The organism is Sphingomonas sp. OTU376 (assembly GCF_038440415.1).
Lineage (GTDB): Bacteria > Pseudomonadota > Alphaproteobacteria > Sphingomonadales > Sphingomonadaceae > Sphingomonas > Sphingomonas kyeonggiensis_A.
The window spans coordinates 1-57,671 of the sequence record NZ_JASATQ010000002.1; the positions used below are offsets into that span (position 1 = coordinate 1).

Annotated in this window: 44 protein-coding genes and 2 tRNA genes (1 of these 46 running past the window's edge); 21 read left to right on the forward strand and 25 right to left on the reverse strand. The window is 66.1% G+C overall.

The genetic code is table 11. The features are described 5' to 3' along the window. Positions 1-158 precede the first annotated feature (158 nt). Both AAHM44_RS01170 and AAHM44_RS01175 read right to left on the reverse strand, forming a co-directional pair. Positions 159-1,478 carry an Nramp family divalent metal transporter gene (locus tag AAHM44_RS01170; RefSeq protein ID WP_342248728.1) on the reverse strand — a complete coding sequence of 440 codons (1,320 nt, stop codon included), beginning with the start codon at positions 1,476-1,478 and terminating at the stop codon, positions 159-161. A gap of 223 nt (positions 1,479-1,701) precedes the next feature. Further along, on the reverse strand, positions 1,702-2,448 hold the full coding sequence (locus AAHM44_RS01175) for a siderophore-interacting protein (protein WP_342248729.1): 747 nt from the start codon (positions 2,446-2,448) through the stop codon (positions 1,702-1,704). A 320-nt stretch (positions 2,449-2,768) separates the two neighbouring features. Between AAHM44_RS01175 and AAHM44_RS01180 the strand changes: the two genes are divergently transcribed. From AAHM44_RS01180 to AAHM44_RS01235, 12 genes are all read left to right on the forward strand, one after another. Continuing rightward, complete coding sequence (locus AAHM44_RS01180) at positions 2,769-3,545, forward strand: AraC family transcriptional regulator (protein ID WP_342248730.1); 777 nt, start codon at positions 2,769-2,771, stop codon at positions 3,543-3,545. Positions 3,546-3,661: 116 nt separating this feature from the next. After that, positions 3,662-4,030: a YbaN family protein gene (locus AAHM44_RS01185; protein ID WP_342248731.1), complete on the forward strand. Its 369-nt coding sequence runs from the start codon at positions 3,662-3,664 to the stop codon at positions 4,028-4,030. A 46-nt stretch (positions 4,031-4,076) separates the two neighbouring features. After that, positions 4,077-4,152: transfer RNA gene (locus AAHM44_RS01190), tRNA-Thr, on the forward strand. Between the two features lie 260 nt (positions 4,153-4,412). Next, positions 4,413-5,333, forward strand: coding sequence for a hypothetical protein (locus AAHM44_RS01195; RefSeq protein WP_342248732.1), 921 nt, complete (start codon positions 4,413-4,415; stop codon positions 5,331-5,333). 2 nt (positions 5,334-5,335) lie between these two features. Continuing rightward, on the forward strand, positions 5,336-6,229 hold the full coding sequence (locus AAHM44_RS01200) for a hypothetical protein (protein WP_342248733.1): 894 nt from the start codon (positions 5,336-5,338) through the stop codon (positions 6,227-6,229). Positions 6,230-6,243: 14 nt separating this feature from the next. Beyond that, on the forward strand, positions 6,244-6,750 hold the full coding sequence (locus AAHM44_RS01205) for a hypothetical protein (protein ID WP_342248734.1): 507 nt from the start codon (positions 6,244-6,246) through the stop codon (positions 6,748-6,750). 293 nt (positions 6,751-7,043) lie between these two features. Then, positions 7,044-7,421, forward strand: a complete 378-nt coding sequence (locus AAHM44_RS01210; RefSeq protein WP_184168005.1) for a hypothetical protein — start codon at positions 7,044-7,046, stop codon at positions 7,419-7,421. Further along, complete coding sequence (locus AAHM44_RS01215) at positions 7,418-8,836, forward strand: hypothetical protein (protein WP_342248735.1); 1,419 nt, start codon at positions 7,418-7,420, stop codon at positions 8,834-8,836. Before AAHM44_RS01210 ends, AAHM44_RS01215 begins: the two co-directional genes overlap by 4 nt. 165 nt (positions 8,837-9,001) lie before the next feature. Further along, entirely contained in the window at positions 9,002-9,391 is a 390-nt protein-coding gene (locus AAHM44_RS01220; RefSeq protein ID WP_269574668.1) for a hypothetical protein, read from the forward strand. A 34-nt stretch (positions 9,392-9,425) separates the two neighbouring features. Continuing rightward, a complete protein-coding gene (locus AAHM44_RS01225; protein WP_342248736.1) occupies positions 9,426-10,898 on the forward strand; it encodes a hypothetical protein in 1,473 nt (490 codons plus the stop codon). Then, on the forward strand, positions 10,895-11,908 hold the full coding sequence (locus AAHM44_RS01230; RefSeq protein WP_342248737.1) for a hypothetical protein: 1,014 nt from the start codon (positions 10,895-10,897) through the stop codon (positions 11,906-11,908). Before AAHM44_RS01225 ends, AAHM44_RS01230 begins: the two co-directional genes overlap by 4 nt. A gap of 12 nt (positions 11,909-11,920) precedes the next feature. Then, positions 11,921-12,313, forward strand: coding sequence for a hypothetical protein (locus AAHM44_RS01235; RefSeq protein WP_342248738.1), 393 nt, complete (start codon positions 11,921-11,923; stop codon positions 12,311-12,313). Between the two features lie 50 nt (positions 12,314-12,363). Here the strand turns inward: AAHM44_RS01235 and AAHM44_RS01240 are convergent, their stop codons facing one another. The 7 genes from AAHM44_RS01240 to AAHM44_RS01270 all read right to left on the reverse strand — a co-directional run bounded on the left by AAHM44_RS01240 (position 12,364) and on the right by AAHM44_RS01270 (position 20,666). After that, entirely contained in the window at positions 12,364-13,047 is a 684-nt protein-coding gene (locus tag AAHM44_RS01240) for a response regulator (protein WP_269574664.1), read from the reverse strand. Beyond that, on the reverse strand, positions 13,044-15,698 hold the full coding sequence (locus tag AAHM44_RS01245) for a sensor histidine kinase KdpD (protein WP_342248739.1): 2,655 nt from the start codon (positions 15,696-15,698) through the stop codon (positions 13,044-13,046). The genes AAHM44_RS01240 and AAHM44_RS01245 overlap by 4 nt, the downstream gene beginning before the upstream one ends. Continuing rightward, a complete protein-coding gene (gene kdpC, locus AAHM44_RS01250) occupies positions 15,695-16,294 on the reverse strand; it encodes a potassium-transporting ATPase subunit KdpC (protein ID WP_342248740.1) in 600 nt (199 codons plus the stop codon). Before kdpC ends, AAHM44_RS01245 begins: the two co-directional genes overlap by 4 nt. A gap of 130 nt (positions 16,295-16,424) precedes the next feature. After that, a complete protein-coding gene (gene kdpB / locus AAHM44_RS01255) occupies positions 16,425-18,437 on the reverse strand; it encodes a potassium-transporting ATPase subunit KdpB (RefSeq protein ID WP_342248741.1) in 2,013 nt (670 codons plus the stop codon). Positions 18,438-18,448: 11 nt separating this feature from the next. Next, the gene (gene kdpA, locus AAHM44_RS01260) at positions 18,449-20,152 is read right to left on the reverse strand and encodes a potassium-transporting ATPase subunit KdpA (RefSeq protein ID WP_342248742.1); all 1,704 of its coding nucleotides are present in this window, start codon (positions 20,150-20,152) and stop codon (positions 18,449-18,451) included. A gap of 12 nt (positions 20,153-20,164) precedes the next feature. Next, positions 20,165-20,254 carry a potassium-transporting ATPase subunit F gene (locus AAHM44_RS01265; RefSeq protein WP_116840353.1) on the reverse strand — a complete coding sequence of 30 codons (90 nt, stop codon included), beginning with the start codon at positions 20,252-20,254 and terminating at the stop codon, positions 20,165-20,167. 106 nt (positions 20,255-20,360) lie between these two features. Next, positions 20,361-20,666 carry a hypothetical protein gene (locus AAHM44_RS01270; protein WP_184168019.1) on the reverse strand — a complete coding sequence of 102 codons (306 nt, stop codon included), beginning with the start codon at positions 20,664-20,666 and terminating at the stop codon, positions 20,361-20,363. Positions 20,667-20,842: 176 nt separating this feature from the next. On the opposite strand from AAHM44_RS01270, the gene AAHM44_RS01275 reads away from it, so the two are divergent. Next, positions 20,843-22,732, forward strand: coding sequence for a potassium transporter Kup (locus AAHM44_RS01275; RefSeq protein ID WP_342248743.1), 1,890 nt, complete (start codon positions 20,843-20,845; stop codon positions 22,730-22,732). 260 nt (positions 22,733-22,992) lie between these two features. Here AAHM44_RS01275 and AAHM44_RS01280 read toward each other — a convergent pair whose 3' ends face one another. From AAHM44_RS01280 to AAHM44_RS01330, 11 genes are all read right to left on the reverse strand, one after another. Next, entirely contained in the window at positions 22,993-26,319 is a 3,327-nt protein-coding gene (locus tag AAHM44_RS01280) for a TonB-dependent receptor domain-containing protein (RefSeq protein WP_342248744.1), read from the reverse strand. A 323-nt stretch (positions 26,320-26,642) separates the two neighbouring features. After that, positions 26,643-27,677, reverse strand: coding sequence for a LacI family DNA-binding transcriptional regulator (locus tag AAHM44_RS01285; RefSeq protein WP_184168023.1), 1,035 nt, complete (start codon positions 27,675-27,677; stop codon positions 26,643-26,645). A gap of 198 nt (positions 27,678-27,875) precedes the next feature. Next, positions 27,876-29,462 (reverse strand): carboxylesterase/lipase family protein, encoded by a 1,587-nt coding sequence (locus tag AAHM44_RS01290; protein ID WP_269574657.1) that lies wholly within the window; start codon positions 29,460-29,462, stop codon positions 27,876-27,878. Continuing rightward, positions 29,459-30,787 carry a methyl-accepting chemotaxis protein gene (locus AAHM44_RS01295; protein WP_342248745.1) on the reverse strand — a complete coding sequence of 443 codons (1,329 nt, stop codon included), beginning with the start codon at positions 30,785-30,787 and terminating at the stop codon, positions 29,459-29,461. Before AAHM44_RS01295 ends, AAHM44_RS01290 begins: the two co-directional genes overlap by 4 nt. A 45-nt stretch (positions 30,788-30,832) precedes the next feature. After that, entirely contained in the window at positions 30,833-31,840 is a 1,008-nt protein-coding gene (locus AAHM44_RS01300; protein WP_342248746.1) for a sugar kinase, read from the reverse strand. Continuing rightward, positions 31,837-32,592, reverse strand: coding sequence for a 2-dehydro-3-deoxy-D-gluconate 5-dehydrogenase KduD (gene kduD / locus AAHM44_RS01305; RefSeq protein ID WP_342248747.1), 756 nt, complete (start codon positions 32,590-32,592; stop codon positions 31,837-31,839). Before kduD ends, AAHM44_RS01300 begins: the two co-directional genes overlap by 4 nt. 95 nt (positions 32,593-32,687) lie before the next feature. Continuing rightward, entirely contained in the window at positions 32,688-33,521 is an 834-nt protein-coding gene (kduI, locus tag AAHM44_RS01310; RefSeq protein WP_269574653.1) for a 5-dehydro-4-deoxy-D-glucuronate isomerase, read from the reverse strand. 37 nt (positions 33,522-33,558) lie between these two features. Beyond that, a complete protein-coding gene (locus AAHM44_RS01315) occupies positions 33,559-34,215 on the reverse strand; it encodes an RpiB/LacA/LacB family sugar-phosphate isomerase (RefSeq protein WP_342248748.1) in 657 nt (218 codons plus the stop codon). A gap of 63 nt (positions 34,216-34,278) precedes the next feature. Beyond that, positions 34,279-35,721, reverse strand: coding sequence for a glucuronate isomerase (uxaC, locus tag AAHM44_RS01320; protein WP_342248749.1), 1,443 nt, complete (start codon positions 35,719-35,721; stop codon positions 34,279-34,281). 16 nt (positions 35,722-35,737) lie between these two features. Next, on the reverse strand, positions 35,738-37,048 hold the full coding sequence (locus AAHM44_RS01325; RefSeq protein ID WP_342248750.1) for an MFS transporter: 1,311 nt from the start codon (positions 37,046-37,048) through the stop codon (positions 35,738-35,740). A 39-nt stretch (positions 37,049-37,087) separates the two neighbouring features. Next, the gene (locus AAHM44_RS01330; RefSeq protein ID WP_342248751.1) at positions 37,088-37,891 is read right to left on the reverse strand and encodes a 2-keto-4-pentenoate hydratase; all 804 of its coding nucleotides are present in this window, start codon (positions 37,889-37,891) and stop codon (positions 37,088-37,090) included. Between the two features lie 407 nt (positions 37,892-38,298). Between AAHM44_RS01330 and AAHM44_RS01335 the strand changes: the two genes are divergently transcribed. From AAHM44_RS01335 to AAHM44_RS01345, 3 genes are all read left to right on the forward strand, one after another. After that, positions 38,299-42,066, forward strand: coding sequence for a LamG-like jellyroll fold domain-containing protein (locus AAHM44_RS01335; RefSeq protein WP_342248752.1), 3,768 nt, complete (start codon positions 38,299-38,301; stop codon positions 42,064-42,066). 14 nt (positions 42,067-42,080) lie between these two features. Further along, complete coding sequence (locus AAHM44_RS01340; RefSeq protein ID WP_342248753.1) at positions 42,081-43,565, forward strand: DUF885 family protein; 1,485 nt, start codon at positions 42,081-42,083, stop codon at positions 43,563-43,565. A gap of 107 nt (positions 43,566-43,672) precedes the next feature. Then, a complete protein-coding gene (locus AAHM44_RS01345; RefSeq protein WP_342248754.1) occupies positions 43,673-46,558 on the forward strand; it encodes a TonB-dependent receptor in 2,886 nt (961 codons plus the stop codon). Positions 46,559-46,677: 119 nt separating this feature from the next. On the opposite strand, the gene AAHM44_RS01350 is transcribed toward AAHM44_RS01345, so the two are convergent. The 5 genes from AAHM44_RS01350 to AAHM44_RS01370 form a co-directional block, all read right to left on the reverse strand. Continuing rightward, a tRNA-Leu gene (locus AAHM44_RS01350) sits at positions 46,678-46,762 on the reverse strand. A gap of 90 nt (positions 46,763-46,852) precedes the next feature. Continuing rightward, positions 46,853-48,166, reverse strand: coding sequence for a lipopolysaccharide biosynthesis protein RfbH (gene rfbH / locus AAHM44_RS01355; protein ID WP_184168049.1), 1,314 nt, complete (start codon positions 48,164-48,166; stop codon positions 46,853-46,855). Positions 48,167-48,174: 8 nt separating this feature from the next. After that, complete coding sequence (gene rfbG / locus AAHM44_RS01360) at positions 48,175-49,272, reverse strand: CDP-glucose 4,6-dehydratase (protein WP_269574645.1); 1,098 nt, start codon at positions 49,270-49,272, stop codon at positions 48,175-48,177. Beyond that, positions 49,260-50,030 (reverse strand): glucose-1-phosphate cytidylyltransferase, encoded by a 771-nt coding sequence (gene rfbF / locus AAHM44_RS01365; RefSeq protein ID WP_184168051.1) that lies wholly within the window; start codon positions 50,028-50,030, stop codon positions 49,260-49,262. The genes rfbG and rfbF overlap by 13 nt, the downstream gene beginning before the upstream one ends. A gap of 12 nt (positions 50,031-50,042) precedes the next feature. Further along, positions 50,043-51,032, reverse strand: a complete 990-nt coding sequence (locus AAHM44_RS01370; protein WP_342248755.1) for an FAD-binding oxidoreductase — start codon at positions 51,030-51,032, stop codon at positions 50,043-50,045. A gap of 412 nt (positions 51,033-51,444) precedes the next feature. Between AAHM44_RS01370 and AAHM44_RS01375 the strand changes: the two genes are divergently transcribed. From AAHM44_RS01375 to AAHM44_RS01395, 5 genes are all read left to right on the forward strand, one after another. Beyond that, positions 51,445-52,248 carry an aldolase/citrate lyase family protein gene (locus tag AAHM44_RS01375; protein ID WP_269574642.1) on the forward strand — a complete coding sequence of 268 codons (804 nt, stop codon included), beginning with the start codon at positions 51,445-51,447 and terminating at the stop codon, positions 52,246-52,248. 5 nt (positions 52,249-52,253) lie between these two features. Further along, the gene (locus AAHM44_RS01380; protein ID WP_342248756.1) at positions 52,254-54,110 is read left to right on the forward strand and encodes a thiamine pyrophosphate-binding protein; all 1,857 of its coding nucleotides are present in this window, start codon (positions 52,254-52,256) and stop codon (positions 54,108-54,110) included. Beyond that, positions 54,107-54,766 carry an HAD family hydrolase gene (locus AAHM44_RS01385; RefSeq protein ID WP_342248757.1) on the forward strand — a complete coding sequence of 220 codons (660 nt, stop codon included), beginning with the start codon at positions 54,107-54,109 and terminating at the stop codon, positions 54,764-54,766. Before AAHM44_RS01380 ends, AAHM44_RS01385 begins: the two co-directional genes overlap by 4 nt. Further along, entirely contained in the window at positions 54,759-55,715 is a 957-nt protein-coding gene (locus AAHM44_RS01390; RefSeq protein ID WP_342248758.1) for an NAD-dependent epimerase/dehydratase family protein, read from the forward strand. Before AAHM44_RS01385 ends, AAHM44_RS01390 begins: the two co-directional genes overlap by 8 nt. A 75-nt stretch (positions 55,716-55,790) precedes the next feature. Continuing rightward, on the forward strand, positions 55,791-57,671 hold the 5' portion of the coding sequence (locus tag AAHM44_RS01395; RefSeq protein ID WP_342248759.1) for an SLBB domain-containing protein. 99 nt of this gene lie beyond the right edge of the window; only the first 1,881 of its 1,980 coding nucleotides appear in the window; the start codon lies at positions 55,791-55,793; its stop codon lies off the right edge, out of view.

A 57,671-nucleotide genomic window follows, 5' to 3' on the forward strand; every position in this document is an offset into this window, starting at 1 on the left:
CCCCCCGCGGGGGGGGGGGGGGGGGGGGGGCCACCCCCCCGCCGGGGCGCGCGCCCCGCCCTTCTCTTTTCCTCGAGCCGGTGCGCAGCGCTCGCTACGCTCGCAACCCACCCCCTACCCCTCCCTTGCAGGAAGGGGAGCAAGAAGGGTTCCAGCCCTCACCCAAACCACCGCGAAACCAGCCACAGATTCGCCCCGGCGATCAGCCCGAACAGCCCCCAGGCAATCACTTTCACCACCACCCCGTTGGCGAACTCGCCCATCACGCCGCGATCGCTGGTGAAGCGGATCAGCGGCCAGATCGCGAAGGGCAGCTGGAGCGAGAGCACCACTTGGGTCAGCACCAGCAGCTTGCCCACGCCGCCCTCGCCCATCCACACCACGCCGATCAGTGCCGGGATCAGCGCCAGCCCGCGCGTGATGATCCGGCGCAGCCAGCACGGGATGCTCAGGTTCAGGAAGCCCTCCAGGATCACCTGCCCGGCGATCGTTCCGGTAAAGGTCGCGCTCTGCCCCGATGCGAATAGCGCGATGCCGAACAGCAGGGCGGCAGCCGCAGCACCCGTCAGCGGCTCGAGCAGCCGATAGGCATCGTCGATCTCCGCCACGCCGGTATAGCCATTGGCATGGAAGGTCGCGGCCGACAGCGCCAGGATCGCGCCGTTCACCAAGGTCGCCAGGAACAGCGCCACCACGATGTCGATCGTCGCGAAGCGGATCGCCTCGCGCGTCGCCGGCACGCTGGCCCCGGTCACCCGCGTCTGCACCACCGAGCTGTGCAGATAGAGGTTATGCGGCATCACCGTCGCGCCGAGGATGCCGACCGCGAGGTAGAGCACATGCGGATCGGCGAAGATCGCGGCCTTGGGCACGGCGCCGTGCAGCAGCCCCGCGAAGCTGGGCCCCACGATCGCGAGCTGCACCGCGAAGCAGATCGCGATCGTCGAGATCAGCCCCAGCACGATCGCCTCGAGCTGGCGGAAGCCCTGCCCCTTGAGGCCCAGCACGATCACCGTGTCGAGCCCGGTCAGCAGCACGCCCAGCCACAACGGCACGCCGAGCAGCAGGTTGAAGGCCAGCGCCGAACCCAGCACCTCGGCAACGTCGGTGGCGATGATCGCCAGCTCGGCGAGCAGCCACAGCGTCCGCGTCGTCGCCAGGCTGTAGCGTTCACGCGCCATCTGGGCGAGGTCGCGCCGGGCGACCAGCCCCAGCCGCATCGCCAGCCATTGCAGCAGCATCGCCGCGACACCGCACAGCAGCACGACGAACAGCAGATCATATCCGTAGCGCGAACCCGCCTCGATATCGGTCGCCCAGTTGCCCGGGTCCATATAGCCGACCGCGACGAGCAGCCCCGGCCCGGCCGAGCGCAACAGCTTGCGCCAGCCCGGCAGCCCGGCAGGCACCGCGACGCTCCCCTGCACTTCGGCGGGGCAGAAGGGTGCGGTGGCGACGCGGGGAAGCGAGATGCGCATCGCCGTTTCCTAGCGCGCAGGCATGGGCTCGCCCACCGCCAAAGCGCTGCCGCTACCCCCAACTAAGGTAGTATGGCGGCCACCCGTGCGGGGGTGCATATCGGCCAGGCAGGTCATCGCCGAAACGCCCCCCACCGGCGCTGGCCTACAACAAAGCTTCCGCCCCCTTTGGAAGCCGCGGGAGCGCCCACCCCCCTCCGGGCGCTCCCGCACTTTCCCAGCCTCAGTCGAGCCCGGTCTTGCCCGGCGCCCAATAGGCCTTGGTCGCGATCCGCGCCGCCGGCACGCCCAGTCGCTTGAGCGCCTGGCGCAGCCGCTGGATCGTCCCCGCCTTGCCGGTCAGCACGAAGCTGGCGCCGCTCGCCGCCAGCGCTTCCAGCCGCGCTTCCATCTCAGCGAGATGGGCGTCGTCCGCCGAGCGTTCGAACAGCGAGACGCGCTCCAGCCCCAGCTGCTCGGCCACCCGGCAGCTCGCCTCGACATCGCCGACCTCGAAATAGCTCGCCACCGTCCGCGCGCGATCCTGCCAGGCGAGCGCATAGCCCAGGCCGATCGACGTCTCGTCGCCGAACAGCGCCAGCGGACCCGTCAGCCGACCGGTATCCAGCGAGGCGCGCGGCCCGAAGATGTCGCAGTGGTCGCCCGGTGCGGCGTCGCGCACCCAGGCGCTGCCAGGTCCCTCGCCGTGCGCGTATCCCAGGATGCATACGCGTCCCGTTTCGGTGTTCCATTCGATGGGCGTATAGGTGCGCGCGGTGAAGGCCGATCCCATCGCGATCTGGATCTTCTGCCCCGCGGTCCAGGCCACGCCCTTGAGCGCCGGCCCCTCGAGGGTGATCAGCGCGAAGCCCTCGCCCAGACGCTCGCTGGCGGTGATGGTTGCACGCTTCATCAGCAGGCGGATCAGCGCCTGGCTGATCCGGCCGGGGGCCTTGGTGCCGGGGCGTTCGGGGGATTCCATCGGCAGCATCACGACGTCCTCATCTCTTGCGCGGAGCGTTCCGTCCCGCGTTGCTTGCGAAGGACGCGGGATCACGAATTTCATAGCCATGGCAGCGGGTTACAGCGCCGAACCGGGGTCACCGCCGGGCAGTTCCGGCGCCGCGTGCAAACATCGGCGTCCGGAGCGTCCAGTCCGTCAACTTTCCCGCCGCGACCGGCTGGTTCGCTTGGAATAATCGGTTGGACTTATGGCGTCACTGCGAAGTATGGACAGAATATTATCCGATTCAGCCAATCTGGCCGGAGCCCCGCATGCCCATATTGCGCAACCTTGGTGCTAAACAGGATATGGAGGATCCAGACGCGGTGCCGCGTCCGGTGGTCACCTATGGCTTCATCACCGACGACTTCGGCAGCTTCGAGCTGGACCTCCACCGGCACGAGAAGGGCCAGATCATCCTGGCCCAGCGCGGGGCTCTGAGCTGCGAGGTCGAGGGCGGGCTGTGGATCGTCCCGCCCCGCAGCGCCATCTGGATCCCGGGCGGCGCCCTCCATTCGATCAAGGCCTCGGGCGCGCTGGAGGGTTATAACGCCTTTGTCTCGCCGGAGGTCGATGCCGGCCTCCCCCAGGGCTGCTGCGCCCTCGCCGCCACGCCCCTGCTCCGCGAGCTGATGGCCCGCGCCGCCACCCTGCCCGAGCTCTATGAGGAGACCGGCGCCAATACCCGGCTGATCGCGGTGCTGGTCGACGAGATCGCCTCTGCCCGGGTCGAGGACCTGCACCTGCCGATGCCCGCCGATGCCCGCCTGCGCCGGGTCGCGGATCTGATGATCACGGCGCCGGCCGAGCGCGGCACCATCGATGCCTGGGCCCGCCGTGCCGGCCTGAGCGAGCGCACCCTCGCCCGGCTGATCCTGCGCGAGACGGGCATGAGCTTCAGCCGCTGGCGCCAGCAGCTGGGCGTCATGCTCGCGGTCAAGTGGCTCGCCGCCGGCGCCTCGATTCAACAGGTTGCGGGCGATCTTGGCTATGAGAGCGTGCCCAGCTTCGTCACCATGTTCCGCAAGGCGCTGGGCACTTCGCCCGGCCGCTACATGGCCGAGCGCCATGCCGCGCACCATTGATCCCCATCGGGCCCGCTGGCACAAACCCCGCCGGTACCAGGGAGAAATCATGACCGCCGCCGCGCCCGCCCGGGTCGTTCGCCATCCCGCCTGAGCCACGCCTCGCCAGCCGCGCGGTGCGCCTGTTCTGGGTCGCGCTGGGCTGTTTCTTCGTCGCGCTCGGGGTGATCGGCGCGCTGCTGCCGGTGATGCCGACCACGATCTTCCTGATCCTCGCCGCCGGCTGCTTCGCCCGCGGATCCGAGCGGCTGGAGGCCTGGCTGCTCGACCATCCCAGGGTCGGCCCGCCGATCCGCCAGTGGCGCGAACAGGGCGCGATCCCGCGCAAGGGCAAGATCGCCGCCTGCGCCGGCATCGCCTTCGGCTACGGCGTCTTCTGGCTCACTGCCCGCCCCCATTTGCCCCTCGCGCTGGGCGTGGCGCTGGGCATGGCGGCCTGCGCGCTGTGGATCGTCACCCGCCCGGCACCGGTCGGCCCGGCCTAGTTCGGCCTTGACCGGCCGCCCGAAGCCGATCAAGGGCAGGCCCGTCGCCGGGTTAGCTCAGCTGGTAGAGCAGCGGTTTTGTAAACCGAAGGTCACGGGTTCGATCCCTGTACTCGGCACCACCGCCCTTTGATCGCTCAGGGCAGTATTGTCTTCAATCGCGCTGCAGGTTGCCTTGCACCCGGCTGATGGCCGGCTCCCGCCATGGCGCGCCCATTGGAAACGACGCCCCCGATACAAACCGCAAATCATCCATTTTGGATTGATTGTAAAATCATAACCCACTGTGAATTCTACCCAATAAATACTCCCGCCACCCTTGACGAATCTGCACAACTTCGAAGACAATTAATGCAACAGCCAGTGCATTCGGGGGGATGCCGTGCGAGCAATAATTGCAGTTTCACTGATTTCTTGTGCGTTACCTATCGCAGCCGCGGCCCAGCAGAATGGAAATACCGAAGCGATTCAGAAAGTAGTCGAAGGTCACCCGACCTTTGCCCGCTATGTTAATCCACTTTGCAACAAGCGCGCGAAACCCGTGCTTACAACTGCCGCGGAGCAGAGCTTTGCGCGCCTCGGCGAACTGAATAGCGCAAGCACTTCGTTCATCGCCGAAATACGGCAATGCCTCAAAAAGGCGCCCATCCAGCTCCAGGCCGCGGGGATATTTGACAGAGTCGATGTCGAAGGCACCATTACGACTGCCGGCAGGATCGGCGGCGGCATATTCTATTATGCCAAGGCACCGGATGAGGACGCCACGTCCCGCGTATCCACATTTGGCATTCGCTTGTCCGGCTATGCCGGATGGGAAGATTTCGACATTCCGTCAGTGACTTCGGGCGGCCCCGTGCAACATCGTCGCGGCAAGCGCGCGGCCAAGATCGCGGAGACGAGCCTGATCTACACGATCCAGGATCTGACCGGCGACAGCAAGTTCCCGCTCTTTCCTCTCGGGGCAGCCACGATCCACGTGACCGGCAGCTACATCGACAAGCGCACACCGATGGCCAATGTGCCGGCCTATCTCAACGAAGGCTTTTTCGACCTGAATGCCGGCGTGTCGCTCGATCAGTTCCTCGACCACGATCCCTTTGGCAGCAAGCTGAATTACTTCGTCGGCTACGAGCATATCTTCAACCGCAACTATGCGGTGCGCGATATCGGCGCGGTCAGGGTGCAATGGCGGCCGCAGAAGAACCCCGCCTTCGACAATCCCGATGTGCTCGCGGTTCACGTACAATACCGCTTCGGAAAGGACTATCGCGGCATTAGCGCCGGCCTCTCCAAGAGCTTCTGAGGATGAGCGAGCTCTTCTCCGCCGAACAGGCCCGCAAATGTCCGGTAGCAGGGTTCGCATACGCCTCGATCGCGTTGCTCGCGGGCGCGGCTGGCATCTACATGAACAACCCGAAGGAGGAGCAACCGCTCCTGGGAGCAGCCATCGTGCTCTTCATCCTCTTCACGCTCTGGTTTCTTAGCTGGGACAGCCGCGCAAGGCGGGCAGCAGGCACACCTTCCATCGACGCGAGCGGGCATCTGGTGGCCCGCAATCCGGTTCAGATCTTCCTCATCTGCCTCCTCCTGTCGGGCTGCACGATCACGATCAATCTGTACGGCACCAAATATATGGGCTCCAAAACCGGAACCCCGCCGGGTCAGCCCCCCGCGCCCACCGAAACGCCGCCTCCCACGCCCATGCCAAGCGCATCGGGCATGGCGGTCGAAGACAAGGCGGAACCCCGCCCCGCCGGCCCGGCGCCAAAGATGAGCGCCCCCAGCATCGCGCGCGCTTCGCAACCGCCCGCCGGGGAGCTCAGCCTGACGCAGAAATTCTTCCCTGGTGTCGGCCGGATACTCGGCACCGACCAACCGGCGCCCGTGGAGCCAAAACCGACCCCGGAGCCGAGCCAACCGGCGGCAGCGGGCACGATCTGGGTTCTCGTCGGCGACAAGATGCGCGCGTCCCACTATGACAGCGACATGCGCGCCCTGGCCGCATTCGACAGCCTCGCCGAAGTCCAGCGCGCGAAAGAAGGGCGCCAGGCTTTCTCGACCACAGGCCTGTCCGCCCGCAGCTGCGCCCCACAGCAATCCATCGAGGCGTGCACGCCGCGATCGCCGCTCCCGGGGAGGCACCAGGCCAGCGATTTCAAGGTCGCCGCCAATGGCGGCGTATGGGTTCAGATCGACTAGCAGGAGACATTGTGATGAGGTTGGCCTTGGTCCCGTTTGCGCTCGCGCTCTGCGCTCCCGCCCCGGTGGCGGCGGAGCAGGATTACCCAAAGCATGTCTGCCTCTCGACCAGGGCCTATGGCCAGGTGCAGGGCTTCGGCAACTTCATCTTTTCCGGCCGCGTATCCGGCAGCGGCACGGCGGGAAGCTACGGCTATTGGGTTGTTGCGATCGACGCCGGGGAAGCTGCCTGGGCGCAGAGTGGCGGCGGCGTGCGCGGTCAGACGGGTGACGTTCGCTTCGGGGTCTATAATGGCTCGGCCTATCCGCTCAGCTTCGTCGTGATCGAGGTCCCGAACGAAGGCCAATATAGCGATCTGCGCCTGCGCGCGCGTACGGGTGATCCATTGACGGTAAGCGACGGAAAGGTCGGCCCGTACCGGATAATGTCCCGCCTCAACGACTGCACCTTCGATCTGTCGTCCTCGGACCTGGCCACGGCCGTGCCGACGGTGACGTCCAATCGGTGCACTTGTCCGTGACACCGGGATGACGGGTGCGCGGAATGCTCGAGCAATATCCGAACACCCACAACAGCTCCCTTAAAAATGAAGCAAACTAATAATATATTCTCAAATCCTCACATGACTAACACAACGATCCGAAAATAAATCATCCAGTGTAAATTTAATAACCACAGAATCGGATCAATTATTACACGCAGATCGACTCGACCGAAACTATACACTCGATTACCATGGCGGGAGGACGGGGATCGAGTGACGCCGGGGAGACGTCAGCCCATCGCCTCGTTCTCCGAAAGGGGGGGACCATCATGGCCGGGATCCACATATCGAACCGGCGTGCGCTGAAGAAGCTCGAGCGCGCGCATGGCGGCGAAACGCACAAGGCCAATATCATGCTGGCCAAGGTGGGCTTCGACTATTTCGAGAAGCTGGAAGCCGTGCGGAGAGCGACAAACCTGCCACTCGAAAATGGCTTTGGCCCTTCACCGCATAATCCTGCCGGCGTGCTCGGCACGACCTATCGCAAGGACGTGAACACGCTTCCACTCTATTTCGTGGAGGTGGCCCAGGCACTGAGCGCCACGAGCCAATACAGCTTCGATCCCAATGCCATTCCGGTCGCCGCGGCGATCAAGGAGACCTTGTCGGCCTTCCAGGTTCGCATCTTCAAGCTGGCCAAGCCGTGAGGCGCGCCCGGCTTTCGGCATCGGCCGCCGCTTCGCTCGCACTCGCAAGCCAGGCCTATGCGGCGAATCCGCTGCACAAGGATGTCTGCATCCTGGATCCGGTCACGCAGCGCCAGGTGCTGGACCGCGAGAAGCTCGCGCTCTTCGTCCTCAAGGAGAAGGGTATCGGCTGGCAATTCGGGCAATGGGCGCAGGCCCAGGCCACCGCGGAAGAAGCCGCCCTCGCGGCAGCTCTGCCGCCGGGAACCACGGCCCCGCCTTCGGCCCGCCCCTCGCTCGCCGTCCGCATACTCCTGTGCAACGCGATCACCGACTGCAACTTCGACGGCAGCGACAAGCTGATCGCGGCGCAGTTCCAGATTTCGGATATCCTGGGCGACAAGAGCGGCAGCTTCTCCAATCCGCGACATGCCAAGATCGGGGAATTCTACAGCGACCCTTCAATCGTCGTGGAATGCGTGGAGCGTTCGCCGGGAAGGCCGATCGAGATCGCCGGCAGCGCACCGCCGCCGCCGGAGTTCAATCTTCCGTTGAAGCTGCGCGGCAACACCGATTCCCTGATGTTCCTGCGCGGGCAGCCCGACTTTAAGGCTGCCGAGAAGGTGAATGTGAGTTTCACCGATGACGGGATCGCCAGCAAGAAATCCGTCAAGCTGGTCGGCGTGCTGGGGTGGGCCTTTCCCTTGATCGAAGGCGCGCCGGTGGCCCCCGCCGACGATCCGCGCCCCCATCCGCCTGCCTATGCCAATCTCGAGTTGATCCCCTATGCCGGGATCAACCACGACTTGTCGCGCGTGACTGGCCAGGCCCGGAAAGTCACCTCCAAGGACTGGCGCCTGGGAGCCGTCCTGATCGGACGCCAGAGTTCCAGTTTCGGCTCCGGCGACAAAGCCGGCTGGTCCCTGATGCACGTCATGGAGATGCGCCCGGAGCTGCTCTTCGACGACGTCAACCATGCCCAGATCGCCAGCGTCAGTCTTCGCTATATGCCGGTTGCGAGCGAGATCTTCGGACTCCCGGTCGGTCTCAATGCCTATCGGCGTATCGTCCCCAGCCGGGAATATTTCTTCTCCTATCGCCCGATCTTCGACATTCGCTTCAACAACGGCACCTTCACGAAGCAGGGGGATCGGCCCGATCTTCAGGCGCAGGATTTCAGCCGTATCGGCACCCAGTTCGGTTTCGCGATCAGCCACGACAATTTCCGCTTCCCGATCGATCTGACCGTCACCGAAACCTATATGCACGCATTGTCGGGCTATCCCCGGGACCTGTCGCAATTCCGGTCCGTGCTCTCCCTGAGCTTCGACACGAACAATTATTTCGGCCTCGACCTCAGCTATGTGAAAGGCAAGCGGGAAGACCTGCTTGCCCGCGAGGAGAAATGGAGCGTGGCCTTCACTGCCCGCTATTAGGACAGCTTTCGTCGCCAGCACGCCATAGTAACGCCTGCGCCGGGAATGCCCTGAGAACAGGACGCATGGAATTGGCCCCATTCCAGAACAACCTGCTGCACGGCTATTGCATGACATCCCGCGGGCGAACATCATGCACTTCAAGCTTGAACGAGCGGGGGCCACATGGATGTAGTTGTGCTGGCGGGAGCCGCGGTTGCGGTGATATTGCCCTTCCTTGGGCAGGTGACAGGCGGCGTCGCGGGAAAACTGGGCGAGAAGGCAGTGGAGACTGGCGGGCAATTGGTCGCCTGGATCCGCACGAAAGCCAGTGGCGATACCGTGGCAGCGCTCGAGCATCTGGAAGCAGCTCCCGACGATCCCGCCCTTCGCAAGAATCTGGAAACCGCCCTCACCCGCCAGCTTGAGGCCGCGCCTGTCGACGCCGCGGAGCTGGAGGCGCTTCTCAGAGTCTACCAGGTCACGATCGACAATCGCGGTGCGGTAAGCAATTCGGGCACCATGACCGGCGTGGTCACCAACTCCAGCAACGTATCCGTTCAGATCGGAAACTGAAGCCGCGACATCGGCTGCGTGCCGGGGGTGATCCATGAAGAATTCCGATGCCCCCGCCGGAATGTCGGCGAGTGCGGCGAAACATGGCGGCGGCGGCGAACCGGACAATGTCGCGCAGCTCATCGACGCCATCCAGCCCTTCCTGTCAGGTGCAGAGAGGCAGGGCGCGCTCCCGCAGGGCGCGTCGATCATCATCAATTTCCACAATCAGGGTGGCATCTACAATACGGGTACCGCGCAGGGGATCGTCCTGGGCTCATCGGACGTCAACCTGACCCTCGACCAGCGATCGGATCGAGAGGACGCCCCGGCCGCCGCGCAGGAAGCGGATCTCGACACCTGGTTCGACACCGATCTCGAGCCGCGGGAGCGCTGTCTCACCATTGCCGTCGCCTTCCTGCCGGGAGCGTCCTTTACGGCGATACTCGATGCCTGCGACCGGCTCGCGACGGCCCTTCTTCCCGATGCGCAACGCGCCGGCGCGGGAGGATTCGGCAAATCGCGCTCGGCCCAGCTGCGCCGGATCCAGGCCATCGTCGAGGACGGAGACGCCGGGGAACAGGTCCGTTTCGCCGAGGCCGAGCGCTACGATCTGATCCGGCGATATATCTGGGAGGAACGGACCGACATACGCGGCCGCCTGGTGCAATGGATGGCTGAACTGGCACGCGAGGGAGACACCCGAACCGCCCTGGCCTTGGGCGTGGGCGTGGGCGCCTGCGCAAGCTTCGCGTTCGCGAGCATGTTCGATTCGATCCTGATGCCCTGGGTTCGGAAGCCCATGGAGCAGTCGCTGCTCGCCACCGGCGAAGCGCTTGGCGTGGCCGTGCAGACCTCACCGCGATCGAAGGAGCAGATCGTTCGCCGGTTGCAGGAATGGGCAGGCGCCGGAGCGACGGACGAGGAACGGATCCGGGCAATCCGGCTTTGCGCTTCGTCATGGGGCGCGATCGAGCTCGACGAGGCGCTCGCCCTTCTGCACCGCGCGGAGAGCCTGGCCCCGCACCGTCTCTTCGAACCTGTCCAGCGCGCGATCGACTTCTACTGGGCATGGGCCTCGCTGGTCCCGGATACCGCCGCACGGATCGCCGAACAGTTGGCAAAGGGGCTGGAACGCTGGGATAACGGCGATCGCCAGTCGGTGGTCTGCATCCTTCCGATGGTCCACCTCGCCCACGCGATCCACGCGGAGACGGGCTATCTCAAGGACGAGCAGGCCAGCACGGCCCCGCTATTGCTGCGACGCCCCTTTCGGGATTCAGGTGGCCTGGAAGCGGTTGCCCCCTGGCTCGAGCGCGGCGTTCGGAACCGCCACACCAGAGGCTTTGTCCGGTCGGTTCTCGAAAGCCTGCTGGAGCGCGCGCGCGAACTCGGTCTGCGGGACGACTTCGCCATGGTCGCCACCGCGATGCTTAACGCCGCGACGGATGAGGATGGTCGCGCGCGCATCCGCTATTTTGCCGAAAGCTGGAAGATCACGCTTGGCCAACAGGATCGGGGGACATGAATATGAGTTCCGAAGACTCGCTGCTCGTCGATCGCGGCCAGAAGCTGCCGGAAGCCAGGGTGGGCTGGGCGCTGATCGCCATCGGCAAGGGAACGCCCAAACGGATCACGGACTATCGCCTCTCGATCAGCGAGAAGCTGCTAGCTCGATACAGCTTTGTCGAGGTCGACACTTCAGACAAGATCTTCGAAGAGAAAATGAAGCTGCCGACCTGGACGCCGGGGCTTCATTATATCGCTGAGCTGACGGTTGAGTATCGGGTCGAAGACCCCGTCGTCGCGGCACAACGGGGCACAAGGCTGATCTGGCCGAGAATCCGCTCGACCGTGCTGGCCAAGCTGTCCGAGGCGAGCCAGCTGGCACCCGAACGGCCGGCGGCCGCCCCGGACGCCAAGCCGCCGGCCCGCAGGAAAGGCCGGGCCGTGGCCGTGAACAACTCGGAAAAGGCAGCCCCCGCAAGCGAGAGCCATGCCACGCTTCAGCTCGGCGATCTGAGCAACGCGCAGCAAAAGGTCAACGCGGCGTGCGCGCACCTGCTGTCCACCGATCCCCTGCTGGACCGCGGGATCACGTTGCTCGCCCTGAGCGCGACGCTGAGCCTGGAAGGCGAGGCGGCAAAGCACGCCGGTACGATTGGCATGACCGGATTGCGGATCGCAGCGCAGGATGCCGAGCATGCGGTGGAGGAGGAACTCCGGAAGAAGAAGGAAGTCCTGCTGTCCAAGGGCGTTCGCGGGATCTTCGCCGAAGCGTTGCGCACCACACCGAACATGCTCAGCAACCTGCTGGAGCAGCTGTCGAGCCTGGAGCGCGAACGGTATGGAAACGAGCTCTCGATCATGCGCGAGCTATTTGCCCAAGGGCATCTGGAGGGCCACCACCTCCCACCGGACGTCCGCGACGAATTCCTGAAGAGCGTGCTCAACAAGGCATCCCTGGGCGAAATTCTCATGCTCGGCGAGGCGGCGAAAGGCACCGTCGCCTCGATCGAAGACAAATCCGCAAGCTGATCGGTAGGCCCGTTGTTCAACTGGATCGCAGACCTTGCGCTGGCCCTGGACTTCCCCTTGGGGTTCCTCCTTCTGTGCGCGGCCTTGGGCGGTGCGCTATGGCTGGGCATTGGGCTGGCCAGGCGAGGCTATCTCCACGCCAGCTATTATGTGATCACCTGGCAGCGTGAGCGCGGCATGGCGCCTGTCCAGCTCCAATATGATCTCGAACAATTGGTGGATGGCGCGCCCAGGGTCGTCAGAGCGGTTCTGCGCATCGTCGCGATCCTGCTCGTCTTCGGGCTGATACTCCATCTGCTGCGCGAATATCTGCCATTCGCGTTCCTGCAACGCCTGGAACTCGTGCTGTCAGGCAGCGCAGAAACCGTCTTCCGTCAACTGACCGGAACGCCGACCACCGGCTGACGGCGGGTGCCGATGTGCCTCGCCGATCTGGTCCTCGCACGCAGCACCGCTCACGCCATCAGGCGATAGCCCACCCCAGGCTCGTTGCGGATCGCCGAAGGCACCGCCGGATCCTCCTCCAGCTTGCGGCGCACGCCCCGCGCGGCAACCCGCAGATACTCCACGTCATTCTCGTGCCCCGGCCCCCAGACGGTGCGGAGAAGCTGGCTGTGCGTCACCACCCGGCCGGGATGCTTGGCCAGTTCGGCGAGGAAGCCGAATTCCTTCGGCGTAAGGTGCACCTCCTCCCCGGCCTTGCGGACCAGCCGGGCGCCGAGATCGACCTCGACCGTGCCGAAGCGGACCACCGGCATCTCGGCCTCGGCGGAGAGGCGGTGGCGCAGCGCGGTGCGGATGCGGGCCAGCACTTCCTCGGTATCGAAGGGCTTGGTGACATAGTCATCCGCGCCGAGATCGAGCGCGGTGACCTTCTGCTCGGTCGCATCGCGCGCCGAGACGACCAGTACCGACGCGCCCGCCGCCTTGAGCAACGGCACCAGCTCCAGCCCGTCGCGATCGGGCAAGCCGAGGTCGAGCAGCACCGCCTCGGGCTTGTCGATCTGCACCGCGGTCAGCGCATCGCGCGCGCTGCCGGCCTCGACCACGCGGTAACCGACGCGGGTGAGCCCGGCGCTCAGCAGGCGGCGGATGGCGGGCTCGTCGTCCACCACGAGGATCTTGGGCTGCTGGCTCATTCGCCGGCGCTTCCTTTGCGCAACAGGGTTTCGGGAAAGCGGATCGTGAACACCGCGCCGTCGCGATCGGTGCGGTTGGCCGCATAGACGGACAGGCCCATCGCCTCGGCAAAGCCCTTGACGATGGCAAGGCCCAGGCCCGTGCCACCCTTGCGGTCCGAGCCCTCGATCCGGGTGAAGGTCTCGAAGATCCGCGCCTCGTCGCCCGGCGGCAGGCCGGGACCTTCATCGGTGACGCTCAGGGTCATGCTGCCCGGCTGGCGGCGCGCGGCGATCAGGATCGGCGAGCCGGGGTCGCCATATTTGCCGGCATTCTCGATCAGGTTGATCAGACAGTGGTGGAACAGCTGCGGATCGACCGAGACGAACGGCAGCTCTGGGGGCACGTCGAGCCGGATCGGATGATCCTCCAGCACGCGGCGCAGGTCATGCACCGCCGCCGCCGCCGCCTCGGCGAGGTCGACCGGCTCGATCGACTGGTGGAGCGCACCCGCCTCGATCCGGACCATGTCGAGCAGATTGGCGACGAAGCGGTTGAGCCGCTCCGCCTCGGACCGGGCAGCGGAGAGCTGCTCGCCCTGCAGGTCGCTCGCCGGCTGCATCTCGCCGAGCATGCCGAGGATCGTGGTGAGCGGGGTGCGCAGGTCGTGGCTTACCGAGGAGAGCAAGGCGGCGCGCAGCCGGTCGCGTTCCTTGAGCTGGGTGATCGTCGCCATCTCGGTCTCCAGCGAGACGCGCTCCAGCGCCAGCGCGGCCTGGTCGATCAGGCTGAGCAGCAGCGGCAGCTGGTCCGAGCGGAGCGGTGCCGTCGCATCGGGATTGGCGAGACCGAACACGCCGAGGACACGGTCGCCGGTGGCCAGCGGGTTGAACAGCCATTCGGAGGCCGTGAGCGTGTCCGAGCCGCGGCCCGCGGGCTGATTCTGGTCATAGGCCCATTGCGCTGCAGCCAGTTCGAGCGTTTCCAGCCCCGGATCGGCAGGGTGCGCGGCGGCAAGGTCGAGCCGGCCGCCCTCCGGCAGGAGCAGTACCGTATGGGCGCCGAACAGGCGGGCGACCTCAGCGCAGAGCACCGCACCCAGCTCTTCACGGGTGCTCAAGCCCGTAAGCATCCGGGCAAAGCCGGCGAGCGAGCTGTTCTGCGTGGCGCTGCGTCGCGCCAGGTCCGCCTGCACGCGAACACGCGCGGCGAGCTGGCTGGAGACGATCGCGACGCCGAGCAGCACCAGCACGGTCAGGATGTTGCGCGGGTCCTGGATGGTGAAGGTGTGGGTCGGCGGGATGAAGAAGAAATTATAGGCGAGCGACGAGGCCAGCCCCGTAATCACGCCCGGCCACACTCCATAGCGCGTCGCGGCGACCATCACCGGCAGCAGGTAGAGCAGGCCGATATTGGTGATCGCGCCCTCGGGGAACAGTGCGCCGACCAGCGTCACCAGCGCGGTGAGGCCAAGCGATACGACATAGCCCTCGCGCGATCCCAGATCGATCGCGGGCCGCATGGTCGCGGCACGCGCCTCCACGGCCATTGGAAGCACGTGCACCGCCATCCCCGGCGTCTCGCGCACCAGCTTGTCGACCACCGAACCGTGGCGCAGCTCGAACCAGCGCGAACGCACCGACTTGCCGACGATCAGCTGGGTGGCGCGGGCTTCGGTGGTGAAGCGCTTGAGCCCCTCGATCACCGATTCTGCCGGCACTGTCGCCACCTGCCCGCCCAGCTGGCTGGCGAGATGGAGCGAGGCGGCAACCTGGGCATTCTCGGCATCGCTCAGCCGGGCGGTGCGCGGCGTCTCGATATGCACGGCGGTCCAGGGCGCGCGCAGGCCGTCGGCGATGCGCTTGGCGGCGCGGACCAGCTCGGCCGAGCCCGGCAACTCGCTCACCGCCACCACCAGCCGCTCGCTCGCCGCCCAGGTGCCCGCCAGCGCATGGGTCCGCAGATAATCGAGCATCTGCGCATCGACCGCCTGGGCAGCCCGGCGCAGCGCCAGCTCGCGCAGCGCGGTGAGGTTCGACTTGGAAAAGAAATGGCCGAGCGCCCGCGTCGCTTCCTCAGGCACATAGACCTTGCCCTCGCGCAGCCGCTCGATCAGCTCGTCGGGCGGCAGATCGACGATCTCGATGTCCGCCGCTTCAAGCACGCGGTCCGGCACCGTCTCGCGCACCCGCACCTTTGTGAAGCTGGCGACGACGTCGTTCAGGCTTTCGAGGTGCTGGATGTTGACCGTCGAGAAAACGTCGATCCCCGCCGCGAGCAGTTCTTCAACATCCTGATAGCGCTTGTCGTGCCGGCTGCCGGGGGCGTTGGTGTGGGCGAGCTCATCGACCAGCACCAGCGCAGGCGCGCGGGCGAGGATCGCGTCGATATCCATCTCGGCGATGCTGCGGCCATGATACTCCACCGGCCGGCGCGGCACGATCTCGAGACCATGGACCAAAGCCTCGGTCTCGGCTCGGCCATGCGTCTCGACCACCCCGATGACGACGTCCACGCCCGCCTTGCGCCGCGCCGCGGCCTCGGTGAGCATTTCATAGGTCTTGCCAACCCCTGGCGCCGCGCCGAGGAACACCTTCAGTCGGCCAACGCCCTCCTGCGCGGCGGCGCGCAGAAGGGCATCAGGATCGGGTCGATTGTCTTCCGCGCTCACTCGGCCGCTTTTGCGCCCGAGGCCACCCGCTTGTCGAGGTCGCGATTGAGCGCGAGTACATTGACACGCGGCTCACCCAGGAAGCCGAGCAGCGGCTGCTCGACATGGGCGTTCACGATCGCGCGCACCTTCTCCACGCTCAAACCGCGCGCCTTGGCTACGCGATCGACCTGGTAAAAGGCCGCCTCGGGGCTGATTTCAGGGTCGAGCCCCGAGGCGGAGGTGGTCACCAGATCGGCGGGAACCGAGTTTCCTGGTGTGGTGCGGGTCGCGGCGATGTCCTTCGCCACGCGATCGGAAAGGGCCTGGGAGGCCGGGCCGAGGTTCGAGCCGGCAGAAGCGGTCGGGTCGTTGCCATTGGCGCCAGCGGCGGAGAGGCGGCCGTGGAAATAGCCGGGGCTGGCGAAGTTCTGGCCGAGCAGCTCGGAGCCGCGGATCTGGCCATTCTCCTCGATCAGGCTGCCATTGGCCTGATGCGGGAAGGCGACCTGGCCGATGCCCGTGAGCGCCGCCGGATAGGCGATGCCGAGCAGGGCGGCGAAGAGCAGCGTCAGGACAAGTGCCGGACGGAGCGCGGTGGTGAAATCCTTGAGCATTGGTTTCTTCCTTCAAAGCCCCTCCCCTTCAGGGGAGGGGTTTGGGGTGGGGCCTGTCCGCGAGGTCAGGTCTCGGTGAGACACCTGCCCCACCCCCATCCCCTCCCCTGAAGGGGAGGGGCGATTTTGGTCACGCCAGTCCCAGTCCGGCGACGACCAGATCGATCAACTTGATCCCCACGAACGGCGCGACCACGCCGCCCAGGCCGTAGATCGCCAGGTTGCGGGCAAGCAGCGGGCCAGCGCCGATCGGCCGATACTTCACGCCCTTCAGCGCCAGCGGAACGAGGCACGGGATGATCAGCGCGTTGAAGATGATCGCCGAGAGGATCGCGCTTTGCGGGCTCGCGAGCTGCATCACGTTGAGCACGCCGAGCGACGGATAAAGCGCGATGAACATCGCCGGGATGATCGCGAAATACTTCGCGATATCGTTCGCCACCGAGAAGGTGGTCAGCGCGCCACGCGTCATCAGCAGCTGCTTGCCGAGGCCGACGATCTCGATGAGCTTGGTCGGATCGCTGTCGAGATCGACCATGTTGCCCGCCTCGCGCGCGGCCTGGGTGCCGGTGTTCATCGCCACGCCGACGTCCGACTGGGCGAGCGCCGGGGCGTCGTTGGTGCCGTCGCCGCACATCGCGACCAGGCGCCCGCCCTGCTGCTCCTTGCGGATCAGCGCGAGCTTGTCCTCCGGGGTGGCTTCCGCGAGGAAGTCATCCACGCCTGCCTCGGCCGCGATCGCCGCAGCGGTCAGCGGGTTGTCGCCGGTGATCATCACCGTGCGGATGCCCATCCGGCGCAGCTCGCCGAACCGCTCGCGCACGCCGGCCTTCACCACGTCCTTGAGCGCGATCACGCCGAGCAGCCGGCCATCCTCGGCCACCGCGAGCGGGGTCTGCCCCTGGCGGGCAATCTCTTCCGAAACGCGGCGCATGTCGCCGGCCACTGCGGTGTCGCCCAGCCCCGGATGGGCGCGCAGGATCGCATCGACCGCGCCCTTCTGGATCAGGTTCTCGCCCATGCGAACACCCGAGATGCGGGTCTGCGCGGTGAACGGAATGATCTCCGCGCCTTCGGGCAGTGCCTTGGTCGCGACCGCGTACTTGCCCTGGGCGAGCGTGACGACCGAACGACCTTCGGGCGTCTCGTCGGCAAGGCTGGCGAGCAAGGCAGCCCGTGCCAGCTCGTCGGTCGAGATGCCGCCCAGCGGGCGGAACTCGCTGGCCGCACGGTCACCGATGGTGATCGTGCCGGTCTTGTCGAGCAGCAGCACGTCGATGTCGCCAGCCGCTTCCACCGCGCGGCCCGACTTGGCGAGCACGTTGAAGCGGACGAGACGGTCCATGCCGGCGATGCCGATCGCCGAGAGCAAGGCCGCGATCGTGGTCGGGATCAGGGTGATCAGCAGCGCCGCCAGGATCGCCACCGGCACCTGGCCACCAGCGTAGGACGCGAAGCCCGGGATGGTCGAGACGGCAATCAGGAAGATGATCGTCAGGCCAACGAGCAGGATCGTCAGCGCGATCTCGTTCGGGGTCTTCTGGCGCTCGGCGCCTTCGACCAGCGCGATCATGCGATCGAGGAAGCCCTGGCCCGGCTCCTGGGTGACGCGGACCTTGATCTGGTCCGAGATCACCCGGGTACCGGCGGTCACGGCCGAGCGATCGCCGCCCGCCTCGCGGATCACCGGCGCGCTTTCGCCGGTGATCGCGCTTTCGTTGACCGAGGCGACGCCTTCGATCACCTCGCCGTCCGCCGGGATCAGGTCACCGGTATGGACGAGGACGATTTCGCCCTTCTTGAGCTGCGAGGCGGGAACGGTCTTGCCGTTCGGGAGCTTCGCGGTGAGCTCGGACTTGGTGGCGCGCAGCGAGGCGGCCTGGGCACGACCCCTGCCCTCCGCCAGCGCCTCGGCAAAGGTGCCGAACAACACGGTGAGCCAGAGCCAGACGATCAGCTGGATCTGGAAGCCCAGCGTCAGGCTGGTGCCGCCGATGAACAGCAGCATGGTGAGCAGCAGCGCCACCACGGCGGTGGTGAAGAGCACGGGGTTCTTCACCAGCTGGCGTGGATCGAGCTTCTTGAACGCGTCGCCGATGGCAGGGCCGATCAGGGACGGCGTGAACATGGTTGCGGTCGTCATGGAATTGGACCTCAGAAGAGCTGGCCATGGATCATCGCGAGATGATCGGCGATGGGACCGAGCGCGAGGCTGGGGAGGAACGTCAGGCCGCCCAGCACCAGGATGATGCCGACGAGCAGGCCGATCCAGAGCAGGCCGGTGGTCGGGAACGAACCGGCGCTCTCGGGGTGCACCTTCTTCGCGGCCAGGCTGCCGGCGATGGCGAGCACGGGCACGATGATGAAGAAGCGGCCCACCCACATCGCGACGCCCAGCAGCCCGTTGTAGAAGGGCGTGCCCGAAGTGATGCCGGCGAATGCCGAGCCGTTATTGGCGGCAGCGGAGGTGAAGGCGTAGAGTATCTCGCTGAAGCCGTGCGGCCCCTTGTTGAGCGGCCCCGCCAGGCCCGCGGGCAAGACCGAGGCAAGCGCGGTTCCGCCCAGGATCATCAGCGGCAGCACCGCGATGGCGAGGACGGCGAACTTCACTTCGCGGCTCTCGATCTTCTTGCCGACATATTCCGGCGTGCGCCCGACCATCAGGCCCGCGACGAACACCGCGAGGATGGCGAAGAGCAGGAAGCCGTAGATGCCCGCGCCGACGCCACCGACCACGACTTCGCCGAGCTGCATGTTGAACAGCGGCACCAGCCCGCCGATCGCGGTGAAGCTGTCGTGCATCGCATTGACCGCGCCGCACGAGGCCGCGGTGGTCACGGTGGCGAAGAGCGCGCTCGCGGCGATGCCGAAGCGGGTTTCCTTGCCTTCCATGTTGCCGCCCGGCAGGCCCAGGTGATGCAGCACGGGGTTACCGGCGGCTTCCTGCCAATAGGTCACGCCCGCGCCGATCAGGAACAGGGTGAGCATCGCGGCGAGGATCGCCCAGCCCTGACGGGCGTTACCCACCGCCTTGCCGAAGGTGTAGGTCAGGCCGACGCCGAGGACGAAGATCGACAGCATCTGGATGAAGTTGGTCAGCGCGCTCGGGTTCTCGAACGGATGCGCCGAGTTGGCGTTGAAGAAGCCGCCGCCATTGGTGCCGAGCATCTTGATCGCTTCCTGCGAAGCGACCGGCCCGAGCACGATCGACTGCTTGGCGCCCTCGAGCGTGGTCGCATCGACGATCGTGCCGAAGGTCTGCGGCACGCCGCTGGCGATCAGGTAGATCGCATAGGCCACGCAGATCGGCAGCAGGACGTAGAGCGTCACGCGGGTCATGTCGGCCCAGAAATTGCCGATGCCCGAGGCCTGCTTGCGGGCGAAGCCGCGGAACAGCGCGAAGGCGATGGCGATACCGGTGGCCGCCGACAGGAAGTTGTGGATGGTCAGCCCCAGCATCTGGCTGAGGTTCGAGAGCGCACCCTCGCCTGCATACCATTGCCAGTTGGTGTTGGTGGTGAAGCTGATCGCCACGTTCATCGCGCCGTCGGGCGAGAGGCCGGCGAGCCCGCGCGGGTTCATCGGCAGCACGTCCTGGAAGCGCAGCACGAGATAGGTGAAGAGCAAAGTCACCAGCTGGAAGGCCAGCATGTGCAGCGCATAGCGACGCCAGCTCTGCTCGGCGTTGGGATCGACGCCGGCAAGCTTGTAGAAGCCGCGCTCGACCGGGCCGAGCACGGTGTGGAGCGGCGTGCGCCGCCCTTCATAAATGGCGAACAGCCACAGCCCCACCGGCTTTGCGAGCGCGACGAGGATGAGCGTGAAGACGAGGATCAGCATCCAGCCCTGGACGGTCATGGAAGGCTCCGATCAGAAACGCTCGGGCCGGACGAGCACGGCCACGAGATAAAGGAGCAGGCCCAGCGCTGTGAGCCCGGCGAGAAGTAGCGGTAGCGGCATGGTGGTTCTCCTCAGGCCTGGTCGCAGAGGCGGACACAGGCGAGGGTGAGCAGGAACAGCCCTGCCAACACCCCCAGCCAGATCAGGTCGGTCATGGTTTTCTTCCCTATTGGCGGCGATCGAAGCGGGTCTTGTCGAAGCGAATGTGGCGGGGCGGCACCGGTATCAGCCGGAACAGGCCGGGCCCCTCGATCAACAGCGCCCAACCGAGCGTCCAGGCGACGACGCCCGAAAGGGCTTCGCCAAATTCAGCCGGAGTGGCGTTGTGCTGCGGTGGACGATTCATCGAAACGACGAGCGTCCAAACCGCAAGCGCGCAGGCGCCGAGCAGCAATACGCCGCCGAAGCGCAGCCAAAGCTGCGCAGGCCAGCCGCCCTCGCCTTGTTCCATCCGACGCAACAACACCCACACGGTGAGACTCCCACATTGGTCGGCTCGCGATGTGGTCTCGGGGGGAGTTAAGGTTCCACGGGGAAGTTGGAACCCACCATAAAGATTCCATAAAATCGTTGGCTGAGGCCGGAACCTCTGGATACTAGGCGGGTTCGACGGCGCCGAGGGCGGTGCCGGCAAACGAAAGATTCGCCTTGGAAGCGACACAAGCGGCCGATCAGCACGGCCATCAGGATCGGCTCGGCACGCTCGCAGTGGGTGCGATCGGGGTCGTGTTCGGCGATATCGGCACCTCGCCGCTCTATTCGCTCAAGGAAAGCTTCATCGGCCACCATCCGCTGGCGGTGGATCGCGCGCATATCTTCGGGGTGCTGTCGCTGGTCTTCTGGACGATGATGCTGGTGGTCACCGTCAAGTACGTCTTCATCATCCTGCGCGCCGACAACAAGGGCGAAGGCGGCAGCCTGGCGCTGCTGGCCCTGATCCAGCGCAAGCTGGGCGAAACCCGCTGGACGCCCTGGATCGTCGCGCTCGGCGTGATCGCCACCGCGCTCTTCTATGGCGATGCGATCATCACACCTGCGGTCTCGGTGCTCTCCGCGGTCGAGGGCCTCGCCACGGTCCAGGGTTCGCTGTCCCAGCTCGTGCTGCCGATCAGCATCGTCATCCTGATCGGCCTGTTCGCCATCCAGTCGCACGGCACCGCGCGGGTGGGCCGGTTGTTCGGCCCGGTGATGATCTTCTACTTCATCGTGATCGCGGTGCTCGGCGTGGTCGGCATCGCCAAGAGCCCCGACATCCTCTGGGCGCTCAATCCCTGGTACGCGCTCCATTTCTTCACGCTCGATCCGCTGCTCGCCTTCCTGGCGCTGGGATCTGTGGTGCTGGCGGTGACCGGCGCCGAAGCGCTCTATGCAGACATGGGCCATTTCGGGCGCAAGGCGATCATGGTCTCCTGGCTCTACATCGCCTTCCCCTGCCTGATGCTCAACTATCTCGGCCAGTCGGCGCTGCTGCTGAGCAGCCCGGCCTCGGTGGAGAACCCGTTCTTCCTGCTGGCGCCCGAATGGGCCCGCCTCCCCCTCGTCATCCTCGCGACCGCGGCAACGGTGATCGCCAGCCAGGCGGTGATCTCGGGCGCCTTCTCGGTCACCCAGCAGGCGGTCCAGCTCGGCTTCCTGCCCCGCCTGCGCATCCTCCACACCAGCGCGAAGGCGGCGGGGCAGATCTATGTGCCGCTCGCCAACTGGCTGCTGCTGATCATGGTGATCCTGCTCGTCCTCGGCTTCCGCAGCTCGAGCAACCTCGCCGCCGCCTATGGCATCGCGGTGACGGGCACGATGTTCATCACCGCCTGCATGCTCGGCGTGCTGACCTTCGCGGTGTGGAAATGGCCGCCGGTGCTGGCCGGCCTGGTCACCGGTGGCTTCCTGCTGATCGACGGGCTCTACTTCGCCTCGAACGTCACCAAGATTCCCGATGGCGGCTGGTTCCCGCTGCTCGTCGCCGCGATCGTCTTCATCCTGCTCACCACCTGGGCGACCGGCCGCAAGCTGGTCCGCGCGCGGCTGCACGAAGGTGCGATGCCGATCGAGATCTTCATCCAGTCCGCCGGCCATTCGGTCCAGCGCGTGGGCGGCACCGCGGTGTTCCTCGCCAGCACCGACGACATCCCGCCGGCGCTGCTCCACAACCTCAAGCACAACAAGGTGCTGCACGAGCGTGTGATCATCCTCACCGTCGCGATCGAGCAGGTGCCGCATGTCGCGCCCGAACAGCGCGCGGAAGTGAAGCCACTGGGCCAGGGCTTCTACCGTACGATCCTCCACTATGGCTTCATGGACGAGATCGACATTCCCCTGGCGCTGCACGCGCTCGGCGATGCCGCGGGCGAGAAGTTCAAGGCGATGGAGACCAGCTATTTCCTCGCCCGCCAGACGCTGATCGCCTCGTCGCGGCCCGGCATGGCGATCTGGCGCGAGAAGCTGTTCGCCTGGATGGTCCGCAACGCCGAAAGTGCGATGGAGTTCTTCAAGCTGCCGACCAACCGCGTCGTCGAGCTGGGCAGCCAGGTGGAGATCTGAAAGGCCCCGGGCCAATATTCAACAGTTCGTCATGCTGAACTCGTTTCAGCATCCAACCTTCTTCCAGAGGGTATCGCCGATGGAGGGTTGGACCCTGAAACAAGTTCAGGGTGACGGTCCAGATGGTCGGGCCAAAGCTTCCCCGCCGGACACAAAACAGCCGGCGCACGGAGGCGTGGCGCCGGCCAGGAAGTCAGGGAAACATGCCGGGGAAGACTGGAGCGACGCCGGGGCGCCGCTCCACTCCCTCCCCCCGAAGATCAGAAGATCATGCGCAGGCCCGCCGTGATGATCCGGCCGGTGCTGGCATAGGTCTGGGTCACCGGGCTCGCGGCGTACATGGTGCGGTACTGCGGCTCGTTGGTCATGTTGCGGCCCTCGAGCGACAGCTTGGCGAACTTCGTGACCGCGTAGGAGACCGCGAAGTCGATGTTCAGCTGGTCCTCGTTATAGCCGAAGTCCGCGAACACCGGCGAGTTGCAGGGGCCGCCGCCGACGGTGGTGGTGCCCACCGAGCAGGTGCCGGTCGCCAGAGGGAAACGGTTCACATAGCGGGTGCGATAGGCGCCCGAGACGCGCGCCGAGAACTTGCTGTCCTCATAGTAGAGCGTCGCGTTGAACGAGTCCGGCGAGGTGTTGAGGAACGGCCCTTCGGCATAGCTGTTCACCGCGGTGCCCGACACCGTCTGGCTGGTGTTGAGCACGGTGCCGGTCAGGTAGCTGAGGCTGGATTCGATGTGCGTGTAGTTCGCGGTCACGCCGAAATGCTTCAGGAAGCCCGGCAGGAAGAAGAAGTCGGTCTGCAGATTGACTTCGATGCCCTTGATGTCGCCGCCCGGCGCGTCCTGGTACTGGCGCACTGCCCAGGTACCGCCGCTGGTGGTGTAGTTCAGCAGCGCCGGGTTGGTGATGAAGGTCAGCACCTGCTGGTAGACATCGGGCTCGAACACCGCCGATAGCGGGGCCTCGAGCGCGATCTGCTGCGGGAAGGTATCGATCTTCTTCTTGAACAGGTTGACCGCGAGCAGCCCGTTGTGCGCGAAATACTTTTCGAAGCTCAGGTCGAGGTTCGTCGCGCGGAACGGGTTGAGATAGGGGTTGCCCACCGTCAGCGACGGCGCCGTGCCGTTCGCGTTCAGGCTGGTGGTGAAGGCCGTGGTGCCCGGCGTCAGGCTCGCGAGCTGCGGGCGCGACATCACCTTGGAAGCGGCGAAGCGGATCAGGAAGTTGTCGGCAACTTCCCAGTTCGCGTTCATCGAGGGCAGCCAGTCCCAATATTCGTTCTTGGCGGTCACCGCGAGGCCGGCGACGCCATCGGCGCCGCCGACATTGCCCGAGCCCGAGACCCGGGTATTGGCAACGCGCAGGCCGACATTGCCGCGCAGCGGACGGCCGAGCAGGTTCACGTTATAATCGACCTGGAAGAAGCCCGAGACGTCGGTCTCGGTCACGCCCGAGCGCTGACGCCCGTCGACCACCGCGCGGAAATCGCCCCACTTGTTCACGCAGTTGCAGTTGATGCCGAACTGATTGATGAACTTGTTGATATCCGGCGCATAATAGCTGGTCGGCGTGCCCTGCGACACGGTCAGCCCCTTGCCGAAGCCGATGGTCTGGCCAAGATCGGTGATGCTGAGCTTGGATTCCGCCAGCGTCGGGTTGATCGCCTCGATCGACTGGTTGCGGCGGCCCTGGTCGCCGACATAGGCGAATTCCTTGGCCGTGCCGCCGAAGCGGATCGACATCTCGGGCAGCGCTTCATAGGTGAAGTTGACCCGCGCCACCTTGAACTCGTTGTCCACGCTGTTGGTGAAGTAGCGGATCGTCGAAAGACCCTTCACCAGCGTCCAGTTGTTCGGGTTCGCAACGTCGAAGCCCGGGTTGAACACCGGCATCTTGCCGTCGCCGCGCGCGTCGAAGGTGTAGCCGTCCTTGTCGATCGCGTTGAACTCGGCGAGCAGGCCATATGCGCGGAATTCGGACTTGGACCAGCCGCCGGTCGCATCGGCATAGAAGCCCGGCGCGAACTCCTGGTGGACGTTCAGCGTCACCTGCTTGAAGTCGGTGCGGCCATACTGGGTGTCGGCGAAGCTGCGCCAGTCGACATCGTCGAGCACCATATAGTCGGCCTGGCCGGCGCCATTGACATGCGCTTCGCGGATCTTGGTGTTCGGGCGGCCGAGCAGCTCGTTGTAATAGCCGGTCTGGTTCGCGGTCGCGACATAGCCGGGCGAGGCCGGATTGTTGTAATAGTCGAACGGGTTGAGGTTGTTCGGGTTGAGGCTGTTGAAATAGCCCGTCAGCGGCGTCTGGCCGACGCCGTTGCCCGCCTGGTCGCCGTTGCAGTCGATGATCGCGCTCGGCACGCAGTTCGCATAGAGCGCGACGCGGTCGGCATAGCCATTGGCGGTGCCGACGGCGCGCAGGCCGGCGGTGCCGGTGCCGACGACGCGGGCATTGGTGCCGTTGCGGTTCAGGCCGATCGGCGTGATGCCGGTGTTGTTGCTGTTCTGGTCGTAGCGCGAGAAGACGCCGTCGAGCGTGATCTCGGTGCCCGGGCCCGGCTTCCACTGCATCGTCGCGGTGGCGCCGATGCGCTCATAGTCGAGATACTGGCGGCCGACCGAGGGCAGGCCCGGGATGATCGTCGTCGGGGTGACCGCGGCATAGGCCGTCGGGTCCGAGCCGAAGGTCGCGCCGGTGCCCTGGTTGCTCGGGCGGGCGAAGCCGAAGACGTTCGGCGTGATGCCGGCGATCTGCGAGTTGCGATAGGTGTATTCGAACACGCCGATATTGCGGCGATAGGCGTCGATCTGCTGGTCCTGCTTCTGGTACGCGCCCGAGACCAGGATGCCGAAATTGTCGGTCACGCGCACCGAGGCGAGGCCGGTGAAGCGCGGGTTCCAGCTCTTGCCGTTCTCGCGATACTCGGCCTCGGCGCCCACGGCGAAGCGGTTCTTCTTGTACGAGAGCGGGCGGCCGGTGGTCAGGTCGATGATCGCGCCCAGCGAGCCTTCGTCATTCTCCGCCGCGGTCGACTTGGTCACCTTGATGCCGCCGAACAGTTCCGAGGCGAAGGTGTTGAAGTCGAAGCCGCGCGAGCGGTTCGCGCCGGCGTCGGACTGGTTGCCGCCCGCGATGTTCTGGGCATCGGCGCCGTTCAGGCGCACCGCCTGGAAGTCGCCGCCCAGGCCGCGCACGGTGATCGTGCGGCCTTCGCCATTGTCGCGGTCGATCGAGACGCCCGGCAGGCGCTGGATCGATTCCGCCAGGTTCGCGTCGGGGAAGTCGGCGATGTCCTCGGCGGTGATCGCGTCGACGATCTGGTTCGAGTTGCGCTTGATGTTGACCGAATTGGCCAGCGAGGCGCGGAAACCGGTGACAACGATCGCATCGCCGCTCTCGGTCTGGTCCTGCGGCCGCGCCTGCGGATCGTCCTGCGTGGTCGCGGCCACCGCCGTGGTGGCTTCGGTGGTCTGTGCCCAGGCCGGCGCCGCCATCAGCAGCGCAAGGCCGAGCGCGCCGAGCGCCGTCGTGCCGCGCAGCGCCGAACGGCGTGCAACCAGGGTGTCAGCGGTAGAAAGCATAATTCCTCCCCCAAAGGTCTTTTCATCGACAAGCACTGGTCGATGCGCCCATTGGGAAGCCTGGAATCAGGGTGCGACGCAGCATCGCGGAAAACGACATGAGCCGCCCCGCAAGTTCCAGCCATGTCGCGACTTGCCCCCTCCCACGCCCCGCATGCAGATCTTCGTGTCCACTTGGGCGCAAGCGTATCAGTCACGCTTGTTCACGCTATCAATCTCGCGCCCGGCCACCGATGTCAACCGGTGTCATTGAACTAAATGTCACAATTCCGGGATTGCGGCATTTCAGCAACATCGGGGAAATGCTGCTGTGCAGCGCAGGCTCAGCCCTCGCGCGGCGGCGCCACCGAAGCGCGGTGGATCAGCGTCGAGGGGAAGAGCGAAGGCTCCTCGACGGCATTGTCGTCCCCGCCGAAAAAGTCCGCGAGCAGCTTGAGCGCAGCCGAGCGCGCCATCGAGATGATCGGCCAGTGCACCGTCGTCATCGGCGGCCAGATATGCGAGGCGATCGCGGTATCGTCGAAGCCGATGATCGACAGGTCCTCGGGCACGCTCATCCCCCGCCGGCGCGCGGCATGCAGCGTCGCGGCCGCCATCTCGTCGTTCGAGGCGAAGATCGCGGTCGGTCGCGGCGACAGGTCGAGCAGCCGGTCGGCTGCGGCCAGCCCGGTCTCGAAGGTGTAGTTGCCGTCCGCGATCAGGCTGCGCGGCAGCTTGATCCCGGCCACTTCGAGCGCGTTCTCGAAGCCCTTGCGCCGTTCCCGGGCGGAGCGGAAGCCGTGCGGCCCGGCGATCAGGCCGATGCGGCGATGGCCGAGCGCGATCAGGTGGTTCACTGCCTCGGTCACCACGTCGCAGTCGTTCGAGGCGACCATATGCTCGGAGGAATCCAGCGTCGCCGAGCCCATGCGGACATAGCGGATGCCCAGCTCGCGGCAGAGCTCGGCCACCATCTCGTTCTCCGAGACCGGCGGCAGGAACATCACGCCGTAGAGCCTCTGGCGCTCGAGGAAGTTGCGCACATCCTCGAGCATCGTCGAGCTGCCGCGGTCGATCGGGCGAACGATCAGCTCGAACTCGGTATCGCGCATCGCCTCGAGCATGCCGGCCTGCACGTTCATCACCATCTGGGCGTTGGGATTGTCGTGGATCAGCCCGATCAGGAAGTTGCGCCGCAAGGCCAGCGCGCGTGCCTGGACATTGGGGACATAACCCAGCTCGCTGATCACCTGCTCGACCCGGGCACGGGTATCGCCGTTGAGCAACGGCGAGCGGTTGATCACCCGGCTGACGGTCTTCTTCGAGACGCCCGCAATACGCGCGACGTCGTTGATGGTGGGCTTTCCGGTTCTCTCCATCGGCCGAGCATAATGGCTCGCGGGACAAAGCGATACTTCATTATCGGCGCAGCAATATGGAAACCGGTGTCAAACGCTCTTACCGTCATCCCCGCGCAGGCGGGGATCCAGAGTCACGGGCGAGCCGGCAGAGAAACCCTGGATCCCCGCCTGCGCGGGGATGACGGAGAAAAGAACGCTGGGATGACGATCGCAGTGTCAGCTCCCCGGCTGGATATACGGCACCCTGCCCCACAGCTCGCGCTCCCATTTGCGCGGATCATGGACCAGCCGGCTGGGCGCATCGAACACCATCGTCGCGCGGCCGGGCAGCGTATAGGGCGCCCATGCGGGCAGCCCCTTCGCCACCGGCCGGCCGGTGCGCGCCAATGCGGCAAAGGCGCCCATCACCTGCGCGCTCAGCTTCTGCGCGGCGGCACCGGTGCCCGTGAACGATCCCGGTGCGTCGAGCGTGCCGAAGGCGAGCGCGATGTCCATCGTGTGCGGGGCGCCGCGCTCCGGCTTTGTCGGTGACTGGAAATCGACCTGATAGACCCAGGTGGACTTGGCGCCCGCCGCCGCCCGCGCATCCGCCTCGAGCCACTGGCCCGGCCAGCTGCGCCCCGCGGTGGTGGCCCGGTAGAAGAGCTGCTCCGGCGTATCCTGCGGGAAATGCGCGCGATACTGGGCGACCGCCCATTCGGGCAGCAGGTCCATCCGCAGCTCCGGGGCCATCCGCTCGGCGATATTGTCCCAGGTCAGCCCCTTCACCTTGGCCGAATTGGGATCGATGAAGGCGCGTGTCTCGTCATGCGTATTGCCCAGGATCATCGGGATCGACAGGCTCTGCGGATTGGCATCCGGCCAGAACGGGTGGCGGGTGAGCCACTTCATGTCGAGCACCGGCCCGAAATAGAGGCCACCGCCCAGGATCGGATCGGTCGCGTCGAGCGCATCGACCAGCTTCTCCACCGGCATGTCGAGCAGCGGCTGGAGATTGTCCTCCTTCACCCCCAGCTTCGCCAGATAGGCCTGGGCGCGCCTGGTGGCGTTCATCGGACCCGAGGCGGTCACCTGCTGCCCGCTCATCGTCGCCGCAGAGTGGAACAGGCCCTTCGCCGCCGGCATGCCCATCAGCGTCGCGATCTTGGCACCGCCGCCCGACTGGCCGAAGGCGAACACCCGCTTGGGATCGCCCCCGAACGCCGCGATATTCTCCCGCACCCATTGCAGCGCGAGGATCAGATCGAGCTGGCCGAGATTGCCGCTGTCCGCGAAACGCGGATCGAAGCGGGCGAGATAGAGATAACCGAGAGCGTTGAGCCGGTGATTGACCGTCACCACCACCACATCCTCGGTCGCGGCGAGCTTCGCGCCATCGTTGAGCGGCACGGTGACGGTGCCGTTGGAATAGGCGCCGCCGTGGATGTAGAGCATCACGGGCTTCGTCGCCCGCGGGTCGGCGCCCTCGGGCATCCAGATGTTGAGGAACAGACAGTCCTCGGACGCCGGCTGATCGCCCTTCCCCTGCGGGCAGATCGGCCCGAACTTGTCGGCGCGATAACCCGTCACCCGCGGTGCCGGCCTGGGCGCGCGGAAGCGCTCGGCGACACCGTAGCGAATGCCCTTGAACGACCAGACCTTCCGCGCCTCGTCATAGCCGCCGGCGGAGAAGTCTCCGGCAGGGCATCGCACAAACGCGGCACGGGCATCCGCACCATAGCTGTCCTGCGCCAACACCGCGCGCGGCGCCATTGTGAGCGCGGCCCCACCCGCCAGAACCGAACGCCTCGATACGCCACTCATTGACCCGCTCCCGTGATGATATGTCCCGTCGCTTCCTCGATCCGGCCGAGTGCCTCGCGGGTAAGCGCCGCCTGGCGCCCCGCTTCCTCGGCCTCGCCGGCAAGCCGCCCGACCTCGAGGCTGATCGTCGCGATCAGCGCGGCGATCTCGCGCGAGGAGACCGCCGTCTCGTCGATCGAGGCGAGGATGCCCGCCACGGTCGCCATCTGCGCTTCCATCTCGCCCGATACCGCGCGCACCCGTGCCAGCAGTTCGGTGACCACGCCCAGGATCGCGCGATTGGTCTCCGCCATCGCGCCGCTCGCGGCCTGGGCCTCGCGAACGGTCGCGGTGATGTCGCCGCTCGCATTGGCCGCCTGGTCGGCGAGGCTGCGCACTTCCTGCGCCACCACCGCGAAACCGCGTCCGCTATCGCCTGCCCGCGCCGCCTCGATGCTGGCGTTCAAGGCAAGCAGCTTGGTCTGATGGGCGATGCGCGAGATCAGCGTGACCACGTCCTCGATCCGGGCATTGTGCGCGGCAAGGCTCTCGGCGCTCTCCTTGCCCTTGAGCGCGATCGCATCGGCATTGCCCGCCACTTCGGCGGCGGCGGACGCATCCTCGCGGGCGCGTTCATAGGCGGTGATCAGCCCGGCGGCGCTGCGCGCGGATTCCCCCATCGCCACCGCGGCCTGGTCGGCAGCGGAGGCCACTTCCGAAGCGGGTGCCCGCAGGCTGAGCAGATCGGCGGCGCTGCGTTCGGTGAACTGGGCGATCTCGCGGCTTGCCCGCGCGGTGCTGGCGATCGATTCGGTGAGCTCGGCCCGCACATCCGCCAGCTCCTGCCGGCGCACGGCCTGCGCGCGCAGCCGGGCGATCTGGCGAAGGCGGCTGGCGATGATCTCGAACTCGATCACTGCAAGCTTCTGGGTTGCCCGCGTCAGCCGCTCGAGCTGGTCGGGATCGCGGCTCAGCTCGAAGAACAGCGCATGGATATGCATCTGCGCGACCAGCATCGAGGCCGCGACGGTGGAGAATTCCAGCCCGTCCTCGGCGATGCGATCGGCCTCGGCGACGATCCGGTCCAGCCAGGCCTGGTCGATCGACCGCGACAGCTTGGCGCGGGCATAGTCCACCCGGCTCTGGACCAGCGCATCGGGCACGGCCGTGCCCGCGCGCCGTTCCAGCAGCTCGCGCGCCACGCCCGCGATATGCGGCTCGATGAAGCGCCAGGCCTCGGCCAGTTCGGCCTCGAACTGCGCGTCGATCGCATAGGCAGTGCGCAGCTGCGCGGCGTCACGGTCTTCGGACGCCGCCTCAGCGGCGAGTAAGAAATGCTCTCCCATCGGCTATCCCCACCCTCTCCGGGGCGATATTTCGCCTCCGGCAGATCATCGGCGGACGTCGAACCCGCCTTCGCTGAATGCGGCCAGATCGGCACGCGTGAACAGGCTCGCATCGCCCGGCAGCGAATGCTTGAGCGCGGTGAGCGCCAGCCCCGCTTCGGCCGCGGCCTTCGCGTCGCCGCCGCTCTCGATCAGGCCGTGCAGCACACCAGCAGCAAAGGCATCGCCCGCGCCGATACGATCCACGATGCCGGCGATCAGAACTTCGTCGGTCTGGTAGCCGCCGGCGCGCGTATCGACCCGTGCCGAGACCCGGTGGCTGTCGGCATCGTCGACATGGCGCGCGGTGTTGGCGATCGTCTGGAGCTTCGGGAAAGCTGCGAACGCAGCCTCCGCCGCCTCGCGCCGGCGATCGGCGCCGTCGCCCGAGAATTCGCGCCCGAGCAGCAGCGAGATGTCGCGGTGGTTGCCGAACAGCAGGTCGGCATGGCCGATCAGCTGGGTCAGCACCGCCTTGGGATCGCTGTCCCAGCTTTCCCACAGCTTCGCGCGGTAATTGCCGTCGAACGACACCGGGATGCCCCGGGCGGCGGCAGCTTCCGCCGCGGCGATCGCGGCGCTGGCGGTATTGTGGCCAAGCGCGGGCGTGATGCCCGACAGATGCAGCCGGGTGGCGCCTTCGAGCAGCACGTCCCAGTCCCAGACATCGGCCGGGCGCTCGGCGAACACCGAATGCGCACGGTCATAGACGATATCGGAAGCGCGCAGCCCCGCGCCCTGGGTCAGGAAATACAGGCCGAGCCGGCCGGGTGCCGAGACGATCGTCGAGGTATCGACACCGCGCCGGCGCAGCTCGCCGATCGCCGCCGCGCCCAGCGCATTGTCCGCCACCACGCTGATCATCCGGACCTTGTGGCCAAGACAGGCCAGGCCGGTGGCGACATTCGCCTCGGCCCCGGCAACGTTCACGTCGAGCTTCGGCGTCTGCAGCAGCAACTCGCGCCCGGGCGCCGAGAGCCGCAGCATCAGCTCACCGAAAAAGACGATGCTCATCGCGCCAGCCACCCGCCGTCGACGGCAAGGATATGGCCCTGGATATAGTCGGCCGCCGAGGAAGCGAGGAAAACTGCCGCGCCGCCCATGTCTTCCGGCGAGCCCCAGCGTCCGGCGGGGATGCGTTCCATGATCTGGCGGTTGCGCGTCTCGTCCGCCTGCAGCGCCGCCGTGTTGTTGGTGGCGATGTAGCCCGGGGCGATCGCGTTCACGTTGATGCCCTTGGTCGCCCATTCATTGGCGAGCAGCTTGGTGAGGCCGCCGATGCCCGATTTGGACGCGGTGTAGCTCGGCACGCGGATGCCGCCCTGGAAGGTGAGCATCGACGCGATGTTGATGATCTTGCCGCCGCCATTGGCGACCATGTGCCGGCCGGCGGCCTGGCAGAGGAAGAACACCGACTTGAGGTTGGTGTCGACCACCGCGTCCCAATCCTCCTCGGTGAAATCGAGGCTGTCGTTGCGGCGGATGATGCCGGCATTGTTGACCAGGATGTTGAGCCCGCCCAACTTATCCACAGCTTCATCCACAACCCTGCCCACAGGCTCGATGCTCGAGAGATCGGCCGAGATGATCTCCGCCTTGCGGCCGAGCGCGCGGACCTTCTCGACGGTTTCCTGCGCCCGGGTGCGGCCCACGGCGGCGATATCCGCGCCAGCGGCGGCAAGCGCCAGGGCGATGCCCTGGCCGATGCCGGTATTGGCGCCGGTCACCACGGCAACCTTGCCGGAAAGATCGAAGGGATTGGTCATTGCTTCTCTCGCTCGCCTCCCGTGCGGGAGGTGTCGGGTGGGTGTTTGGAAGGGTAGCGGGCGCCGATCGGCGCCGCCCGCTCCGGGGTCTCGGCTCAAGCCAGCTGGCAGATGTCCATGACGTTCATGTCGGTATAGTCCTGGTTCTCGCCGGCCATCGCCCAGATGAAGGTATAGGCGCGCGTGCCCGAGCCCATATGGACCGACCAGGGCGGCGAGATCACCGCTTCCTGGTTCGCGATCACGATATGGCGAAGCGCGTCCGGCTCCCCCATATAGTGGAAGACGCGGTCGTTCTCGCCCAGGTCGGTGTAGAGGTAGATTTCCGAGCGCCGCTCATGGACGTGGCACGGCATGGTGTTCCACACCGAGCCCGGCTTGAGCGTGGTCAGGCCCATCACCAGCTGTGCGCTGTCGCACACGCCGGGGATGACGAGCTGGTAGATCGAGCGCTCGTTCGACTCTTCCAGGCTGCCGCGGTCGAGCCGGTTGGCGTCGGCGATGCCCAGCTTGCGGGTGGTGAATGCCTTGTGGGCGGGGCAGGATACCAGATAATAGCGCGCGCCGGCGCCCGCGAACCGCACATCCGCCGCGCCCATGGTCACATACAGGCAATCCTTGTTGCCCAGTTCGAATCCCTCCCCATCAACGGTGACCGTCCCAGATTCGCCAATATTGACCACCGCCAGCTCGCGGCGCTCCAGGAACGGATGCCCCGCCGCAGATGCCGGCTCGACCTGGTCGGGCAGCTTGATGCTGCCCGAACCCGGCGTCGCCCCGCCGATCACCATGCGATCCGCATGGGTGTAGTTCAGCACGACCTCACCGTCCCGGAACAGGTCCGTGATCAGATAGCGGTCGCGCAGTTCCTCGTTCGATACGCACTCCATCATGTCGGGGTGCGTGGCGTAATAGGTCCGTTCGAACATGGCGGGGCTCCGTTGGGTCAACCGGTAACGAGAAGGTTCAGGCGGGTTCGGCTTCGCGTGCGGTCACGCTCTTCAGATACGCGCTGATCTCGGCGTCCTGCGAATTGGCGTAGAAATACTCGGCGAACTTCTCGCCTGCGATCGCGGCACGCAACAGGTCCTGGTCGACGTTCTTGAGGACGGTCAGCATGTCGTTGCAGGTCACCGCCTTGAGATCCTTCAGGATGCCGCGGTTTTTGCGCATGATCTCGGCGCGCTCCTTCGGGTAGCCGAGGCCGCGCTCGCCGTCGAACAGCTTGGCGTAGACGTCCTTGAGGTTCAGCTCGGCGGCCCAACCGAAACCCTTGGCATAGGGCATCGAGATGGCGTTGCCGTCGTTGATCTGGCCGAACAGGAAGGCGTCGGTCGGGTCGATGACCAGGCCGCAGAACACGCCGGGCATCGCGTTGCAGGCAAGCATCGCGCCCATGCCGGTGCCGCAGCCGGTGACGACGAAGTCCGCCGCGCCCGAATTGAGCAGGATGCCGGCGAGCAGGCCGTTCATCACATAGGTCAGCGAGGCATCGTCCTCGGCCGAATACATGCCGTAGTTGAAGACCTGATGGCCCAGCGGCTCGGCAACGCTGGTCAGCGCATCATGGATGATGCTGTTCTTGGCGGCCTGGCTGTTCTCGTTGATCAGCGCGATCTTCATGGTGCGGTTCCTCTAGTAACTGTCCGGCGGGGCGACCGGCTTGGGAGTGCCCCTGTGAATGGGTCAGGCGGCTTCCGCGCGGCGCGGCGCCTCGTCGAGCTTGTACGCCTTGCGCACCAGCCCGTTGGTGAGTTCGTGCGCCAGTTCGGCGGCCTCCCAGTCGAGCAGCCGTCCTTCGGCGACCAGTCGCGCGAGGAAGGCGCAATCGACGCGGCGGGCGACATCATGCCGCGCCGGGATCGACAGGAAGGCGCGGGTATCGTCGTTGAAGCCGACGGTGTTGTAGAAGCCGGCGGTCTCGGTCACCTGCTCGCGGAAGCGGCGCATGCCCTCGGGCGAGTCATGGAACCACCAACTCGGGCCCAGCTTGAGGCACGGATAATGGCCGGCCAGCGGTGCCAGCTCGCGGGCATAGACAGTCTCGTCGAGCGTGAAGAGGATGATCGAGAGATCGGTCGAAGTGCCGAACCGGTCGAGCAGCGGCTTGAGCGCATGCACATAGTCGGTGCGCATCGGGATGTCCGCGCCCTTGTCGCGGCCATGGCTCTCGAACAGCCCGCCATTATGGTTGCGGAAAGAGCCCGGATGGATCTGCATCACCATCCCGTCCTCGGCGCTCATCGCCGCCATCTCGGTCAGCATCTGGGCGCGGAACAGCTCGGCATCCTGCGGGGTCCAGCTGTCGGACAGGATCGTGCGGAACAGCCGCTCGGCCTCGTCCTTGCTCAGGTTCGCGGTGGCCGCCGTCGGGTGGCCATGGTCGGTCGCGGTGGCGCCGGCGGCCCGGAAGTCCGCACGACGCTTACGATGCGCGGCGAGATAGCCGTCCCAGCTGTATACGTCCTCGCCGGTCTTCTCGGCGAAGATCCGCATCGCGCCGGCGAACTGCTCATGCTCGACATCGATCACCGCGTCCGGGCGATAGGTGGTGACCACTCGTCCGTTCCAGCCGCTGTTATGGATCGCATGGTGTGGCGACAGATCGTCCTGCGGCCCCTCGGTGGTGGCGAGGAAACCGATGTTGAAGCGATCGAACAGGGCGCGAGGCTTGAACGCGTCGGTCGCCAGCTTGGCGTTGATCGTGTCGTAATAGAGATCGGCGGTAGTGGCATCGAGCGCCACGTCGAAGCCGAACACCTCGCCGAACACATGGCTCAGCCACATCGACGACGGGGTGCCGCGGAACAGATAGGTGTGCTGGGCAAAGGTCCGCCATGCCTCGCGCGGGTCGGTGGCTGGCATGCCCGCCTTGCTCGGCACGCACAGCGCATCGAGCGACACGCCCTGAGAATAGAGCATGCGGTAGATATAGTGATCCGGCGAGAGCAGCAGCTCGGTGGCGTTCGACCAGTTGGTGTTGGTCGAGAACCAGGTCGGATCGGTGTGCCCATGCGGGCTGATGATCGGCAGCCCGGCCACTTCGGCATAGAGCGCACGCGCGATACTCCGCGAACGATCCTCCGCCGGGAACAGCCGGTCAGGGTCTAGCTTCAGGGGCCGGGCCATCTCTCAATCCTCTCGTTTACGCGACGTCCGCGCGCTCGAGGCGCGGCGAAAGCAGGTGGATCGAAAGCAGCGCCAGGAAGTACGCCGCACCCGCGACGATGAAGAGCGGCGCGTAGCTGCCGATCACGTCGAGCACATAGCCCGCGTACTTCGAGAAGACCATGCCGCCTACGGCACCGATCGTGCCACCAATGCCGATGACCGAACCCACCGCGAAGCGCGGCACGGTGTCCGAGGGAATGGTGTAGAGCGTCGCCGAGAAGCTCTGGTGCGCCGCCGCGGCCACGCCAACGACGAACACGCTGATCCAGAGATTGCCGTAGAAGGTGGTGAACACCACCGGCAGCACGAAGCAGGCCGAGATCAGCATGGTCAGCTTGCGCGCCTTGTTTACGCTCATGCCGGTGCTCATCAGCTTGCCCGAGAGCCAGCCGCCCGCGACCGAGCCGACGTCCGAGATCAGGTAGATCGCGCCCAGCGCAATCGCCGCCGTCGGCGAATCCCAGCTCGTCAGGTTCAGGCCATATTCCTTGCCCAGCCAGCTCGGCAGCCAGAACAGGTAGAACCACCAGATCGGGTCGATGAAGAACTTGCCGAGCGCGAAGGCCCAGGTCTCGCGCTTGACCAGCAGCTTGCCCCACAGGTTCTTCACCTCGACCACGGGGTCGGCGGGATCCTGGGTGATGTAGGCAAGCTCAGCCTCACCCACCTTGGGATGATCGGCCGGCTTGTCGCGGAAAATGGCAAGCCAGGCGATCAGCCAGATCACGCCGAAAATACCGGTGATTACGAAAGTCATGCGCCAGCCGACCGCCGGCACGATCGCCCAGATCAGCAGCGGGGTGAGGATCGCGCCGACGTTCGAGCCCGCGTTGAACAGGCCGACCGCGAAGGCGCGCTCCTTGGCCGGGAACCAGTCCGCGACGGTCTTCACGCCCGCCGGGAAGTTGCCCGATTCACCGATGCCCAGGCCGAAGCGTGCCAGGGTGAACTGCATCACCGAGTGCACGCCGCCATGCGCCACGTGCGCGATCGTCCAGATCACGACGGCGATGGCATAGCCGAAGCGCGCGCCGATCGCGTCGACGATCTTGCCGAAGGCGAGATAGCCGATCGCGTAAGCGGCCTGGAAGTAGAAGACGATGTTGGCGTAGTCGGTCTCGGACCAGCCGAGTTCCTTGGAGAGATCGGGCTTGAGCACCGCGATCATCTGCCGGTCGACATAGTTGATGGCGGTGGCGGCAAAGAGCAGCCCCACGATCACCCAGCGGTAGCGACCGACGCGCGAAACCGCGCCGGAGACTGCCGCCTCTCCCTTACTCGCCATCATTCTCTCCCTATTATTTTATGCCGCGCGACCGCCGAATCAGGCGTCGTGGATGCCGACAATACGGCACTTGACGCTGTAGTCCTGCGCGAACCGAGCATCGACCAGCTCACCGACCCGAACCGGATGCACGCCGGTGACGGCGCCGGTGGAGATCCACTGCCCCTGGGCAAGCGGCAACTGCCGGCTGGCGGCAAGCTCGAACAGGAAACGGACAGCACCGAAGGGACCGTCGAGCATCGTGCTCGCGGTGGCCTCGCCGGCTACTTCGCCCTCGATGACCAGCGAAACCGGCCAGTCGAGGAAATCCGCGTCGAGCGGGATCGCCGCGCCGATCACCAGGCCGTTATTGTTGCCGAAATCCGAGACGGTCACCGCCGGGCCGTGCGCGTTGATCCCCGGGAAGGGCGAGCTGGCCACTTCGATGCCGACATGGATCGCATCGACATATTCCGCGACCTCTTCATTGGTCCAGGCGCGGTCGAAGCTCTCGGGCAGCGGGCCCAGGCGCAGCAGATATTCCGCCTCGCCGGCGGCAAAGCCCTGCTCGAACACCGGCATGTCGGGCACTTCGCCCTCGCCGGCGGTCACCACCGAATCGGCGAAGATCGGACCAGCAAGGCGGTTCGCGCCATACGTAGCGTCGAGCGGCTCCGGAATCTTGCCGACCTTCCAGCCGACGACCTTGTCGCCGAACAGCTCGATCGCGCGCTCCTGGATGCCATAGGCTTCGTCGAGCGTGCCGGGCAGATCGCCCGGATAGTCGTTCAGCGCATTGCCCGCCTGACGAGCTGAAACAAATGCCTGGGCGATGGCGTCAGCCGGTTCCCGTCCTTCGATCAACTTGAAATTCCCCATTGTTCCGTTCGCGTGAGGGCCGCTCGCCACGCGCGGCTGGCACAAATGCAGCCGCCGCCCGACATCGCCGCTCCACCCGCTTCGCCTGCCCCGATCACCGCTCGCCTCCAACGGTTTCTCAGGATCCGGGAAAGACAGGCCGGAGCCGGTGCCGGACCATGTCGAGTAACTTGCGCGCGATCTCCTCTCCGAGTGGCCGCGCCCCGGCTTTGCTCGGGTCCGCGGAATGTCGCCCAATGCTACCGGTGTCACGGTGGCCCGTCAACGCACCTAAAGTCGGATCGTCGAAATAGGCCGGAAACGAGAAAGGGATTGCCACCGGTGTCAGCCGTCGCCATGCTTGACAACAAAGGCGGCCGAGACCGTCCTGCTATGGTTCAGAGAGGCATGTCATGATCCGCACGTCCACCAGCATTGCCCTGGCATGGGCTCTCGCGCTCTCCGCCGGCCCCGCCTTTGCCCAGACCGAGGACGACGGCCTGCTCTTCCGTGCCTCGGGCGACAAGAACGGCACTGCGGAGAAGGCGCGTGGCGACGCGGTCCCCAATTTCCAGACCAAGGTCACCAACGTGCCGGACGGCGCGATCGGCGGCGCGTTCCGCTGGGCCGATGACGGCTATATCGCCTGGAACGCGGCCGGGAATATCCAGGCGCAGCGCGGCACCCTCTCCTTCTTCTGGCGCAGCCGCGAGCCGGTAGGTGAAGCACCCTTCGTGATCTTCCGCGTCGGCTATGCGGATCATAGCAGCTGGGACATGGCGTTCCTGCGCATCGACTGGAACGGCCACGGCTTCGATGCCTTTGTGACCGACGCCAATCTCTCGCGCGTCCGCGTCTCGTTCAAGCTGCCCGAAAAGCCGGCACCTGACGCCTGGCAGCATATCGCCTTCGCCTGGGATGAGAGCGTCGGGGTCAGGCTCTTCGTCGATGGCAAGGAAGTCGCCCGCAAGGACCAGAAGGCCGATCTCGATACCGGGCTCGACCAGTTCGGCATGGCGGGCCGCGTGATGGCGCCGCATCAGGTGCAGAGCCGCTATAATTTCATGCGTGGCAGCGATCTCGACGAGATCCGCGTCTATGACCGCATGCTCGACACCGCCGGCATCGCCGCGCTCGCCGCCAAGGCTGAGCCCGCCCCCTCGCCCGCCATCGCCGATGCCGGCAAACGCGCCGCCTGGCTCCACCGCTTCGGCTGGGACGCAGCCTCGCCGCCGGTGCTTGCCGACAAGGTCACCAGCGTCCGCAAGGTCGAGTTCGCCGACGCGAAGGACCTGAAGGAGTGGATGTGGAAGGGCGTGGACGGCATCGCCGAGACCACCTGGCCCGGCGTCTACAACCGCTCGAAGCTCCCCGGCCGCGACGATTATTTCGAGCTGCCCGACTGGAACGTCTATGTCGAGGGCGGCAAGACCTACACGCTCACGGTCCCCAAGGACGAGAAATTCAATCGGCTCGAAATCCGCGGCGCCGCCTATGGCGCGCTCGATTATGCCGCCGACGGCAGCAGCTTTCGCAGCCTGGCCCGGCGTCCGCAGGGCTTAGTCCGCAGCGTCACCTCGCTTGGCGAGGCACAGGGCGGCACGCTGCGCTTCACCAATGTGATGCAGGAACAGCCGATCCAGGAAATCTGGGCCTATGACGTCGGCACCGGCAAGGAGCCGGAGGGCGCGTTCAAGCTCAACTACACGGTGGACGCGAAGGTCTCGGCCGATCTCGCCGCGCTCGCGCCGCTCAACAAGTTCATTCGCGGCCGCTATCCGGCTGACGAGCGCAACACCGTGCTCGCCTTGCCGCCCGGCGCCAGCTCGGCCGCCGCGGGTGCGGGCAGCGCCGCCTCGACCGGTGCCGCCGCGCATGTCGAGGGCGCGATGCCGATCGTCCATGTGCTGATCCCGTCGGGCTTCGGCGATGCCTTTGCCGGCCGGGCGCTGGCGCGCGCCTGGAACTATGGCTGGGAGAATAGCCGCGACGGGCTGGACGGCATCGCGCTCGACATCCCCGCGCTCAAGGCGACGCCCGGCAAGGACGGGCTGATCCCGCTCAACATCAAGGTGAAGGACCCGATCTGGCCGGGCCGCGACATGATCGACCTGTCGATCTCGGTCCGCCCCGGCGAAGCGCGCACGCTCTGGCTCGACCTGCGCGACCGTATCCTCACCAATGACAGCCTTTATCTCTCCGTCGCCTCCGCCGCGCCGGACTTCGGTCCGGCATCGCTCGACGGCATGAACATCCGCCTGGTGTTCAAGGACCGCAAGGAAGCGCTGCGCGAGCACGTCGCCGACCGCTTCAACCAGGTGAAGGACAATTGGGGCTTCCTGGTCGAGGAGCACACCGCCTCGAAGCGCGCCGCCATGTATGCCCGCGTCTTCGCCGACGTGCGGGACCTGCTCCGGGTCGACCCCGACAATGTCGAGGGGCGGCGCTACTGGGCGGATATCAGCTACGGCCCGCAGAACCTGCCCGACTTCAAGCAGCCCGAAGCGCCGGCCGGCGTGCCGCTCTGGGCCTTCCGCCAGCTTGAGGATCTGAAGATCACCCGCCAGTTCGTGAACTGGTGGATCGACAACCGCCAGGTGCCCTATGGCGATTTCGGCGGCGGCATCTCGGACGACACCGATCTGCTCCAGCAATGGCCCGGGCTGGCGCTGATGGGCGTCGATCCGGACAAGATCAACACGTCGCTGCGCGCGCTTTCCGACGCCGCCTACAAGAACGGCATGATGGTGAACGGCCTCGGCTATATCACCACCGACGAGCTCCATGCCTATGAGGAAGGGATGAACTCGGACGCCGAGCGCCTCTATCTGAACTGGGGCGAGCCGCGTGCGGTCGAGCGGCTGATGGCGACGGTGAAGGCGTTGAAGGGCGTGATCCTGCCCAATGCCGCCGGCCACATGCACTTCGCCAGCAACTGGTACGGCGCGCGCAAGATGTACCGCGAGGGGCCGTTCGAGTGGCAGAAGCCCTATAGCTGGGTCGTCCTCCACGCCCCCACGCTGGTCGGTCTCTACAACGGCAATCCCGATGCCCAGGGCCTGATCACCGGCGTCACCGACGGGCTGCTGGCGCATGGCAAGCAGGATGCCAAGGGCAACTGGTCCTGGCCGAACGAGATCAACTGGCGCGCCGATGCCGAGCGCGCCGGCGATGGCGGCGGGGCCTCCACCCCGATCCAGGCGGCCTGGTCGGCCTGGCGCTTTACCGGCGACGCGAAATATCTGAGCCCGATCCTCGCCCGCGTCGGCAAGAGCGGCCCCGCCTCGGTGCAGGACATCAACGAGAACGTCATCAAGCTGCTCGGCGGCGACAAGGACTGGTCGAAGACGCTCACCGACAAGGCGAAGAAAGGCGGCGCTTTCGAGCAATGGGCCGCCTGGGACGCGACCGGCGATACCAAATATCTGGAATCGCTGCATGCCGCGGCGATCGAGGACAAGTCGCAGCGCCAGTACATGTACACCGAGGGCCATTGGTGGTCCGACCGCGTAGACCAGCCCAACGAGATCCTCCAGCGCGAGCGGCTCGGCGGCATTGCGCTTCGCCGCAACCAGACCTGGCCGGGCAACGCGGTCAGCTGGCGCTTCGACGATCCCGAGGGCGCGCTGAAGACCGCCATCCTCGTTCCCGGCGCCACGCCGACGCATTTCAAGGTGATCGCCTATAACACCGGCGACACCCCGCAGAGCGCCGACATGTCGACCTGGAACGTGGCCGCCGGCGAATGGGAAATGGTGACGAACGGCGCAACCACTGCGCTCCATCTCGAGCGCAGCGCCTCGACGCGGGTCACCTTCGCGCCGCACGCCACCACCGAGATCGAGTTCACACTCAAGACGCCGGGCGAGGACGTCGCCACGCGGCCGGATCTCGGCATCGGCAGCGATGACGTGGTGGTGAAGGGTGGCAAGCTCGCCGTCACGGTCCATAGCCTGGGCGCGAAGGGAGCGGCCGGCGGTACGCTGACGGTCGAGGATGCATCGGGCAAGGCACTGGCTACCGCCGCCATTCCCGCCCTCGCCGCCCCGCTCGACCTTACCCCGAAGACTGCAACGATCCGCCTGAGCCTGCCCAGGGGCGCCGCGCGTGTGCGTGTAGCGCTGCCGGGCAATGCGGCGGAAGTGACGCAGCTGAACAATGTGGTGACGCTGACCAACTGAACCGGAGGATCGCGATGCAACGCCGCCAGTTCCTCGCCGCCGCCGGAGTCGCCGCGCTCCCTCGTCTTGCCCTGGCCGCGCCGGGACAGGACGAAGCTTTGCGCGCAGCACTGGACGGGCTGGCGAGGCTCGACACGCCCGAGGCGAAGCTGGCGCAGCTGAAAGGCTTCGCGCCGGCGTCGCTTTCTCCCTCCGCCCGGATCGACCTGGAAACGGTCCGCGCGGGACTCGTGGTGGATGCGCAGCTCCTGCGTCGCTTCCCGATCGGCCGGCTCGGCCGCTCGCCCTATACAATTGCGCCCAATGCCGGCGCCTGGCGCGACACCGTGCCGGATGCTCGCAAGGTCAACGCGGAGAGCGAGGCAATACGGACCGACGCCGCCCGCGGCGCAATCCTCCCTCTCCCGCTGCTCGAAAAGACCCGCGCCGGAATCGCCGCAGCAGCGGAAAAGGCATCCGGCCCCCAAGCCGAGGCCTTGCGCCGCCAGGCGGCCCTGCTCGCGGAGCTCGCCCCCAAGGCACCCGCCGAGCCCGGCACCGGCCGCTTCCCCGGCGGCACCGACTATTTCGCGCTGCTGCTGGAACGCCATTACGGCGCGCGCATCGCGCCTGCCGAGGCGCACCGCATCCTGCTCGCCAAGGCGCAGGAGCTTACCGCGCGCACCGACACCGTCCTCAAGCGCCTGGGCTATACAAAAGGCAGCGTCGGCGCCCGGATCAGCGCCGCGTTCACGGATAACCGCTTTCTCTACAGCGACGATGATGCCGGTCGCGATCGGCTAGTTGCCGATATGAACGCCACCCTCGCCCGCGTTCCTGCCCGCCTGCCCGCCCTGTTCGGCCCGCTGCCGCCCGAGTGCCTGAACGTCGCCACCGTGCGGATGACGCGCGCCGAGGAAGCCGAGGGCAAGCAGGGTTATCGCACCGTGCCCACCCCGACCTCACCCGGCGCCTATTATCCGGACCTCAAGCGCATCCGCGACCGCCCGTCCTGGACCCTGCCCGCCGTGGTCCATCATGAACTGCTGCCCGGGCACATGATCCAGATGCCGATCGAGGCAGCCGCCAATCCGCACCCGCTGCGACTCGAATATGCGCCGGCCTTTGCCGAAGGCTGGGCGATCTACACCGAGCAGCTGATGGCAACCGACGGCGCCTTTGCGGGCGATGACCGTGCGCTTCTGGGGCATTTGCACTGGCTGCTCTTCCGCATCGGCCGCGGATTGGTTGACACCGGTGTCCATATCGGACAAGAGACACTGGCACAGACGAGCAGCAAGCTCGCGAAACTGCAGGGAGAGGCGGCCTATTTCGCGCCAATGGCGCAGGATATCGAGCGAATCTGCATAGACCCCGCCATGCGCGCCGCTGAGGCGCTCACCTGGTTGGGCTTGGCTCGCATTGGCGCCACCGAGCGCCGCAAAGGCACAGAATCGCTCAGGAAATTTCACCGCAGGCTGCTCGCCAACGGGCGCAAGCGCTTCGCGATGATTGCCTGAGGCAGGCGAGAGCCCGCCCGGGATCGAACAGAGAGCCGGTGTGAACCGGCCGATAGCCAGGCGCCGCCCGCGGCCGGCCTGGAAACACTGAACATGGGAGAATTGGGATGCGTAAAGGGTTTTTGAAGCGGAATATCTGGTCGGCCGGCGCCTCGCTGGCTGTGATTGCCGGTGCGAGCATCGCGACTCCGGCGCTGGCGCAGGACGCGGCCCAGACGCCGCCTGCCGACAGCAGCCAGGGAACCACCGTGCAGGAGCAGGACCAGGGCACCGATGGCGCCATCGTTGTCACCGGTTTCCGCCAGTCGCTCCAGAAGGCGCTGAACCTCAAGAAGGAGTCGGTTTCCTCGGTCGACGCGATCGTCGCAGAAGACATCGCCAAGTTCCCGGATCAGAATCTCGCGGAATCGCTGCAGCGTATCCCGGGCATCTCGATCCAGCGTGACGCCGGCGAAGGCCGTGCGATCACCGTGCGCGGCCTCGGCGCGCAGTTCACCCGCGTCCGCCTCAACGGCCTGGAGACCGTTGCCACCTCGACCGACGGTGCCTCGGCCAACCGCGACCGCGCCTTCGATTTCAACGTGTTCGCTTCGGAACTGTTCAACTCGCTCGTCGTCCACAAGACGGCAGAGGCTTCACTCGACGAAGGCTCGCTCGGCGCAGTCGTCGACCTGAACACCGGCAACCCGCTGGGCGGCAAGGAAGGCTTCACCTTCGTCGGCTCGGCCCAGGCCAGCTATAACGACCTCTCCAAGAACTGGGGCCCGCGCTTCGCCGGCCTGCTTTCGTGGAAGTCGCCGAGCGGCGCGTTCGGTGCGTCGCTGTCGGCAGCCTATTCGAAGACCGACAATGTCGAGCTCGGCAACAACTCGGTGCGCTGGGCCCAGGCGACCTTCGACCAGGTCAGCGGCACCAATTGCTGGACCACCGCCAATTCGGGCGGCACCTATGTCCCGAGCGCAGTCTGCTCGCAGGCCGCCCTCTCCTTCCACCCGCGCATTCCGCGCTACGGCATCGTCGGGCATGACCGCGAGCGCCTGGGCATCACCGGCAGCGTCCAGTGGGCACCTAGCGACGCGACCAAGATCTCGATCGACGGCCTCTATTCGCGCTTCAAGGAAACCCGTGAGGAGAAGTGGCTCGAGGTGCTGCTGCGTTCGAACGAGCGCTCGATCAACGTCGTGAACCCGGTCTACGACAGCAACAACAACATGATCTCGGCCACCCTCAACGACGCGTGGGTGCGCACCGAGCATTACCTCCGCAAGTCGGACACCGAATTCTACCAGATCGGCGGCACGTGGGATCAGGAGCTGGGCGACAGCTTCCGCTTCACCCTGCTCGGCGGCATCTCCAAGTCGAATGCCGACATCCCGGTCGAGACGACGCTCATCCTCGATGACCGTGACGCGCAGAACTACAAGTACGACTATTCCAATATGCGTCAGCCAGTGCTGACCTTCGGTACCAGCGTGACCGATCCGGCAAACTTCCAGCTCGCCGAAATCCGCGATCGCCCGTCGAACGTCACCAACAAGTTCCGCACCGCGCAGCTGCGCACCGAATGGGACGTGGCCGAGGGCTTCCAGATCAAGTCGGGCGCGATGTATCGCCGCTTCGACTATCAGGTGAAGGCCTATCAGCGTGACACCGCCGTGTGCGGCAATGGCGGCCTTGATCTGGTGCTCAAGACGATCACCTGCTCGACCACCTCGACCTTCGGCCCGACGGCTGTCTACGGCTTCCAGGCCACCCCGCAGCTGACCGAGCTGGTCAACCTCGGCAATGCCGGCCAGCCGGCGGGCACCACCACCAGCTGGGTGGTCGCCAATATCGACGCGGCCGCAGCCTATACCGGCCTCTACAACCGTCCGCTGGCGCTCGACGTGGGCAACAACCGCAACGTCACCGAAGAGGTGAAGGGCGGCTATCTCCAGTTCGACGCCAAGGGCGATCTGTTCGGCCTGCGCTATGCGCTCAACGCCGGCATCCGCTATGCCTCGACCGACCAGAGCTCGACCGGCATCAACGGCACCCTGCCCGTCACCGTGAAGCGGACCTATGACGACTGGCTGCCTTCGGTGAACGTCGCGCTGTTCCCGGCCGAGAACGTCATCCTGCGCGCCGCCGCCGCCGAAGTGATGACGCGCCCGACGCTGGGCAGCCTGACGCCGGGCGGCTCGGCCGACGGCTTCAACTACCGCGTGTCGTTCGGCAATCCGAACCTCGATCCGTATCGCGCCACGGCCTATGATCTCGCGGCGGAGTGGTATTTCGCGCCGCAGTCGATCTTCTCGGTCGCGGTGTTCAAGAAGAATGTGAAGAGCTTCCCGGTCAGCGCCACGCTCACCGGCCAGACCTTCCTGTCGACCGGCCTGCCCGCCACCGTGCTCGCCGCCTCGTCGCCGGCCTTCCTGAACCCGGCCCAGCTCGCCCAGCCGATCTGGACGGTGGTGACCACGGTCAACGGCACCGGCGCATCGCTCAAGGGCGTCGAGATCGCGGTGCAGGCGCCGTTCCGCTTCCTGCCGGGCTTCCTGAAGAACTTCGGCGGCATCGCGAACGCGACCTTCATCGACTCGAGTGCGACCTACAGCCAGTCGGCACCCGCCACCGCGGTGAACGCCAACGGCTCGCTGACGCTGCCGAACCGGGCCTTCAACTCGACGCTCTACGGCGTGTCGAAGAAGGCGTTCAACGCGACGCTCTACTATGAAGACAAGAAGTTCAGCGCACGCGCCTCGGTCAGCTATCGCGGGCCCTATGTCGATGCCGGCTCGGGCACGGGCAACGTGTTCGAAGGCTATAACGCGATCACCAATGTCGACGCATCGGTCCGCTACAAGCTCACCGATTGGATCGAGCTGTCGGTGGAAGGCACCAACCTGACCGACGCCTATCGCGACCGCTACACCGACACCGCCGCGAACCGGAACTACGAGTTCAATCATTTCGGCCGCACCTTCCTGGTCGGTGCGCGCCTGAAGCTCTGATCGCCTCCGCGATCCACTATGGGGCCGTCGCGTCACCCGACGCGGCGGCCCTTTCTTTTGCAGTGCCGGCAAAAACAAAAAGACCGCGGTGCCGATGGCGCCGCGGTCTTTTTGTTTGTTGGTGCCCCTGGCCGGACTCGAACCAGCATGCCTTGCGGCAACCGATTTTGAGTCGGTCGCGTCTACCAATTTCGCCACAGGGGCAGCGAAGCCCGGGTGGCTAGACGATGGAAAGCCCCGGGGCAAGCACTTGCGCGATCCGCGCGAACGCGGATCGCGGCATGTGCGTCTGTCTTAGAAGTTCAGGCCGAAAAACTCTTCGAGCTTCTCGCCGACATAGTCGAAATGCTCGGCGCCCAGTGCCGGGAACAGGCCGATCCAGAAGGTGTTGTTCATCACCTGGTCGGTGCGGGTCAGGTCGCCGACCACGCGATAGTTCACATGCTCGAAATAGGGCTGGCGGGTCAGGTTGCCGGCGAAGAGCAGGCGGGTACCGATCTTGTTCTGGTCGAGATAGCGGGTCACGTCGACGCGCTTGGCATCCACTCCATCCCGGATAGTGATGGGGTAGCCGAACCAGGAGGGATTCGAATTGGGGGTGGCTTCCGGCAGAATGAACACTTCCTCGAGGCTTTTCAGCCGTTCGGTGAGCAATTCGAAGTTCCGCCGCCGCGCTTCGACGAAACCCTGGGCCCGCTCGAGCTGGGCCAGGCCGCACGCCGCCTGCATGTCGGTGATCTTCAGGTTATAGCCAAGGTGCGAGTAGACATATTTGTGGTCGTAGCCGAACGGCAGCGTGCCGTGCTGCTGGCCGAAGCGCGAGCCGCAGGTATTGTCGCAACCCGGCGCGCAATAGCAGTCGCGGCCCCAGTCGCGGATCGACTCGATGATCGGCTTCAGCTCCATCGAGCTGGTGAACACCGCGCCGCCCTCGCCCATCGTGATGTGGTGCGCCGGATAGAAGCTCACCGTGGCGACATCGCCCCAGGTGCCGACCAGCTTGTCCGCATAGGTCGCGCCGAGCGCATCGCAGCAATCCTCGACCAGCCACAGGTCGTACTTGTCGCAGATCCGCCGGACCTCGGCGAGGTTGAACGGGTTGCCGAGCGTGTGGGCGATCATGATCGCGCCGGTCTTCTCGGTGATCGCCGCCTCGATCAGGCTGGCGTCGATATTGTAGGTCGGCACGTCGACATCGACGAACACCGGCACCAGCCCGTGCTGGATCGACGGGTTCACCGTGGTCGGGAAGCCCGCCGCGACGGTGATGACCTCATCCCCCGGCTTCAGGCGGCGATCGCCCAGCTTGTGGCTGGTCAGGCACGACAGCGCGAGCAGGTTGGCCGAGGAGCCCGAGGTGGTGGTGAGCACGAACGGCGCACCGACCAGCTTGGCCAGGCCCGCCTCGAACTCGGTGTTGAAGCGGCCGGTGGTCAGCCAGCCGTCCAGCGCGGCTTCGACCATCAGCTCGATTTCGGGGGCGCCGATCACCTTGCCGGCGGGCGGGATCACGCTCTCGCCCGGCACGAACGGCTTCGGCGCGAACTGCGCCTCGGCATAGCGGCCCACCAGGGTGCGGATTTCCTTGCGAAGATCGTCAGCAGTCATGAAACGGATTATCCTTGGTCGTGTGCGGTGCCGGCCGCGACGAAGCGGGCCAGCTCGGAAAGGCAATAGGCGTGCATGTCGTCGCCGGCGGTCCAGGCGCGCTGCCAGTCGACGATGCTCTCAAGCGCCCGGGCGAGATTCCAGCGCGGCTCCCAGCGGAGACCGGCGCGCGCCTTGGAGATGTCGAGCTTGAGGAAATTGGCCTCGTGCGGCTGGACGCTCGGGTCCCGCACCCACGACGCGCCCTCGCCCCACAGCGCGCACATCTTCTCGACGATCCACTGGACCGGCCGCGCATCCTCGTCGCGCGGGCCGAAGTTCCAGCCCTCGGCAGCGGCCGCGGGATCGTTCCACAGCGCCTGGCAGAGCACGAGATAGCCCGAGAGCGGCTCGAGCACATGCTGCCACGGCCGGGTCGCCAGCGGATTGCGGATCAGTACCGGCTCGCCGGCGCTCACCGCGCGCAGGATATCGGGCACCAGACGATCGGCAGCCCAGTCGCCGCCGCCGATCACATTGCCGGCGCGGCCCGATCCGATTGCGGCCTTGCCTTCGCCGGTGAAGAACGAACGACGATAGGCCGAAGTGACCAGCTCCGCGCAGCCCTTGGAATTGCTGTACGGATCATGGCCGCCCATCGCTTCGTCCTCGCGATAGCCCCACACCCATTCGCGGTTCTCATAGCATTTGTCGGTAGTGACCACGCAGACCGCGCGCACCCCTGCTGCCTTGCGCACCGCCTCGAGCAGATGGACGGTGCCCATCACATTGGTGGCATAGGTGCCGACCGGATCGTCATAGGACGCCCGGACCAGCGGCTGCGCGGCCATGTGGATCACGATCTCGGGATCCGCGGCGACCAGCGCCGAGGTCAGCGCTTCCGCATCGCGAATGTCGCCGATGATCGAGTTCATGCCCGTCGCGACATCCGCGACCTGGAACAGCGCCGGATCGGTCGGCGGCGCGAGCGCGAAGCCGGTCAGCTCCGCGCCCATCTGCTGCAGCCACAGCGACAGCCAGCTGCCCTTGAACCCGGTATGCCCGGTCAGGAAGACGCGCTTGCCCGCCCAGAATCCAGGATCGACGCCGGCTTTCACCAGATGCACCAGGGCGCCTTGCCGCTTTCCCACAGGCTCTGGAGCATCTGCTTCTCGCGCAGCGTGTCCATCGGCTGCCAGAAGCCGTGATGCTCATAGGCCATCAGCTCGCCGTCCGACGCCAGGTTGCGCAGCGGCTCCTGCTCCCACAGCGTCGCGTCGCCCTCGATATAGTCGAGCACCTTGGGCGAGAGCACGAAGAAGCCGCCATTGATCATGCCGCCATCGCCCTGCGGCTTTTCGAGGAACTGCTCGACCTGGCCGTTCTCGATCTGCAGCGCGCCGAAGCGACCCGGCGGATAGGTGGCGGTGAGCGTCGCGGCCTTGCCATGGGCGCGGTGGAATTCGAGCGTCTTCGCGATGTCGATGTCGCCCACGCCGTCGCCATAGGTGAAGAAGAAGAACTCCTCGTCCTTCACCAGGTCGCCGACGCGCTTCAGGCGGCCGCCGGTCTGCGACTCATCGCCGGTATCGACCAGCGTGACCTTCCACGGCTCGGCGCGCTTCTCGTGCACGATCATCTTGTTCTCGACCATGTCGAACGTCACGTCCGACATGTGGAGGAAGTAGTTCGCGAAATATTCCTTGATGATGTAGCCCTTGTAGCCACAGCAGATGATGAATTCCGTCACGCCGTGCGCGGCGTAGATCTTCATGATGTGCCACAGGATCGGGCGACCGCCGATCTCGATCATCGGCTTCGGACGCAGGCTGGTCTCTTCAGCGAAACGCGTGCCGAGCCCCCCAGCCAGAATGACTGCCTTCATCGGTTCTTACCCTCAATTCGAGCTTACGAAAGCATCTGAAAAGAAGCGCTTGGCCGGCAGGCCGAGCGCCAGCAGCGCGGTGCGGGCCGACGCGATCATCGCGTTGGATCCGCACGCATAGACAACAGTATCTTCCGGATCGATCCCGTCCCGGACAGCTGCATCCTGAACATAGCCGCGCGCCCCTCCCCAGGCGGCTTCCCTATCCGAAAGCAGATGATGCACTGCGATGTCCAGCCCCAAGGCAACCGGATCCCAGCAGAAGCTCTCCGCCTCCCGGTTGCCCCAGAACACGCGGAGACGGTGCCGGGCGGCACGTTCCGCATCCGCGGCGAATTCCTCAAGCAGCGCCTTCACCGGCGCGATGCCGGTGCCGGTGGCGAGGAAGACGATGTCGCGCGGCCCTTCGTCGCGCAGGAAGAAGGTGCCGAACGGCCCCTCGATCCGGATCAGGTCGTTGGGCTTGGCGCGCTCGAACCAATATTCGCTCAGCCGCCCGCCGGGGTAGCGCTTGATGATGAGTTCGAGCAGGCCGTCCGCGCGCGGCGCGTTGGCCAGCGAATAGCTGCGCCGCACGCCTTCGGCGAGCACATCGACATATTGGCCGGGCAGGAAGCGCATCGGCGAGGCAGGCGGCGTGCGCAGGACCACCTTCACGATATCCGGCGCGAGGCGCTCGATCGAGGCGATGCGGCTCGGCATCGTCTTGATCTCCAGCCCCTGGAGCCGGTCGAGCGGCTCGATGTCGAGCGCGACGTCGTCGGTTGCCGCGCGGCAGCAGGTCAGGATCAGGCCGGCGGCCGCTTCCTCGGCCGTCAGCCCCTCGGCTTCGGACTTGAGGACCGCGGTCTCGCCCGAGAGCAAGGGCGCCTTGCAGATGCCGCAGCGCCCGGTCCGGCAACTATATTCGAGCGTCACGCCCTGGGCGCGGGCTGCGTCCAGGATCGTGACCGCGGGATCGGCGGAAAAGGTGCGCCCGGTGTTGAGCGTGACGTTAGGCATAGACGGCGCGCTGATAGTTGTTTCTCGTTTCTAGTCCAACATCCAAAAACTTAGCTGCAACGGATTCGGGCTGAATGTTGACGGAAAAACCATTGACACCGCTTCGGTTGTGCCTGCAAAATTCGCACGCACTCGGAATATTCGGCCATTTCGGGGTAAAAAATGGTAGCCGATCGAGGGAGAAATCGTTGAGATAGAGGCGCTTGTTGCAGAGCGCGTCATCCGCCTGCCGTCCTTTCTGCGCCTTGCGTCAACCGCTTCCCAGAGCCATTGGCGTTGCAGTTACGGACTTTGCAACCTGGATCCGTCTCGGACGACAGGCGCTATCCTGACTTAAAAGTTTCATACCTTTGAAGCAGCCGAAGGAATGGCCAGCTTCGATTATTTGAGTTTGGTGCGGGGAGATTTGCACGTGAATGAGTACGAAAAGCGGATGCTTGCGCTCTTGGAGGAGGGCAAGGCCAAGCATCAGATCGTTGCCATCAAGGCCGAATTCGAGGCCGAAGGCACGCGCGTCGACGAGCTGCTGCGCCTCCTGGAGATCACCCGTCGTGCGGGCCTTAAGGTCGCGATCAAGATCGGCGGCTGCGAAGCGATCCGCGATCTGATCGAGTGCCGGCTCTACGGTGTGGACTACATCATCGCACCGATGGTCGAGACCCCCTATGCGCTTTCCAAGTTCATCGCGGCGAAGGACAAGTTCTATCCGCGCGACGAGCAGGACGATGTGAGCTTCCTGTTCAATCTCGAAACCCACAGCACGTTCGAGAAGCTGGACGAGATGGCCGAGATCGCCCGCAAGGGCCGCGTCGGCATGGTCTTCGGCCGCGTCGATTTCGCCGGCTCGATGGGCCACACGCGCGATTTCGTGAACAGCGACGACATGCGCGCCTTCGTCGTGAAGAGCGGCCAGGTCGCTCGCGAGAACGGCCTTGAGCTCGTCGTCGGCGGTGGCGTCAGCCCGGATTCGATCCCGCTGCTCAGCGCCGTGCGCGAACAGCGCCTGGACCGTTTCGAGACCCGCAAGGTCATCTTCGACGGTGGCGTGCTCGCCAACCCGGCCTCCGCGACCGCGGGCATGGAGCTGGCGATCCAGTTCGAGCTGCTCTGGCTCAAGAACAAGCGCGACTATTACAAGACCATCGCCGCCGAGGACGAAGTCCGCATCGCGATGATGGAAAAGCGCCAGAAGGGCGCCATCAAGGCCGCTGCCTAACCGTCATGACCAAAATGCGCGTTGCCGATTTGATCGCCCGCCTGCTCGTCGAGCACGGCGTAACCGACATGTTCATGCTCACCGGCGGGGGTGCGATGCACCTCAACGATGCGTTCGGACGTACCGAAGGCCTGCACAAGGTCTTCGTCCACCACGAACAGGCCGCCTCGATCGCGGCGGAGAGCTATTGCCGCCTGTCTAACCGTCCGGCGGCGGTGAACGTGACCACCGGCCCCGGTGGCGTCAACGCGCTCAACGGCGTCTACGGCGCCTATGTCGATTCGATCGCCATGGTCGTCGTGTCGGGTCAGGTGAAGCGCGAGACCTGCGCGTTCAACTACCCCCTGCCCCTGCGCCAGCTCGGCGACCAGGAAGTGGACATCGTCGAGATGGTCCGCGGCATCACCAAATATGCCGTGGTGCTCGACGATCCGCTCCAGGCGCGCAAGGTGGTCGAGAAGGCGCTCTATCTTTGCACCCGCGGCCGCCCCGGCCCGGTGTGGATCGACGTGCCGATCGACGTGCAGGCCGCGCCGGTCGATTTCGACGCGCTCGAGCGCTTCGATCCGGCCGAGCTCGATCATGAGGGCGAAGCCGCCAATACCAGCGCCGAACTCGGCGCGCTGACCGGCGATGCGCTGGACAGCGAAGTCGCGGCGCTGATGGCGGAGCTGCATGCCGCCGAGCGTCCGGTCGTCCTGGCCGGCGCCGGCGTGCGCCTCTCGGGCCAGCATGCCGAGTTCCTCCGTTTCGTCGAGCGCCTCGGCGTGCCCGTCGTCACCGGCTGGAACGCGCATGACGCGATCCCGAACAGCCATCCGCTCTATGTCGGGCGCCCGGGCACGGTCGGCGATCGCGGCGGCAATTTCGCGGTGCAGACCGCGGATTATGTGCTGGTGCTCGGATCGCGCCTGAACATCCGCCAGATCAGCTACAACTGGAAGAGCTTCGCGCGGAATGCCCGCGTCGCGATGGTCGATATCGACAAGGCGGAGCTCTCCAAGCCCACTTTGTCGCTGCACCGCCCGGTCCATGCCGACTTGGCCGATTTCTTCGCCGCGGCGGAGACGGTCGCGGCGCCGGCCGACGACGCGGTCGCCGCGCGCAGGGCGTTCCTCGACCGCAGCCGCGCGCTCGCCGCCCGCTATCCGGTGGTGCTGCTCGAGTATCGCGACACCGAATCGCCGATCAATCCCTATGTCTTCGCCGAAGCGCTGTTCGACGAGCTCGAGGAAGGCGACATCATCGTCTCGGGCGACGGCACTGCCTGCGTCACGATCTTCCAGGCCGCGAACCTCAAGCCCGGCCAGCGGCTGTTCACCAATTCCGGCTGCGCCTCGATGGGCTATGACCTGCCCGCCGCGATCGGCGCCTATTATGCCGGGGGCGGTCGCCGCATCATCTGCCTGGCGGGCGACGGCAGCATCATGATGAACCTGCAGGAGCTGCAGACCATCGTCGGCCAGAAGCTGCCGGTGAAGATCTTCGTGCTCAACAATGACGGCTATCACTCGATCCGCCAGTCGCAGCAGAACCACTTCCCCGACAACATCGTCGGTTGCGGCCCGGACAGCGGCCTGAGCTTCCCCGATTTCGCGCGGCTGGCCCAGGGCTTCGGATTCCCGGCGGCGCGGGTGGACAGCCATGGCGGGCTGCCCGAGACGATCCGCGCGACGCTGGCCGGCGACGGCCCGCAGCTGTGCGAAGTGATGATCGACAAGCGCCAGGAATTCGCGCCCAAGCTCAGCTCGCGCCGGCTCGAGGACGGCACGATGGTCTCGCCGACGCTGGAAGACCTCTCGCCCTTCCTCCCGCGCGAGGAGCTGGCGGAGGCGATGGCGGCGAGCGAAGTGGCGGCGTGATCCGCCACGTCATCTTCGATCTCGACGGAACCCTGGTCGATAGCTGCGCGACCTGTGTCGAGATCCTGTCGGGCATGCTGGCCGAACGCGGGGATGCCGCGGCGATCGATCCGGTCGCCGCGCGCAGCTATATGAGCCGCGGCGGGCTGGACATGGTCCGCGGGCTGCTGGGCGATGCCTGTGTCGACGGCGAGGCGGATCTCGCCGACTTCCGCGCGCGCTATCATGCGCACGAAACGTCGGTGGAAACGCTGTTTCCCGGCGTGGCCGAGGGGCTGGCGCGGCTGCGCGCGGCCGGGCTGACGCTGTCGATCTGCTCGAACAAGCCGCAGGGCCTGTGCGAGAAGGTCCTCGCCGATACCGGGCTGGCCGAGCATTTCGCGTTCGTGGTGGGCGGGCAGCCGGGCATGCGCCCGAAGCCTGCGCCCGACCTGCTCGATGCCCTGCTCGCCCGCATCGGCGGCGACGCGACGGCCTGCGCCTTTGTCGGCGACAGCGAACTCGACCACCGGATCGCGGCGGATGCGGCGATCCCCTTCCATTTCCTGACGCATGGCTATGCCGAACCCGGCTGGGAAGCACGAGATTGCGCGAGCCACGACGCCTTCACGCCCCTGATCGACGCGCTTCTGGCGCGAGCGGCAGCGCATGCTTGAGCCGGCCATAGCGCATGCGCTGGCCGATACCGATCGCCCCATCGTCATCACGGGGGCGAGCGGATGGCTGGGACTGGCCACGCTCGACCTGCTGGAACGCGCATTGGGAGAGGCCTTTGCCGATCGGGTACAGTGCTTCGGATCGGCCCCGCGCGATCTCGACCTGGGCGACGGGCGCGTCGTGCGCCAGTATGCCCTGGCCGACCTAGCGGCGGTGGCGCGGCCGGGTGCCTGGGTGCTCCATTTCGCGTTCCTGACCAAGGACCGCGCCGAGGCGATGGACGATGCCGCCTATCGCGCCGCCAACCAGCAGATCAGCGATACGGTGCTGGCCGGGCTCGACGCTGTCGATGCCGCCGCGGTGTTCGTCGCGTCGTCAGGCGCTGCCTACAAGGCCGAGGATCCCGCCGCCTCGCCCGCGATGCGCCTCTACGGCGCGATGAAGCGCGAGGACGAGGATCGCTTCGCCGACTGGGCCACCGCCCGGGGCAAGCGGGCGGTGATCGGCCGGATCTTCAACATCACCGGCCCCTTCATCAACAAGCACCAGGCCTATGCGATGGCCAGCTTCATCCTCGACGCGCTCGCGACGCGCCCGATCGAGGTCCGGGCGCCGCGCGAGGTGATCCGGGGCTATGTGGCGATCCGCGAGCTGGTCTCCCTGATCTTCGCGCTGCTGGGCGATGCCCCTTCGGGCGTGACGCGCTTCGACACCGGCGGCGAGGCACTCGAACTGGGTGCCGTCGCCGCGGTCGTCGCCGAAGCGCTGCAGGGACCTGGCGTCAGCCGCGCCCCGGTCACCGATCCGGTGGCGGACCGGTATGCGGGCGACGGCGAAGCCTATGCCGCACTGCTCGCCCGGCACGGCATCACGCCCGTCCCGCTCGGGCAGCAGGTGGTTGAAACCGCCGACTATCTGCAGGCTGCCGGACACGATGTTCGGCGGTGACTTGACGACCCTCAACAACTATACGGCGGCGCAATTCTCGCCCTCCGCCGAACCCAAAGGCAATCGGATCCCAGTATGACCCATTTCCCGACCGGCACGCAGCGCCAGTTCGCACCCTCCCAACGGATCCGCACCGCCCTGACCGCGACTTCGGCGGCGCTGGCGCTGTTTGCCTATTCGGCACCGGCCTGGGCGCAGACGATCGATCAGAACACGCCCTCGGGTTCGCCGCTGAGCCCCGGGACGAACACGACCCAGGGGCAGAGCTCGTCGAGCCAGAGCCAGAACCAGAACACGACTTCGACGCCGACGCCCTCGACGGTGTACGAGCCGATCTCCGTGGATCGCTCGGGCAGCAGCCGCGACACCGTCGGCACCACGCAGAACAGCGGCGTCCGCACGAATGACGGGCTGCTGGACACCGAGGCGATGCGCCTTCGCCAGCCCGTGAAGCCCGGCGAGTTCGAAAGCTGGGCGCGCGACGTCACCGGCCGCAACCTCAAGCGCTTCGGCAGCGACCTGCTGCTTCCCGGCTCGCGCGACTTCGCGACGCCGGCAACCTCGACCATCCCGCCCGATTATGCGCTCAACGTGGGCGACACCGTCTCGATCGCGCTGACCGGCTCGATGGAAGGCAGCGTCGATGCCGAGATCGATCGCGACGGCAAGATCTTCCTGCCCAACGTCGGCAGCGTCAGCCTGGTCGGCGTGCGCTACCGCGACCTGCGCGATCGCATCGCGGCGGCGATCGGGCGCAAGTATCGCGGCTATGACGTCTCGGTCTCGCTCACCAAGCTGCGCGGCGTCCGCGTCTACGTCACCGGCTTCGCCGCGCATCCAGGCGCCTATTCGGTCAACAGCCTGTCGACGCTGGTGAACGCCATACTCCAGGCCGGCGGCCCGGCCGCGGGCGGCAGCTTCCGTTCGGCCAAGCTCTATCGCAACGGCCAGGAAGTGGCCGATTTCGACCTCTACCAGCTCCTGCGCGACGGCGACCGCTCGCACGATCCGCTGCTGCAGAACGAGGACGTGATCTTCATTCCCGCCGTCGGCCGTCAGGTCGCGGTGATCGGCAGCGTCAACGAAGAGGCGATCTACGAAGTGCGACAGGGCGAGAGCCTTGCCGACACGCTGCGCATCGCCGGCGGGCCGACCAACCTGGCCGATGACTCGCGCCTCATCCTCTATCGCCTGTCCGATCAGGATTCCGTGGGCAGCCGCCAGATCGAGCGCACCGCGGCATCGAACTTCGCCACCGAAGCCGGCGACATCATCCAGATCCTGCCGCAGGGCAGCCTTGCCCGTCCGCTCGAGCGCCAGCAGGCGATCGTCCGGATCGAAGGCGAAGTGAACAAGCCGGGCAACTATTATGTGGCGCCGAATACGCCGCTGGCCGAGGTCGTCGCGATGGCCGGCGGCCTGACCCCGCGCGCTTATGTCTATGGCACCCGCTTCTCGCGCGAGACCGTGCGCGCCCAGCAGCGCCGTGGTTTCCTGGATGCCGTCGATCAGATGGAGATGGCTCTCGCCGCCGCCCCGCTGACCGGCAACGGTCTGGGCGACCAGACGCAGCGCCAGGCCCAGGTCGCCTCGGCCAAGGCCTTCCTCGACCAGCTGCGCAAGAAGGAGCCGGACGGCCGCCTGGTGCTCGACGTGACGCCGGTCGATGCCGCGCTCCCGAACAATCTCCTCGTCGAGAACAACGATCGCATCGTGATCCCGCCGCGCGTGGAGACGGTCGGCGTGTTCGGCGCGGTGTACCGCCCGGCCTCGTTCATCGTCGGTAACGGCAAGGCCATCCGCGTCCGCGACTATGTCGAGCAGGCCGGCGGCGTCATCCGCGGCGCCGATCGCGGCAACATCTTCGTGGTGCGCGCCAATGGCTCGGTGCTGACCCGCAAGCGTGGCGCGATGAGCGCGCAGGTGCTGCCGGGCGACACCATCTTCGTGCCGATC

What these genes read in the sequence shown, in the direction of transcription:
- AAHM44_RS01295 (WP_342248745.1), bottom strand. Translation starts at nt 30,787, where the DNA reads ATGGGAGAGCATTTCTTACTCGCCGCTGAGGCGGCGTCCGAAGACCGT.
- AAHM44_RS01200 (WP_342248733.1), top strand. Translation starts at nt 5,336, where the DNA reads ATGAGCGAGCTCTTCTCCGCCGAACAGGCCCGCAAATGTCCGGTAGCA.
- AAHM44_RS01240 (WP_269574664.1), bottom strand. Translation starts at nt 13,047, where the DNA reads ATGAGCCAGCAGCCCAAGATCCTCGTGGTGGACGACGAGCCCGCCATC.
- AAHM44_RS01220 (WP_269574668.1), top strand. Translation starts at nt 9,002, where the DNA reads ATGGATGTAGTTGTGCTGGCGGGAGCCGCGGTTGCGGTGATATTGCCC.
- AAHM44_RS01175 (WP_342248729.1), bottom strand. Translation starts at nt 2,448, where the DNA reads ATGCTGCCGATGGAATCCCCCGAACGCCCCGGCACCAAGGCCCCCGGC.
- AAHM44_RS01345 (WP_342248754.1), top strand. Translation starts at nt 43,673, where the DNA reads ATGCGTAAAGGGTTTTTGAAGCGGAATATCTGGTCGGCCGGCGCCTCG.
- AAHM44_RS01340 (WP_342248753.1), top strand. Translation starts at nt 42,081, where the DNA reads ATGCAACGCCGCCAGTTCCTCGCCGCCGCCGGAGTCGCCGCGCTCCCT.
- AAHM44_RS01180 (WP_342248730.1), top strand. Translation starts at nt 2,769, where the DNA reads ATGGAGGATCCAGACGCGGTGCCGCGTCCGGTGGTCACCTATGGCTTC.
- kdpC (WP_342248740.1), bottom strand. Translation starts at nt 16,294, where the DNA reads ATGCTCAAGGATTTCACCACCGCGCTCCGTCCGGCACTTGTCCTGACG.
- AAHM44_RS01325 (WP_342248750.1), bottom strand. Translation starts at nt 37,048, where the DNA reads ATGGCGAGTAAGGGAGAGGCGGCAGTCTCCGGCGCGGTTTCGCGCGTC.
- AAHM44_RS01285 (WP_184168023.1), bottom strand. Translation starts at nt 27,677, where the DNA reads ATGGAGAGAACCGGAAAGCCCACCATCAACGACGTCGCGCGTATTGCG.
- kduD (WP_342248747.1), bottom strand. Translation starts at nt 32,592, where the DNA reads ATGACCAATCCCTTCGATCTTTCCGGCAAGGTTGCCGTGGTGACCGGC.
- AAHM44_RS01300 (WP_342248746.1), bottom strand. Translation starts at nt 31,840, where the DNA reads ATGAGCATCGTCTTTTTCGGTGAGCTGATGCTGCGGCTCTCGGCGCCC.
- AAHM44_RS01370 (WP_342248755.1), bottom strand. Translation starts at nt 51,032, where the DNA reads ATGCCTAACGTCACGCTCAACACCGGGCGCACCTTTTCCGCCGATCCC.
- rfbH (WP_184168049.1), bottom strand. Translation starts at nt 48,166, where the DNA reads ATGACTGCTGACGATCTTCGCAAGGAAATCCGCACCCTGGTGGGCCGC.
- AAHM44_RS01210 (WP_184168005.1), top strand. Translation starts at nt 7,044, where the DNA reads ATGGCCGGGATCCACATATCGAACCGGCGTGCGCTGAAGAAGCTCGAG.
- AAHM44_RS01170 (WP_342248728.1), bottom strand. Translation starts at nt 1,478, where the DNA reads ATGCGCATCTCGCTTCCCCGCGTCGCCACCGCACCCTTCTGCCCCGCC.
- AAHM44_RS01230 (WP_342248737.1), top strand. Translation starts at nt 10,895, where the DNA reads ATGAATATGAGTTCCGAAGACTCGCTGCTCGTCGATCGCGGCCAGAAG.
- AAHM44_RS01335 (WP_342248752.1), top strand. Translation starts at nt 38,299, where the DNA reads ATGATCCGCACGTCCACCAGCATTGCCCTGGCATGGGCTCTCGCGCTC.
- uxaC (WP_342248749.1), bottom strand. Translation starts at nt 35,721, where the DNA reads ATGGCCCGGCCCCTGAAGCTAGACCCTGACCGGCTGTTCCCGGCGGAG.
- rfbF (WP_184168051.1), bottom strand. Translation starts at nt 50,030, where the DNA reads ATGAAGGCAGTCATTCTGGCTGGGGGGCTCGGCACGCGTTTCGCTGAA.
- kdpA (WP_342248742.1), bottom strand. Translation starts at nt 20,152, where the DNA reads ATGACCGTCCAGGGCTGGATGCTGATCCTCGTCTTCACGCTCATCCTC.
- AAHM44_RS01315 (WP_342248748.1), bottom strand. Translation starts at nt 34,215, where the DNA reads ATGAAGATCGCGCTGATCAACGAGAACAGCCAGGCCGCCAAGAACAGC.
- AAHM44_RS01265 (WP_116840353.1), bottom strand. Translation starts at nt 20,254, where the DNA reads ATGCCGCTACCGCTACTTCTCGCCGGGCTCACAGCGCTGGGCCTGCTC.
- AAHM44_RS01380 (WP_342248756.1), top strand. Translation starts at nt 52,254, where the DNA reads ATGACCAAAATGCGCGTTGCCGATTTGATCGCCCGCCTGCTCGTCGAG.
- AAHM44_RS01225 (WP_342248736.1), top strand. Translation starts at nt 9,426, where the DNA reads ATGAAGAATTCCGATGCCCCCGCCGGAATGTCGGCGAGTGCGGCGAAA.
- kduI (WP_269574653.1), bottom strand. Translation starts at nt 33,521, where the DNA reads ATGTTCGAACGGACCTATTACGCCACGCACCCCGACATGATGGAGTGC.
- kdpB (WP_342248741.1), bottom strand. Translation starts at nt 18,437, where the DNA reads ATGACGACCGCAACCATGTTCACGCCGTCCCTGATCGGCCCTGCCATC.
- AAHM44_RS01205 (WP_342248734.1), top strand. Translation starts at nt 6,244, where the DNA reads ATGAGGTTGGCCTTGGTCCCGTTTGCGCTCGCGCTCTGCGCTCCCGCC.
- AAHM44_RS01390 (WP_342248758.1), top strand. Translation starts at nt 54,759, where the DNA reads ATGCTTGAGCCGGCCATAGCGCATGCGCTGGCCGATACCGATCGCCCC.
- AAHM44_RS01290 (WP_269574657.1), bottom strand. Translation starts at nt 29,462, where the DNA reads ATGAGTGGCGTATCGAGGCGTTCGGTTCTGGCGGGTGGGGCCGCGCTC.
- AAHM44_RS01280 (WP_342248744.1), bottom strand. Translation starts at nt 26,319, where the DNA reads ATGCTTTCTACCGCTGACACCCTGGTTGCACGCCGTTCGGCGCTGCGC.